Source organism: Arthrobacter sp. IK3, from assembly GCF_051337705.1.
Taxonomy (GTDB): Bacteria; Actinomycetota; Actinomycetes; order Actinomycetales; family Micrococcaceae; genus Arthrobacter_B; species Arthrobacter_B koreensis.
Window position 1 is genome coordinate 55,636 of record NZ_JBPPSW010000014.1, and the last position, 57,671, is coordinate 113,306.

The window sequence follows — 57,671 nt, forward strand, 5'->3', positions numbered from 1 at the left end:
CAGCCATACGTCCAGCGGTTCAATGCCGAAGGCCTCCAAGAAGAAACGCTTGCCAAAGGTGAACTGGCGCACCAGCGACTCTCCGGAGGGCAGGTTGGTGTCCGCCTCGACCCACATGCCTCCCGCCGGGACGAACCGGCCCTCCGCGACCCGGGCGGCAACGCGGGCAAACAGTGCCGGATGGTCCTCCTGCAGCCAGGCGTACTGCTGGGCGGAGGACGCGGTGAAGACGAATTCCGGGTCCTTCTCCATCAGCGCCAGCACGTTGGCGAAGGTGCGGGCCACCTTGCGCCGGGTCTCGCGCACCGGCCACAGCCAGGCGCTGTCGATGTGCGCGTGCCCGACGGCGTGGACCAGGTGGGCGCTGGCCGCTGCGGGAGCGCTGAGCGCCGGTCCCAGCAGCTTCCGGGCCGCACTGGCAGTGCCGGAGACATCCTGCGGATCCACGGCGGCAGCCGCCCGTTCCATGGCGCGCAGCAGTTCATGCCGGCGCGGGGAGTCCATGGGCAGTTCATGCATCAGGCCCCAGAGCACGGCGAAGTCCTGGGCCAATTCCCAGACCTGGACGTCCAGCAGCGCAGCGTCCGCCCTGCGCAGGACGTACAGCGGCTCACTGCCGGCGGTATCCGGGCTCCCGAGCGGCGTGGGCAGGAAGCTGAAGTTGCCAATCACGTTCGGAGTCGCGGCCGCCTCCACCCAGAGCAGGATGGCGCTGCCGGGCTCCTGTTCCAGCGGCACGGCCATGTTGGTCGATTCGAGCGCCTTGAGCACGTTCCCCTCGGCGTCGTAGACCAGTCCCTCGGCCTGGAAACCGGGCATGTCCGTACTGAAGCCAAGGTCGATCAATGCTTCCGGCAGGAAGCCCGGTGCTGCTGCCGGGACCGTGCCGGTGAGACGGAACCAGGTGGTTCCCCAGGGCCTGCCCCAGCGGGTACCCGGGGTAACGGGACGGTAGTCCTGCGCGGTAGCTTCCGCGAAGGACACCGGTTCCGCCGGGGCGTCCCAGGCTGCGGGGTGAAGCGGTTCAGGCGCGGTCCAAAGATGCGGGGGCAGCCGCTGGGCGAGGAAACGGGCAAGACGGCGTTCGGTGAGTTCACGGTCCGGATGCATGCGCCCACTGTGCGCGCCGCACTGCCCGGTTGGGAAGGGGCCTAGGCGGAGCCGGGGCTGACCAGGGTCCAGATGACGACGGCAGAGGCATCGGGGTCCGGGTTGCGCCAGGAATGCGGCTCCTTGCCCGGGAAGGTCACGGTGTCCCCGGCCGTGAGGCTCATGGATTCGGCGGTGAAGATCAGCTCCAGCCGGCCTTCGGCGACGTGCAGCACTTCAACGTCGCAGTCAACGGAGTACAGGTCGGCCTCGCCGGTGCCCCCCGGGACGATCTCCGAGCGGATGACCTGGACGCGGCGTTCAGTGCGCGGGGTGACCAGCCGCTCGTTGATGCCGTTGCCGCCCAGGTTAATGCCGGGCGCCTCGGGCCAGCGGACCAGCGTGGTCTGCGGCGGCAGGAACAGGTCCCCGATGGAGATGGAGAGCACCTGGCAGAGCGTCACCAGCGAAGCCACCGAGGGAGAGGTGAGGTCCCGTTCCACCCGGCTCAGGAACCCCTTGGTGAGCCCGGTGGAGTCGGCTACCTGCTCAATGGTCAGGTGGCGCGCCTGGCGTGCGGCACGGATCCGGGAACCGATGGCAATCGGCGCATTGCTTGGTTCGACAGACAGAGCCTTCATGCGGGCAGCCGTCCTTTCGTTCCCCTAGTTGTTCCTGCGGTCCGGTCCTGCCGGGGAAGTCCGGAAGGCGTCGCCTGCGCCGCGGCCGCTATGGTGGAGGCCGGTGCTGCATGTTTCACACTAATTGACCCGTGCCTTCGGCGCCCATTAGCTTGGGTAAACAATAGTTTCGTGACCTACAACGCCGGCAGCGCCGGCTCCCAGTACCGCACCGGGTCCGGACGGTTAATCCCCTGCCCGTCCGGCCCCGGTGCTTCCAAGTTCCGCCGGGTGGTCTGCTGAATCCGCGTCCTGATCGGGGGACGCAACCTCCGCCACTTCCTGGGGGTCGCCCGTATCTTCGCCGATCCAGACCTTGATGACGGCCCAGCCGACGGCGGCTAGCGGCACCGAGAGGATCGCGCCGATGATGCCGGCGAGGATGGTGCCGGCAGTCAGCGCCAGCAGGATGACGAGGGCATGGATGCTCAGGGTCCGGCCCATGACCACCGGCTGCAGGAAGTTCCCCTCGAGCTGGTTCACGGCAATGATCACGATGACCACGATCAGGGCCACGAGCGGCCCGTTTGCCACGAGGGCAATCAGCGCGGCGAGGGTGCCGGCAGCGGTGGCGCCGACCAGCGGGATGAAGGATCCAACGAACACGATCACGGACAGCGGCAGCGCCAGCGGCACCCCGAGGATGAACAGTGCCGCACCGATGCAGATAGCGTCCACGGCGGCAACGATCGCCGTGCCGCGGACATAGCCGCCCAGCACCTCCATGCTGCGGGCGCCGGCAAGCGCGGCTTTCTCCCGGCGCTCCCCGCGGAACCAGCGCAGGATGAAGGCCCAGATCTTGTCCCCGTCCTTCAGGAAGAAGAACAGGACAACAGCCATGAGGACAAACCCGGTGGCGAAGGATCCGGCGGCAGAAAGTCCGGCGATCGCGCCGCTGCCCGCGGTTGAGGATGTCGCGAAGTCCAGGACAGCGTCCCGGGCATCGGAAATGGCCGAGTCGTCCAGGGCCAGGGGGCTGTCCTGGACCATCGAGTACAGCTCGTCAAAGCCCGCTGCGGCCTGGTCCACCAGCTTGGACCACTCGCTGCGCACCGCGAACACGATTCCGGTGACGAGCCCGCCGAAGACGGCCAGGAGCAGCAGGAAGGATGTGCCGGTGGCCAGTGCTCCCGGCCAGCCCTTACGGCGCAGCCAGTTCACGAACGGTGCAATGGCGGCGGCGAGAATCAGGGCGAGCAGCAGCGGAATGACCACCAGGGTCACCCGGGTCAGGCCGTAGACCGCCACGCCCACCAGCAGCAGGACCAGCAGCAGCTGGGCCGAGCGCAGCGCGGCATGGCCCAGGCCGTCGTTCCAGTAGCCTGCCAGCTGCTTCGGCTCGCTTTGTACCTCGGACTTGTTCGGAGTGGAGCCGGGCTGGCTGTCCATGGTTTTCCCCCGTCTAGGTTGTGGGTCCGGCCTCGTGGCCGGTTCCCTTTGGCTGCAGCGACTCTTTGACGTGGCGCCGGAGCACCTTGCCGATCAGGGACCTGGGCAGGTCCGGGATCTGCACAATGCGGCGGGGCACCTTGTAGGCTGCCAGTTCCGCCCGCACAAAGGAACGCAGTTCATCGGCGTCGAATTCCGCGTTGGGCCGGGCGACGACGGCGGCTACCACGTCTTCTCCGCCGCCGGTGCGGGTCAGGCCCACAACGGCAGCCTCGGCAACGGCCGGGTGGCGCTTCAGGGCTTCCTCGACCTCGGAGGGTGAGACGTTGAAGCCTCCGGTGATGATCAGTTCCTTGATCCGGTCCCGGATGGTGACAAAGTCGTCGTCGTCCACTGAGACGATGTCCCCGGTACGGAACCAGCCGCCGTCGAGCAGCGCTGCCCGGGTCTCGGCCGGTTTGTTCCAGTAACCCTGGAAAACCTGCGGTCCGCGGATCAGCAGTTCTCCGGCTTCACCGCGGTGGCGTTCCTTCGTGGGATCTTCCGGGTCCACCACCTTGATGTCCGTCAGCGGGAAGGGAACGCCCACGGTGCCGGCCTTGCGCGTTGGTCCCATGGGATTGCCGAGGGCCACCGGCGAGGTTTCCGTCAGGCCGTACCCCTCGATCAGGTAGCCTCCGGTTGCCTTCTCCCAGGCGTCCACCGTGGCAGCGGGGAGGTTCATGGCTCCGGAGATGGCGAAGCGGACGCCTTTGAGGGAAATGCCCTGCTCCTGCGCACCGGCCACAATGCGGTCGTAGATCGGCGGCACCGCGGGGAGGAAGGTTGGCGGGGTCTTCTTCGCCGCTTTGAGGACCATGTCCACGTCGAACTTGGGGAACAGGACCAGCTTGGCGCCGATGCTCATGGCGAAAGTGAGGCTCAGGGTCAGACCGTAGGCATGGAACATGGGCAGGACGCCGTAGACGGTCTCCTTGCCCATCCGGATCCCGGGAATCCAGGCCCGGCCCTGCGCGGCGTTCGCCATGAGGTTGGCGTGGGTGAGCATAGCGCCCTTGGGAGCCGCCGTGGTTCCGGAGGTGTACTGGATGGCAGCGAGGTCCTCCGCCCGGGGGTGCGGAGAGCGGCGCGGCAGCGGCCGGTTATCCAGCAGTTCCTTCCACTCGAGGACCCGCCTGCCGGCGCTGCGGGGCTTCTTGTCCGGAGCCAGGGCGCTGTGGCTGCGGCGGGCAGCGGGAAGCGGGAGCTTCAGGAGCAGCCGGGTAGTGCGCGGCATGGCGCTGATCAGGTCCACGGACACGATAGTCCGGACCGGAATATCTGCGGGCAGGGACTGGATCCGGTCCGCCACCTTGTCCCAGACGATGGCCACGGTTGCTCCATGGTCCTCGAACTGGTGGCGCAGTTCGCGGTCGGTGTAGAGCGGATTGTGCTCCACTACCACCGCGCCCAGGCGCAGGACGGCGTAGAAGGCAACCACGTGCTGCGGCGCGTTGGGCAGGACCAGCGCAACGCGGTCTCCGGGGCCGACGCCGAGGCGCTTCAGCCCCGCTGCGGCACGCCGGATCTGCTCCCCCATGTCGCGGTAGCTGGTGGTGGCGCCGAAGAACTGCAGGGCCGGCTTGGAGCCGTACCTGCTGACGGATTCCTCCACCATGTCCACCAGCGAGCCCTTGGGCAGCTTGAGGTCCTGCGGCACGCCGTCGGCGTAGTGGCGGGTCCACGGCCGGTGAAAGTCAGGGAATCCCTTGGAAGCTCTACTCACGGTTTGAACTCTATCCCTTGCTGGACGGGAGCAATGCACCCGGACGGAACGGGGACCAGCTGCAGTTAGGGCGCCCTTCCGGGCGGAATCGCTGGCCTGAGCTACACTTGAAAGCTGAAGGGGAGTAGCTCCGGTACACCTCCAATTCTAGGTTCGGCTCAGGCCGCACTAAAAATTGGAATTCGGACCGAGGCCTGTCGACATACTGGCTGTACATGCAGCCCGGCAGTCCACCCGCGGTGCATGGCACCGGGGCGAGCGAGACCTTCGGCCAGACGTAGAAGCTGGCCGGAGCCCTCCCTGTTTGCTCCGGCCATGACCAGGAGCGTGTGTGAAAAACCCACCAACTCAAGGGCAGCCGCACCCTGAGCACCCCACCCCCAGCCCGGCAGAGCGCCGTCGTTGGAGGCAGTACCTAGCCGACGAGCAGGCCGAAGCAGCCACCTATCGTTACCTGGCCGAGCGCCGTGAGGGAGAAGAGCGGGACATCCTGCTCGCCCTGGCCGAAGCAGAAGGCCGGCATGAGGAGCACTGGCGCCAGTTGCTCGGCCCGGACGCAGACAAACCCATGCGCCCGTCACTGCGGAACCGCATGCTCGGGCTGCTGGCCCGCCGGTTCGGGTCAGTGTTCGTGCTGGCCCTCGCGCAGCGCGCCGAAGGCCGTTCCCCCTACAGCGATGACCCCAGCGCCACCAGCGCCATGGCTGCCGACGAGCAGATCCATGAAGAGGTGGTGCGCGGACTGGCAACCCGCGGCCGCACCCGGCTCTCCGGAAACTTCCGCGCCGCGGTGTTCGGGGCCAATGACGGGCTGGTCTCCAACCTGGCCCTGGTCATGGGCATCGGCGCTACCGGCGTCTCGAGCACCTTCGTGCTCTTCAGCGGCATCGCCGGCCTGCTTTCCGGTGCCTTGTCCATGGGCGCCGGCGAGTATGTTTCAGTCCGGTCCCAGCGGGAGCTGCTGGAAGCTTCCAAGCCCACCCAGGTGACGCTTTCTGCCGCCAAGTCCCTGGACATCGACGCCAATGAGCTGGTCCTGGTGTACCGGGCCCGCGGCATGTCCCGGGAGGCAGCCGAGCACCGGGCAGCAGAGCGAATGGGGCTGTACACCTGCGACTGCGACCCGTCCCTGTCCCTGCAGCCGGAAAAGATGGAAGAGGCCGGCACGGACGAGCATGAGACGGTCGGCACCGGCCTCGGAGCTGCGATTTCCAGCTTCTGCTTCTTCGCCTCCGGCGCCATCATCCCCGTTCTTCCGTACCTGTTCGGCATGGAGGGGCTCGCCGCCGTCGTGCTCTCGTGCACCCTGGTGGGAATCGCGCTGGTCCTGACCGGCAGCGTCGTGGGGCTGCTCTCCGGAGCCTCCCCGCTCAAGCGCGGCCTGCGCCAGCTGGCCATCGGCCTCGGGGCCGCCGCCGTCACCTATGTACTGGGGATGATCTTCGGAACCTCCGTGGCCTAGCCCGCAGCGCACCCCACCCCATCGCACCCGCACCCCATCGAGATGACAGAAACTGCCCGTATGAGCGTTCATACGGGCAGTTTCTGTCATCTGGATGTTTGGGGGCGGGTCAGCGGGACGTGGGCGCGCCGACCTGACGCAGTTCGGTGGTGCTGGGGCCGTTGCCCTCGTCTTCCGTGCTGATCAGGACGTTGCCTTCACCCAGGGCCTCCGGCAGGACTTCCGGCTCCAGCCGGGTTGCCAGCGGCTTCTCCTTGATGAACAGGCACAGGATCGTTGCCACCACGGCCATGGGAACCATGAACAGGAACAGCGGGATCAGGGCCTCGTTGTAGGACCGGATGATGATGTCCTGGATTGCCTCCGGCAGCTCGTGCACAAGCTTGGGAGTCAGCGAATTGCCTCCCCCGGTGGCGGAGGCGGCGCTGGCCGGGAGCCGCTCGGCCAGCAGGTCCGAAAGCCGGTGCGCGAAGAGGCTGCCGACGACGGCGGAGCCCAGGGTGGCGCCGATCTGGCGGAAGTAGTTGTTCGCGGCGGTGGCGGTTCCAACCTGGCTCATCGGGAAGGAGTTCTGCACTACCAGGACCAGGATCTGCATGTTCAGGCCCAGGCCAAGGCCGAGGACGGCGATGTAGACGCACAGCTGCCAGACCGGGGATTCGGCCGCGATTGAACCCATCAGTACCAGCGCCAGGATCATGATCGCGGAGCCCGCGATGGGCATCCACTTGTAGCGCCCGGTCTTGGAGACCAGGGATCCGGACAGCACGGAGCTGAACAGCAGGGCACCCATCATGGGAATCATCAGCAGGCCGGCCTCGGTGGCACTGGCGCCGGTGGCCATCTGCAGGTACGTAGGGAGGTATCCAATCGCGCCGAACATGGCCACGGACGTGAGCAGGCCGGAGGCGGTGGCGAGGTTGAAGTTGCGGTCGCGGAAGAGTTCCATCGGGATGATCGGCTCAGCCGTGCGGCGTTCGACCATCACGAAGACGACGCCGGCGAGGATGGTGCCGCCGGCCAGGCCCAGGATCACCGGGTCACTCCACGCGTAGGTGCTGCCGCCCCAGCTGCTCACCAGGACCAGGCCAGTGGTGGCCAGGGCGATGAAGACCATGCCCCATAGGTCGATCTTGGGCCGCGAGGTGACCGCACGGGGCTTCAGGAAGAACAGTGCGCCGAGCAGTGCCAGCACGCCCACGGGAATGTTGAACCAGAACGCCCAGCGCCAGCCGGGCCCCTCGGTGAGCCAGCCGCCGATCAGCGGTCCTACCACCGAGGAGAAGGCGAACACGCCGCCCATCCAGCCCATGTACTTGCCGCGCTCACGTGCCGGGACAACGTCGGCAATGATTGCCTGGGAGAGGATCATCAGGCCGCCGGCGCCAAGGCCCTGGATAACGCGGGCGATAATCAGCCAGGTCATGTCCGGAGCCAGGGCGCCGACCACGGAACCGGCCAGGAAGATGACGATCGCGGCGAGCAGCAGGTACTTGCGCCCAATCAGGTCGCCCAGTTTGCCGTAGATGGGCATCATCACCGTGGAGGCCAGGATGAAGGCCGTGATCACCCAGAGCATCAGGTTGGCGCCGTTAAGCTCGCCCACGATCGTGGGCAGGGCGGTGCCGAGAATGGTCTGGTTCAGCGCCGACAGAAGCATGGCCAGGACCAGGGCGGTGAAGACAAGCACGAGGCTGGGTTTTTTCCCGTGGCTTGCGGGCGCTGCAGCGGCAGCTGAATTCGTCATAGAAGTTCCTTGAAGACGTCTCGGAGAAGTTCAAGGCCCTGATCGAGGGCCGTGAACTGGGCGGTGGCGGTCGGGTTTGACCAGGTTTTCTGCATCACGTGGCGCATGCGGGTGCTGGCAGTGAGGACAATCGTGAAGGCGACGTCGTCGACGTCGTGCCCCAGCCAGGCCGAACCGGGCGGCCGTTCGCGCCAGCGCCGGGACTCGGCGAGCTGGCTGGTCACCGTCTCAAGGACAAGCTGCTCGACCTTGAGGATGTACTGGTAGCGCCGGTGGCGCAGCTGGGGGTAGGCCTCGTAGATGCGCCCGCGGAGTTCGGCTGAGTCGTCGCCGCCCTGGATGGAGCGCACGACGGCGAGCATCAGGCGGCTGACCTCCGCCAGGAGGTCCCCCTCAATGTCGAACGCCGCCAGCATTTCGGGCTCGACGGACGGTTCCTTCAGCCCCAGGACCGCGTCTTCCTTGCAGGGGAAGTAATTGAAGAAGGTCCGTGCGGAGACTCCGGCTTCCTCGGCGACCACTTCGACGGTGACGCCCTCGATGCCCTCGCTGAGGGCACGGTTGGCGGCAGCCGCGTGCAGCGCCGCCCAGGTTTCGGCGCGCTTCCGATCGCGGAGGGAAAGTAGTTGACTCACCGAACTACTTTGTCATCCGTAACATTTTTTCACAACTGCAAAATTGCAGATGTGCAAGGAATCACAGCATGCTGACGACCGCTAGGGCTTGAGCATCACCTTCACCGACTTCCGCTGGTCCATGGCAGCGTAAGCCTTGGCAGCATCCTCCAGCGGAAGCACCGAATCGAAGACCTTTCCGGGGTGGATCCTGCCGGCCAGGACATCTTCCAGCAGTTCGGGCATGTAGGTCCGTACCGGGGCCATGCCGCCGCCCACGGTGATGTTCTTGGCAAACAGCACGCCGATGGGCAGTTCCGCGCCGCCTGCGGGGACACCGACAAACCCAACCCGTCCGCCCGGACGCGTACACCGCAGTGCCTGGTCCATGGATTCCGCCGTGCCGACGCACTCCAGCACCGCATCGGCCGGAACTCCTCCGAGCAGCTCGCGCACCCGGGCCGCACCTTCCTTACCCCGTTCGGCCACCACGTCGGTGGCTCCGAATTCACGGGCAAGTGCCGCCCTGTCCTCGTGGCGGGACATGGCGATGATCCGGCCGGCACCGAGGCGCGAGGCAGCCAGCACGGCACACAGCCCGACGGCGCCGTCGCCTACCACCACGACGGTCGATCCGGCGGTGACGCCGGCGCTGACCGCGGCGTGGTGCCCGGTGCCCATGACGTCGGAAAGGGTCAGCAGGTCAGCGAGCAGGGAGTCCTCGGGATCGGATACCCCGGGAACCTTGACCAGTGTGGCTTCGGCATTGGGAACCCGGACAGCCTCACCCTGGGCGCCCTGGACAAAATCGCCGTGGACGTCCTTGCTGCCCCAGCCCACCAGCTCCTCACAGGCAACCGTCACGCCAGAGCGGCAGGGCGCACACTTGCCGCAGTTGCCGGTAAAAGGAGCGATCACGAAGTCGCCGGGTGCCAGCGAGGCGACGTCGCTGCCTACGCTTTCAACCACGCCTACGAACTCGTGGCCGATGGCACGGGGTTCGGGCGTTTCCCGGATGCCGCGGTACGGCCAGAGATCCGATCCGCAGACACACGCGGCGCTCACCCGCACCACCGCGTCGGAGCCGCGGAGGACCGAGGGGTACTCCCTGTCCTCAACTCGGATGTCGCCGGGGCCGTGAATGATGGTCGCGCGCATGGCTGCCTTCCTGTTTGCGGGCATAGGTTCCATACCAGCCTAGCCGCGGAAGGGAAAGCCGGGTGCATGGGTAGTTCTCCCCATGTCCACTTTCCGGGATCCGGTCTAGCGTGTTGACGGGGGCATAAACGGAAGTTGGCGGACACCATCACGGACGCCGTCACGGGAGCACAAGGACAGGTGGAACATGCTGAGGCACTGCAAGGGACTGCCGGTCCGGCTGGCTCCGCGAGAACGGATTCCGCGTACGCTGTGCCGGCGTAACTGGAACCGCATTCCCCGCTGCGTTCGCGCAGCGTAGTACGCCCCTAACCCCAACAGATTTCTTCCCGCCGGCCCACCGCCGAAGCTGGGAAGGCCAGATCCACGCTCCTCGTGCGTCGTAGCCGCCGGGATCGTGCTGGCAGCAGGACCGGCTTCCCCCAGCCGCCCCGCTGCCCCCGCCGCCGGTCCCCCCAGGCCGGCGGCGACGAACGTAGACCGCCGCTGAGTCCGGCGACGCGTTGCAGGCAGTGGCTGGAGCGGGAGGACGGACCCGCTCCAGCCACCGCCGGATTCCCCTCCCACACCCCGCCCCGGCACCGAAACGCTGTAGTCACCGAAACGCAGTGGGCAGCAAAAAAGATTGCCGCTGAAGCGGCCCGTACGGACTCATTGCCTTGTCTGGACATTCTTAGGGCACCTAGTCTCTGGCTAACCTACTGGCCGGTAGAACCTGGATCGGCCTGACAAAGATGTCACAGAAAAGGTCCCACATGCGAAAAACCCCAGCCCTGCTCGCCGCAGGAGCCCTCCTGGCAGCGTCCGTCCTGGCAGCACCCCCGGCCTCGGCATTCACAGGGCCCGGCGGGGCGGCGCCGCCGCCGGTGCGTACCGACGTCGTTGTTCCCTCCTTCGACGGAACCCCGATCCATACCAATTTCTTTCCCGCCCTGGGGCTGCAGGCGGGCGAGAAGGCACCCACCGTCATGGTGGGCCCGGGCTTCGGACTTCCCGGGGGACGCATCCCGTCCACCACCACGAGCACGCTCATCGGGTCCATTGGCATCGCGCCCCTGCGGGAAGCCGGCTACAACGTCCTCACCTGGGATCCGCGGGGCTTTGGTTTCAGCGGCGGCGAGGCCTATGTGAACAACCCGGCATACGAGGGCCGTGACGGCCAGGTGCTGATCGACTTCATTGCGCAGCAGCCGGAGGCGGAACTCGATGCTCCCGGTGATCCGGTGCTGGGCATGGCGGGGGCCTCCTACGGCGGCGGGATCCAGTTTGTGCTCGCCTCGCTGGATCAGCGCGTGGATGCCATAGCCCCCACCATCGCGTGGAACAACCTGACCACCAGCCTCTACAAGGCTGGTTCCTTCAAATCCGGCTGGGGCACCCTGCTCTGCCTGGAGGGTTCGGTCACCGGAAAGCTGGGCGAACTGGTTGGCAACAGCGGCGCACTCGCCGCTCCGGTGCGGAAGGCCTGCCGGGAAGGCATGACGTATCCGAACACCCTCAGCCCGGAATCGGTTGCGTACTTCGATTCCCTGACACCGCAGAGTATGTTCACCTCCATCACGGCACCCACGCTGATCATCCAGGGCACGGCGGACACCCTGTTCACCCTCGATGAAGCCACCCGGAACTACAACCTCATCAAATCCACGGGCACAGAGGTCAAGATGCTGCAGTTCTGCGGCGGCCACGGACTGTGCTCCTCCGGGGTTGCCGGATCGGACCGCATTACGGACGCCGTGCTGGACTGGTTCGGCAAGCATCTGGACGGCCGGGACGTTTCCACCGGTCCCGGCTTCGAATTCATTGACCAGCTGGGAACCACCCGTGCCGCAGAGGGATACCCTGCACCGGTGGGGGCACTGACCGGTACCGGCAAGGGAACCCTGCTGCTCTCCCCCGCCGCAATCAGCGGGGGCGTCATTGCCGCTGCCTGGGCCCCGGTTGCCGTCAACGCCCCCGTCGCCGCCCCGTCCGCAGCAGCCCAGGTCTTTGGCGCACCGCAGCTGACTCTCACCTACCGCGGAACGTCCAGGACCCCGAATACCCACGTCTACGCCCAGATCATCGACAAATCGCGCAGTTCCCTGGTGGCCGGCAACCAGGTAACGCCGGTCCCGCTGGTCCTGGACGGCACTGAACGGACCATTACGGTTCCGCTGGAGGAAATCTCCTACCTGGTCACTCCGCAGAGCAGGTTGGTGCTGCAGGTGACCCCCAGCTCCTCGGTCTACACCTACCCGAAGGTGACGGCACTGACGTCGTTCACCGCCTCGGTGTCGCTGCCGGTGATCGGCGACTACCCGGTGGTGCAGTAGTTACCGCCCGCGGTGCCCTTCGGCAGATGCTGCCGGAGGGCACCGGGCTCACCCCGCGCGCAGCTTCAGCTCGAGTTCTTCCAAGGACAGGCCCCGGGTCTCCGGCATGAACCGCCGGACAAACAGCACGGCGCAGATGCCCAGGCCAACGAAGATAAAGAACGTGTTGGAGATACCCAGGGCGGCCATCAGCATGGGGAAGGAGAACCCGACCGCGAAGTTAGCCATCCACTGCACGAACACTGACAGTCCGATGCCCAGGCCGCGGACCCGCAGCGGGAAGATTTCGGCCAGCATCAGCCACGTCACCGGTGACACAGCGCCCTGCTGGAAGGCCAGGAAGAGGACGGTCAGGGACAGGACGGTGAAGCCGCGGGCGGTGCCCTCAGGCATCAGGATGGAAGCGGCCCCGATGAGCGCCAGCGTGGTGGTGGTGCCGAGCAGCCCGGTGATGAGCATGGGCCGGCGGGCCACTTTGCCCAACAGCCAGATGCCAATCAGTGCCGCCGCGACGGAGACGACGCCGTTGGCAATGTTGGCTGTCAGCGCAGCCTCGGTCCCGAACCCGGCGTCGGCCAGGATCTGGGTCCCGTAGTAAATGATTGCGTTGACACCGGTGATCTGCTGGACGATGGACAGGCCCATGCCAATCAGCAGCACGCGCAGCAGCCACGGCTCGGCGAAGTCCTTCAGCCGCCCGGTCCGTGTAGTCCCGGCGAGTCCCTTGATCTCGTTGTACTCCGCCTGTGCCTCCTCAGCGCTGCGGATCTTCTGCAGGGCTGCGAGCATCTGCGCGTACCGGCCCTTGGAGCCCAGCCAGCGCGGGCTCTCCGGCACGAAATGCATTCCGATCCACAGCGCGATTGCCGGAAGGGTGGCGACCAGGAGCATCCAGCGCCAGACGTTGCCTTCCTCGCCCCAGACGTTGCCAATGACGGCGTTGCAGACGAAGGCCGCCAGCTGGCCGCTGACAATCATCAGCTGGTCACGCGTCACCAGCTGCCCGCGGCGGGCCGCCGGGGCGAGCTCAGCCAGGAACATGGGTACGACGGCGGAGGCGCCGCCAACGGCGAGGCCCAGGACCACGCGGGCGAGGACCATGATGCCAACCCCGGGTGCTGCGGCGGTGCCGGCTGCACCGAGCATGAACACGACGGCGAGGATCAGCAGCAGCCTTCGCCGGCCCAGCCGGTCGGCGAGCTGTCCGGCGCCAACGGCGCCGAAGGCTGCACCAAAGAGCAGGCTGGAGGTGATCAGGCCTTCGGTGAACGGGGTCAGGCCCAGGTCATCCTGCATGTAGGGCAGCGCCCCGTTGATTACGCCGGTGTCGTACCCGAAGAGGAAGCCGCCCAGGGTGGCGATCCACGTGGCGCGGCGCAGTGCCCGCCGGTGGGCGCTAGGAACGGCCGGGGAAGCTGGCTTGGAACTCATGTAGTTGTCTTCCTGGAGGTGGACGCACAAAACCCCCGTGCACCGGAAAACCGGGAACGGGGGTCTGTGCTGGTGGAGCTAGAGCGAAGCGTAGACTTCGCGCAGCAGCTCAGCGGTCTCAGACGGCGTCTTGCCGACCTTCACGCCTGCTGCTTCGAGTGCTTCCTTCTTGGCCTGTGCGGTTCCTGCGGAACCGGAGACGATGGCGCCGGCGTGGCCCATGGTCTTGCCTTCGGGAGCGGTGAAGCCTGCCACGTAGCCGACAACCGGCTTGGTGACGTTGGCCTTGATGAAGTCTGCAGCGCGCTCTTCCGCGTCGCCGCCGATTTCACCGATCATGACGATCGCCTTGGTCTCGGGGTCAGCTTCGAAAGCTGCGAGGGCGTCGATGTGGGTGGTGCCGATGATCGGGTCGCCGCCGATGCCGATGGCAGTGGAGAAGCCAAGATCGCGCAGTTCGTACATCATCTGGTAGGTCAGGGTGCCGGACTTTGAAACGAGGCCGATCGGGCCCTTGCCCGTGATGTTGTTCGGGGTGATGCCAACCAGGGCTTCGCCCGGGGTGATGATGCCGGGGCAGTTCGGGCCGATAATGCGGGTGACCTGGTTACCGTCTGCGTCCACCTTGGACTGGGCGTGGGCCCAGAACTCGGCGGAATCCTGCACGGGAACACCTTCGGTGATGACCACAACGAGGCCGATGCCGGCGTCGATTGCTTCCATCACGGCGTCCTTGGTGAAGGCCGGCGGAACGAAGACGATCGACACGTCAGCCTCGGTCTTTTCCATGGCCTCGGACACGGTGCCGAAGACGGGGAGCTCAACATCGCCGTGGGTCACGGTGGTGCCGGCCTTGCGGGCGTTGACGCCGCCAACAACCTGGGTCCCGGCCTTGAGCATCAGGGCGGTGTGCTTGGTGCCTTCGCCGCCGGTGATGCCCTGAACGATGACCTTGGAGTCCTTGTTCAAGAAGATAGACATGTGTGAATTCTCTTTCTGGGGATCGGCTCGGTCAGCGAGCTGCGTTGGCGAGCTCGGCAGCCTTGTCGGCGCCGTTGTCCATGGTGGTTGCGAGGGTAACCAGCGGGTGGTTGGCCTCGGCCAGGATGCGGCGGCCTTCCTCCACGTTGTTGCCGTCCAGGCGGACGACCAGCGGCTTGTTGGCCTCGTCGCCCAGGATCTCCAGGGCCTTGACGATGCCGTTGGCAACGGCGTCGCAGGCGGTGATTCCGCCGAAGACGTTCACGAAGACGGACTTGACCTGCTCATCGTTGAGGATGACGTCCAGGCCTGCGGCCATGACGGATGCCGAGGCTCCGCCGCCGATGTCCAGGAAGTTGGCGGGCTTCACGTTGCCGTGCTTTTCGCCTGCGTAGGCAACGACGTCGAGGGTGGACATCACCAGGCCGGCACCGTTACCGATGATGCCAACTTCGCCGTCGAGCTTGACGTAGTTGAGGTCGTTCGCCTTGGCCTTGGCTTCCAGCGGGTCCGCAGCGTCCTTGTCTTCCAGCTCGGCGTGGCCGGCCTGGCGGAAGTCGGCGTTCTCATCCAGGGAGACCTTGCCGTCCAGGGCAACGATGTCCCCGGCGCCGGTCTTGACCAGCGGGTTGACCTCCACGAGGGTGGCGTCTTCCTTGGTGAAAACGTCCCAGAGCTTCAGGATGGCGTTCACGACGCCTTCGCGCAGTTCCGGCGCGAAGCCGGCTGCGTCGACGATTTCTTCGGCCTTGGCCTGGTCGATGCCGACTGCCGGATCCACGGCGACGCGGGCAAGGGCGTCGGGGCGCTCAACGGCGAGCTGCTCGATTTCCATGCCGCCTTCAACCGAGCACATGGCCAGGTAGTTGCGGTTGGCGCGGTCCAGCAGGACCGAGAAGTAGAACTCCTCGGCGATGTCCGCACCCTGGGCGATCATGACCTTCTTGACCGTGTGGCCCTTGATGTCCATCCCGAGGATGTTGCTGGCGTGCTCGAAAGCCTCGTCAGCGGTCTTAGCCACCTTGACGCCGCCGGCCTTGCCGCGGCCGCCAACCTTTACCTGGGCCTTGACGACGACGACGCCGCCAATCTTTTCGGCTGCGGCTTTGGCTTCTTCAGGAGTGTGCGCCACGATTCCGGCGAGCACGGGTACTCCGTGCGCCTCAAACAGATCGCGCGCCTGATATTCAAACAGGTCCACGGGCTAGTGTCCTTCTACGTCGAAGTAGGTTTACATATTGATCAGCTGATCAAGAAGCAGATGCATCGAGCCGGGCTGCCCCAATGGCACTTTAGTCCCTTGGCGCCGGGGGCCCACCACAGACTACCGCTTTAGTGACGAAGGGCACAGTTCGACGGTTTGTAGAAGAACCGGCCTTTCCGCTATGGGGCTGAGGCTGCGTTATGACTCCTTGGTCAGCGGCGCGTAACGCAGCAGCAGCCGCTTCTCGCCGACGTCGAACTTCACCTTCGCCACCGTCTTGTCCCCGGAGCCTTCCACGGCCAGGACCTGGCCGTGGCCGAAGGACGTGTGGTTGACCTTGTCCCCCACCGCGACCGAAATGACTTCCTTCTGCGGCTGGACGCGGCCCATGGCCTTGGAGACGGGCGCGGCGGCGATGCTCCCGCCGGTGGAGGAGGCCGATCCTGCGCCCCAGTGCGATCCGCTGTACCGGCTGGAGGTGATGCTTCCTCCCCCGCCCCACGTGGGCCGGTCCATGCCCTCGCGCTTCCATTCGATGAGTTCCGAGGGCACTTCCCCCACGAACTGGCTGGCCGGGTTGTACTGGCTCTGGCCCCACATGCTGCGCACCTCGGAGCGGGTGAGGTAGAGCCGCTGGCGGGCGCGGGTCAGGCCCACGTAGGCCAGGCGGCGTTCCTCTGCCAGCTCGGCCGGGTCCGTGGCCGAGCGCTGGTGCGGGAAAATGCCCTGTTCCATGCCGGTCAGGAACACGACCGGAAATTCGAGGCCCTTGGCGGTGTGCAGGGTCATGAGGGTCACCACGCCCTGGCGGCGGGATTCCTCGACGGCGGCAGCCACTTCCTCCGCGGAGCCCTCCGGCGCGTCCGGAATCTGGTCCGCGTCCGCCACTAGCGAGACCTGCTCCAGGAACTGTTCCAGGGTTCCTTCCGGATTGTCGCGCTCGAACTCACGGACCACGGCGACCAGTTCGGCCAGGTTCTCCACACGGGACTCGTCCTGCGGGTCCGCGCTCTGCCGCAGCTGCGCCAGGTAGCCGGTCTGTTCCAGCACCGCTTCCAGGGCCGCTGAGGCACCGGACCCGGATGCCACTTCGGCCAGGTCGTCGATGAGTTTCACGAAGCCGTTGACCGCGTTCAGTGAGCGGGTGGCCAGCCCGGGGGCGTCTTCGGCCCGGCGCAGCGCAGCCATGAAGCTGATCCGCTCCCGTTCGGCGAGTGCCGCCACGGAGTATTCGGCGCGGTCGCCGATGCCCCGCTTGGGTTCATTCAGGATCCGCCGCAGGTTCACGACGTCGTCCTGGTTCACCAGCACGCGCAGGTACGCCAGGGCATCCTTGATTTCTTTGCGCTCGTAGAACCGGGTGCCGCCAACCACCTTGTACGGCAGGCCCACTCGCACCAGGACGTCCTCCAGAGAGCGGGACTGGGCGTTGGTGCGGTAGAAGATGGCGACGTCGCCGGGCCGCAGGTCCTCTTCGTCCTGCAGCCGGTCGATTTCCTCGGCAATGAAGCGTGCTTCCTCGTGTTCGTTCTCCCCCACGTAGCCGACGATCTTCGCGCCGTCGCCCTCCGCCGTCCAGAGTTTTTTCTCCGGACGGTTGGGGTTGCGTGAAATCACCGCGTTGGCTGCGGAGAGGATGGTCTGCGTGGAGCGGTAGTTCTGTTCCAGCAGGATGGTGCGCGCTGAGGGGTAGTCCTTCTCGAAGTCCACGATGTTGCGGACGTCCGCGCCGCGGAAGGCGTAGATGGACTGGTCTGAGTCGCCAACCACGGTCAGCTCGGCCGGCGGGATGTCCAGGTGGCCTTCACCTTCGACGCCCACGAGCTCGCGGACCAGGGCGTACTGGGCGTGGTTGGTGTCCTGGTACTCGTCCACGAGGATGTGCCGGAACCGGCGCCGGTAGTATTCGGCAACACCCGGGAAGGCACGGAACATGAAGACCGTCTGGGCAATCAGGTCATCGAAGTCCAGGGCGTTGGCCTGGCGCATCCGCTGGGTGTAACCGGTGTAGACCTGGGCCACGGCCTGCTCGAACGGATCCGAATAGTTGGCACTGGAGGCGTAGGACTCATCGTCGATGAGTTCGTTCTTCAGGCCGGAAATCTTGTTGGCAATGGCCTTGGGCGCGAACCGCTTGGGATCAAGGTCCAGACCCTTGGCCACCAGCGTGATCAGGCGCAGGGTGTCCGCTGAGTCGTAGATGGAGAAGTTCGAGTTCATCCCCACTGCCTTGGCTTCCCGGCGCAGGATCCGCACGCAGGAGGAGTGGAAGGTGGAGATCCACATGGTCTTGGCTACCCCGCCCACGAGGGACTCGATGCGCTCCCGCATCTCCGCAGCTGCCTTGTTGGTAAAGGTGATGGCCAGGATCTGGCCGGGGTTGGAGCGGCCCGTGGCCAGCAGGTAGGCAATCCGGTGGCTGAGCACCCGGGTCTTGCCCGAGCCGGCACCGGCAACGATCAGCAGCGGGGATCCGGCGTGCTTGACTGCCTCTTCCTGCTGCGGGTTCAGCCCGCGCAGCAGGTCTGCGGCGCGGGCTTCATCCACGCGCCCGGAACCGCTGCGGTGCTGACCGGCAGCAACTGGGGTGTCCGCGCCCGGCTTCCGTGCGGCGTCTTCCGCGGCCGTGGCAGCATCCGGGTCAGCGGAGGCCTTGGTCTTGGCGGGCGTGGAAAAGTACGGATCAAAGAGATAGTCCATGGTGGTTTTAAGTCTAGGCGCTGGCCCCGACATTTGCCCGGACGCCGTTTCCGCCCCGGCCGCACGGACCCGCTAGCTCGTGGAGAGCCGGTGCTGGATCTCCTGCACCGCCGCTGCCGGACCGGCAATGTGCCAGCGGAACCCGTTGACTTCCAGGACCGCCGTCGTTCCTCCGGCTGCTTCCACGATCGCCTTGCCCGGCAGCCAATCCCACTCCGGGCAGCTGTGCTGGAACCAGGCACCCAGCCGGCCGGAGGCAACGGAGCCAAGGTCACAGGAGCCGCTCCCCAGCATCCGCAGGGTTGCCGCGCCGGCTGCGGCCCTGGTCCAGGGCCCGGCTACCTCTTCCCGCTGCAGCCAGGTGGGGTGCAGATACGTACCGGCGCTGAGCCGGTCCAGCGCAGTGTCCTCCAGTGGGGCCAGTTCCTTGCCGTTCAGCGTGGCCGGGTACCCGGGGCCGCCGAGCCACAGCTGGTCCTCCTGAGGCTGGAAAACGGCACCGAGCAGCACCTCGGGGTCCTGGTCGACAGTTTCCGGGAACGGGTCGGTGCGCAGCGCCAGGGCGGAACACCAGTAGGTGGAGCCGGAGAGGAAGTTGTACGTGCCGTCCACCGGATCGATCACCCAGGTGCGGCCGGAGGTTCCCTCGTGGCTGGCGCCTTCTTCGCCCAGGATCCCGTCCTCGGGGCGCAGCCTTCGCAGGGTCTCAAGGACCAGCTTTTCGGCTGCGTGGTCAGCTGCGGTCACGACGTCGGAGACCGAGGTCTTTTGTTTGCCCGTGAGCCCCTCGCTGCGCATGGCCAGGGCCAGGGCGCCGGCTTCCCGGACCAGGGACCCGGCCAGGGCGAAATCTTCTGCAGTGGCATTCGCGCTCATGCGCCTTAGCCTAAACCGTTCCTTCCCCGCCGTCCTCCGCGGATGCCGGCGGCGCCCTCCGCCATACTGGAGGCATGGGTAAAACTCCGGCACAGCGCGCCGCCAAGCACGGCGACAAGGCACAGCTTCCGGCGGGGACGCAGGTCCCCGCCAATCCAACAACGCAGCGGACGCCGCAGCAGGCCAAGGCCAACGCCAATTTGGTCGTGATTGCCGCGGCGGCCACCGCGCTGTTCATGTTCTGGTACTACCACTTGCTGGTCCTGAACCAGATGACCCAGCTTTCGGGCGGACTGGCCATGCCGGACTCGCTGATCGGCGGGTACAGCATGGAGTACCTGGCTGCCCTGCGCTCGGCACTGGATGCCGATGCGCTGGGCCAGCTCAGCTACGTCCACAAGACGGCAGGTACCCTTTTCCCACTGATTTTCGGATTCGCCTGGCTGCTGATCATTGGGCTCAACACCCGGCGCCGTTCGCTGCGCTGGGTATTGTGGGCCGCGCCGATCCTCTTTGTCATCGCGGATCTCTGGGAAAACGTCGTCATTGACGGCGTTTTGGGCTCTGCCGAGCTAGCGTCCGGAGACGCTGCCCTGGCCAGCTTCCTGACGGTCGCGCGCTGGGTCCTCCTCGGTCTCAGCCTCGTGGCGTCCGTGGTTGCCGTTTTTAGCTCCCGGACGGCTCGGCCACCAGAACTTGTCGCCGAGGACAAAGACTAGGGCCGGAACGATCACGGTCCGGACGATCAGGGTGTCGAAGAGGACACCGATCGCCACGGTGATGCCAACCTGGGTCAGGGTGACCAGGGGCAGCACGCCAAGGACCACGAACACTGCCGCCAGCAGGATGCCTGCGCTGGTGATGACGCCGCCAGTGGAGCGGAGCGCGGCCAGCATGCCCTTTTTGGTTCCCATGGTGGCCGCATTCTCGCGGGCCCGAGTGACCAGGAAGATGTTGTAGTCCACGCCGAGCGCCACCAGGAAGAGGAAGCTGTACAGCAGCGTCAGGGTGTCCAGGGCCGGGAAGCCCAGGAAGTTGACGAACAGCAGCCAGCTCAGGCCGCTGGCGGCAAAGAACGTGAGCAGTACCGAACCGACCAGCAGGAACGGTGCTACGAGGGACCGCAGCAGGACCAGCAGCACCAGGAACACGAGGATGATCACCAGGCTGACAACCAGGGTCACGTCATGTGTGTTGGCGTCCAGCTGGTCAACCCGTTCGGCCGCTTCGCCGCCCACCAGCGCTTCGTACTCGGGGGAAGCCGCGAGTTCCGAGCGCAGGTCACGGATGAAGTCGTTGGATTCTTCGGTTCCGGCCTCGTAGGAGTTGATCAGGTCGATCCGGGTCAGGCCGTCATGTTCGCTGCTGATGGTGGCGCTGTCCACGCCGTCCAGGGAGCTGAGCTCGTCCGCTGCGGCTTCTGCCTCGTCCGAGTTCACCAGCACGATCACCGGTGAAGTGCTGCCGGCGGCGAATCCTTCGGAGAGCTTCTCCGCGGCCGTCACGGCTTCGGGCTTGTCCGTGAACTGCTCGTTCTCGCTCAGGCCAATCTTGGCGCTGAAGAGCCCGCTGGCCATGACCAGGAGAACCACGACGGCGATGCCCGCGATAGTCTTCGGCCGGCGGGCCGTTGCGTCACCCAGCTTGCCCCAGAACTTTCCTTCCCGTGCCGGGTCTCCGACCTTGGGCACGAACGGCCAGAACAGCTTCCGGCCCAGGAGCACCAGTGCTACGGGAAGCATGAAGAGGGCGCTGAGAATAGCGAAGACGATTCCCAGTGCGGCAGAGAACCCGAGTCCGCGGTAGCTCATGGTGTCGGTAAAGAGCAGGGTCAGCAGTGCCAGGATGACGGTGCCGCCGGAGGCGATGATCGCTTCACGGGTGCGGCTCAGCGCCTTCCCCATCGCCGCGTAAACACTGTCATGGATGCGCAGCTCTTCGCGGTAGCGGGCGATGAGCAGCAGGGCGTAGTTGGTTGCCGCACCGAAGACGAGGACGCTGGTGATGCCCACTGCAGAAGGATCAACTTCAATTCCGGCGAGCGGGGCCAGGACGTCCACCATGCGCAGCGAGAGCTGTTCGGTGGCAGCAACGATCGCCAGCGGGACAATCCACAGCCACGGGGAGCGGTAGGTGACGATCAGCAGCAGTGCCACCACGGAAGCGGTCACTGCAAGGAGCGTGAAGTTGGCTCCGGCGAAGACGCCGGCCAGGTCCGCAGTAAATGCCGCACCTCCGGTCAGCTCGGCCTTGATCCCCTCGGGAGCTGCCTCGCTGACCGCCTCACGCAGGTTGGCAACCTCTTCCCCCACGGCGTCGCCGTCGTCGCTGGCGGACTGCAGGGTGACCGGAATAATGGCGACTATGCCGTTTTCCGAAACCAGCGGGGGCACCTGGGCGGGCGGAGCTTCCACGCCTGCATCAGTTGCTGCGGCGCTGATGTCAGCGATTCCCGCAATGTCAGACTCGCTCATTTCACCGCCGTCTTCGCGAGAAACGACAATAAGGGCGGTGGACTTCTGTGCGTCGGGGAATTCCTTGAGGAGCTCCTGAACCTGGGTGACCTGGTACTTATCACTGAGCTGCCCCACGGTCGAGGATTCGTTCTCCGGCACGGGAATGGCGAACAGCCCCACGATCACTGCCAGGCCAAGGAACAGCGTGACCAACGCCGCCCTGGCGGATTTCACTATCTTCGCGCTCATGGGGATACTCCAAGGGTGTAGGTGTTTTGAGCAAGTAACTAGAGAACAAAGTATCTCTTCTTTAGAGATACTTCAACGTGAAGCTACAATTTGGGAGTGGAGATGAACGCGCTGCGGCGCCAGATCGTGGAAGCTGTCCGGGGAATGGGCCTGGACGGACAGCAGGTAGCGGACGCCTTCGCCCACAAGCACGGACTGAACTCCACTGACATGCGCGCCCTCACCCAGATCATGGAGGCGGAGATGCGCGGGGTGCCGCTGACCGCCGGGCGGCTCAGCGCCCTCCTGGGCACGTCAACCGGCGCCACTACCGCAGTGATTGACCGGCTGGAGCAGATCGGGCACATCCACCGTGCACGCTCCGAGGCGGACCGGAGGAAAGTCACCCTGCACTTTGAGCCCCTCGCCCGCGAACTGGCAGGCGCCTACTTCGGGCCGCTCGGCGCGCTGACCACGGAGGTCATGGACCGCTATACGGAAGCCGAGCTTGAAACCGTCCACGGCTTCCTGACCGGAATGCGCCAGGCCTACAACACCTACCTGCAGCGCCTGGAAGAACCCGCCGGGGAACAGCAAGCTGCGGCTCCCGCAGGAAAACCGCAGCAGCGTGTCCCCGCAGCCCGCACGTCACCCGCCACCGAAAACAGGTAAGCTGTTTATCGCTGCCGGACGCCGGCGGCTCCGCCTCCGTAGCTCAGTAGGATAGAGCGGCCCTCTCCTAAAGGGCAGGTCGTCGGTTCGATTCCGGCCGGGGGCACTTTTTTGTATCCGGCAGCCGGTGCCAACACCGTTACTGCGCGGGCGTCTGCCCGCTGAGCGCCTCGGGCTCCGCTTCCGCGAACTGGGTGTTGTAGAGCTCGGCGTAGCGGCCGCCCTTGGCCAGCAGCTCCGTGTGGGTGCCTTGTTCGGCAATTCGCCCGTCCTCAACCACCAGGATCCGGTCTGCGTTGCGGATCGTGGAGAGGCGGTGGGCAATCACGACGGCGGTGCGGCCTTCCAGCGCTTCCGTCAGGGCCGCCTGCACAGCGGCTTCCGACGTCGAGTCGAGCGCCGCCGTTGCCTCGTCCAGGACCACGATGCGCGGCTGGGCCAGCAGCAGCCGGGCAATGGTCATGCGCTGGCGTTCGCCGCCGGAGAGACGGTAACCACGCTCCCCCACCATTGTTTCCAGGCCGTCCGGCAGGGAACTGATCAGGTCCTGCAGCCGGGCCCGGCGCAGCGCATCCCAGATTTCCTCATCCGTGGCTTCCGGATTGGCCAGCAGCAGGTTGGACCGGATGGTCTCGTGGAACAGGTGCCCGTCCTGCGTGACCATCCCCAGGGCCCCGCGCATGCCCTCGAAGCTGACGTCCCGCACATCCGTGCCGGAGAAGCGCACCGCGCCCGCATCGACGTCGTACAGGCGTGAGAGCAGCTGCGCGATCGTCGACTTTCCGGCGCCGGAACTGCCCACCAGCGCCACAGTTTGGCCGGGCTCCACCCGGAAGGACACACCATGCAGCACGTCCTCGCCGCCGCGGCTGTCCAGCACCGCAACGTCTTCAAGGGATGCCAGGGAGACCTTGTCCGCCGTCGGGTAGGCGAAAGTGACGTCGTCAAATTCGACTCCCAGGGGGCCGTCCGGCACCGGAGCCGGATCTTCCTTCTCCTGGATCAGCGGCTTGAGGTCGAGGATCTCGAAGACCCGCTCAAAGCTGACGACTGCGCTCATGATCTCCACGCGGGCGTTGGCGAGGGAGGTGAGCGGGGCATAGAGGCGGGTCAGCAGCAGCGCCAGGGTGACGACGTCGCCGGCGTTGAGGGTTCCGGTCATGGCGAACCAGCCGCCCAGCCCGTATACCAGCGCCAGGGCGAGGGCGGAGACGAGGGTCAGGGCCGTCACGAAGACGGACTGCATCATGGCGGTTTTGACTCCGATGTCCCGAACCCTGGCGGCCCGCACGGCGAACTCCGTGGATTCCTGCTCCGGACGGCCGAACAGCTTTACCAGGGTGGCTCCCGGGGCCGAGAACCGCTCGGTCATCTGGGTGCCCATCGACGCGTTGTGGTTCGCGGCCTCGCGCCGCAGGGCAGCGAGGCGGCTTCCCATCCGGCGGGCGGGCAGGAGGAAGACCGGCAGGAGCAGCATGGCGAGGATGGTGACCTGCCAGGAGGTTGTCAGCATGACGATCAGGGTCAGGATCAGGGCTACGAGGTTGCTCACCACTCCGGAGAGGGTTCCGCTGAAGGCCTGCTGCGCGCCAATGACGTCATTGTTCAGCCGGCTGACGAGGGCGCCCGTGCGGGTGCGGGTGAAGAATGCGATGGGCATGCGCTGGACATGGTCGAACACCTTGGTGCGGAGGTCCAGGATCACCTGCTCACCGATGCGTGAGGAGAACCAGCGGGTTGCCAGGGACACCCCTGCATCCGCAATGGCGACCACCGCGATCAGGACGGCCAGCCACACCACCGTTTCGACGGACGTTCCGGCCACGATCGCGTTGACCACCTCACCGGCCAGCACCGGCGTAGCGACCGCGAGGAAGGCCCCCGCGGTGGACAGGGCGAGGAACCCGAACAGCTGCCGACGGTACGGGGACGCGAATGACAGGATCCGCCGAAGGGTTTCCCGGGAGATCTTGTTGTCTGTGCCCTTGGCCGTGGAGATCTTATAGAGCGAGCTCCACGCCGCACTTTCCATGCTCATACTGTTTTCTTCTTTCACGTAGCCCGGTATCCAGCTTAGGCGCGGGGCAGGCACTTCCCGAGTTCCATAACTGCCGCACGGGACGCTGAATTCCCGCAGGCGCCGCCCCCGCCGGGACACGGATTCGCCTGGCCCTTCACCACGGGTAACAGCAGCCGCACTGGGGTACACTGCAAATCGGTCCGACCTGCCCGGACCCCAAAACGAAAGGCCGCTATGCCGACGGCGCCGACTCACGAGGACTTGTCCACGGACGCCCTCAGCGAGGACCTTCCGGCCGTTGTTGCCATCAGCGACCCGCAGCTGCGACGCGAGGTGGAAGAGGCACTGGGCCTGGCCGGACTGCGTCCCGTCCCGCACGGCATGCCTCTGGATCCCGAGCTGCCCGTGCTGGCCGTAGTGGACACTGCGGCCCTCCAGCAGGCAGGCACTGACCTGCGGCACTGGCTCCTTCCCGCCGCAGATGGTTCCGGACCTCCCGTCATCCTCGTTACTCCCGGTGAACTGCTCGACGTCGAAGACATGGTCCGGCGGGGCATCACCGACTTTGTGCTCAGCCCGGTCTCCGGCAGCGAACTCTCCTACCGGGCAGCCCTGATCCGGGCGGAGACCCTGGCGGTCCGCCGCCGCCGCGAAGTGAATGCCGTCCTCCGCGGGAAAGCCCGGGTCATCTCCGCAGCGGTCCGGGCCACCAATGACCCCCATGTCATGTCTGAGGCAGTGGTATCCGGGCTGGGAGACGTCTTCAAGGCAGACCACGTAGCCCTCACTACGTTCCCGGACGAGAGGGTTCCGGAGCTGCTGACTTCCTGGAGCCGGGCGGGCTCCTCGCATGCCATCCCCGCTCCGGACCCGGCACTTGCCGCGGAAGTCGCGGAAATGCTGTGGGAATCAGGGAAGATCCTCGCAGCCAGGGACCATCAGGCCCCGGATCCTGACGTCCATCCCATCCTCCATCCGGCGCCCCGGGAGGCCGGGCTGCGGACCTCGGTCATCCTTCCCCTGGGCCACGGGGACCGTCCGTTCGGGCTGATCTGGCTCGCAGGCGAGAATACCGCGCGCACCTGGTCTCCCACCGAGCTCTCCCTGATCCAGCACGTCAGCGGCAACCTTGCCCACGGCCTGGTGCAGGGCCACCTCATCACCGCCCAGCGGACGGTCCTGGCCCGCCAGCGGGAACTGGACCGGGAAAAAACCGACTTCGTCGCCACGATCAATCACGAGCTGCGCACTCCGCTCACGTCAATCACCGGTTACCTGGACCTGATCCTGGACGGCTCGGGCGGCGGAATCTCGCCCGAAATCGCCCAGATGCTCGAAATCGTGGGCCGCAACGCCACCCGGCTGAACCACCTGATCGGAGACCTGCTCACCATTTCCCGGGCAGACGCGGACGAAACCCGCATGGACGTTGAAGAACTCGTGCTCCAGGACCTGCTGGAGCAGGTCATCGCCTCCCTGACACCCGCGGCCACCAGCCGGAACGTCGAGCTTACGCTCGACGAGCTGGACCCGGAGCTACGCCTGGACCTGCGCCTCGACGGAGACCGGGAGCAGCTTGAACGGGTGTTCATGAACCTTATTTCGAACGCCGTGAAGTTCACGCCGCCGAACGGCTCGGTGCGCCTCACGGCGGAGCTGTGCGACCCCGGGGACGGTACCGCGCCCATGATCCGCGTCTGTGTGCAGGACACCGGAATTGGCATCCCGGAGGAAGACCTACCCAAGCTCTTCAGCCGCTTCTTCCGTGCCTCCAACGCCACGGCCGCCGCGATCCCCGGCACCGGCCTGGGCCTGGCAATCGTGCAGGACATTGTTAATCAGCACGGCGGGCGGCTCACCATCTCCTCCACCATGGGAGAAGGAACCTGCGCCGAAGTGTTGCTGCCCGCAAGCTAGCTGCCCGCTGCGGCCGGCACCTGTGCCTGGATCCGCTCCGGGAAGCAGTAGCAGTTCAGTGAGTTGCCGCGGCTGAACCCCACCAGGGTCATGCCGGCGTCGCGCGCCAGGTCCACGGAAAGGGCCGACGGCGCCGAGACCGCGGCCAGGACCGGGATCCCCGCCAGCTGGGCTTTTTGAACAAGTTCAAAAGAGGCCCGGCCGGACACCTGCATCACGGTGCCGCGCAGCGGCAGCATGCCCGCCCGCAGCGCCCAGCCCACCACTTTGTCCACGGCATTGTGCCGTCCCACGTCTTCGCGCAGGCACAGCAGTTCACCCTCTGCGGTGAACAGACCGGCCGCGTGGACGCCGCCGGTCTTCTCGAACAGTGCCTGGCTTTCGCGCAGGCGGTCCGGCAGGGCGGCCAGGACCTCAAGCGGCACCCGCACGCCGTCCTCCGCCACGTCGAAGTGGGACGACTTCCGCACCGCTTCGATGGACGCGGTGCCGCAGATACCGCAGGAGGAGGACGTATAGACATGCCGTTCCATGCCGGTGTCCGGCAGCGCGGTGCCCGGGCGCAGCTGCACATCAACCACATTGAAGGTCTGCTGCCCCTCCTCATCGACGCCGGCGCAGTAGCGCATGGAGATGAGCTGGCCTGCCTCCCAGATGACGCCCTCGGAGACCAGGAAACCGGCCACCAGGTCAAAATCGTCACCGGGGGTACGCATGGTCACGGTGAAGGATTTGCCCTGGAAACGGATCTCCAGCGGCTCCTCTCCGGCCAGCACGTCATCGCGCCGGCTCACCGTTCCGTCAGTGCGGAACCTCGTTATGCGGGCACGCCGTGAAACCCGTCCCATCCCATCGCTCCTCAATAAGTCTTAGACTGGCTTCACTTCAGACTAGGGGATTTCCTACACAAGGACGTGGTGGCTGTGCCAAGCAAGGCTCCGAAAGATGGAATCAACGAATCAGAGCTGCGGGTCGGTGATCCGAAAACCCATGCCGTGGGGCTGCCGGCAGTGATCAACTCGCTGCGCATCTCCTTCGACCAGATGGGTGCGCTGCGCAGCGCCAAGACGCTGATGAACGTCAACCAGAAGAAGGGCTTCGACTGCCCCGGCTGCGCCTGGCCGGAAGGGGATAAACGCCACGCCGCAGAGTTCTGCGAGAACGGCGCCAAGGCCGTGGCGGAGGAGGCGACCAAGCGGAAGGTGCCGCCGGAGTTCTTCGCGGAGCACTCAATAGCCGAGATGCTGGAGAAGGACGACTACTGGCTGGGCCAGCAGGGGCGCCTGACCCACCCGATGGTCCTTGAAGCCGGTGACACCCACTACCGCCCGATCAGCTGGGACGGCGCCTACAACATCATCGTCGAAGAGCTGGCCGCCATGGACAGCCCGGACCAGGCGGTCTTCTACACCTCCGGCCGCACCTCGAACGAGGCCGCCTTCCTGTACCAGCTGATGGTCCGCGGCCTGGGCACCAACAACCTGCCCGACTGTTCCAACATGTGCCATGAATCCTCCGGTTCCGCCCTGACGGAAACCCTGGGCATCGGCAAGGGCACCGTGAGCCTGGATGACGTCCAGGGATCGGACCTGATCATCGTGGCCGGGCAGAATCCCGGTACCAACCATCCCCGCATGCTGACCGCCCTCGAGCGGGCGAAGAAGAACGGCGCCACGATCGTGGCCGTGAATCCCCTGCCGGAGGCCGGGCTGCTGCGCTTCGACAACCCCCAGACCGCATCCGGCCTGCTGGGCACCAAGTTCGGCGGCGGCACCCAGCTGGCCGATGATTTCCTGCAGATCCGCCTGGGCGGGGACCAGGCGCTGTTCCAGGGGCTGGGCAAATACCTGCTGGAACAGGAAGAGGAACACGGGAACGTCTTCGACCACGCCTTCATTCGGGACTACACCGACGGACTCGATTCCTATCTGGCGGAGATCCGGAACACGTCCTGGGACGAAATCTGCTTCGCCAGCGGGCTGACCCGCGCGCAGATCGAAACCACCGGAGCCCGGCTGATCGCCGCCAAGTCCACGGTGGTGTGCTGGGCCATGGGCCTCACGCAGCACAAGCACTCCGTGGCCATGCTGCGCGACGTCGTCAACGTGCTCCTGCTGCAGGGCAATGTGGGCCGCCCCGGCGCCGGTGTCTGCCCGGTCCGCGGGCACTCCAACGTCCAGGGCGACCGCACCATGGGCATCTTCGAGCGCATGCCGGAGGCATTCCATGACAAGCTCGACGCCGAATTCGGCTTCGCTTCGCCGCGGCGCCACGGATTCGACACGGTCAACGCTATCCGGGCCATGCGGGATTCGAAGGTGCGGGTCTTCATGGCGATGGGCGGCAACTTCATCCGCGCCACCCCGGACTCCGCTGTCACCGAGGACGCGCTGCGCAATACCGAGCTCACGGTCCAGGTATCCACGAAGCTGAACAAGTCCCATCTGGTCCACGGCCGCCGGGCACTAATCCTGCCCGCACTGGGACGGACGGATCGGGACACCCAGGCCACCGGTGACCAGCGGGTCACGGTCGAAGACTCAATGAGCGCAGTCCACGCCTCCCAGGGCCGGCTGGAGCCGCCGGGACCGGAAGTCCGCTCGGAGGTGGCCATCGTGTGCGAGTTGGCTGAGCGCCTTTTCACCGGGGAGTCTGCACCGTACCGTGCGAATGCCCCGCAGCTGGACTGGATAGCCTGCCGTGCCGACTACTCCCTGATCCGCCGCCACATCGAAAACGTCATTCCAGGGTTTGAAGGCTTCGAATCCAAGATCAAGTACGGCGGCGGCGGATTCGTCCTGCCCAACGGACCTCGCGACGGCCGCCGGTTCGCCACGGCAACCGGCAAGGCGCGCTTCACGGCCAATGAACTGGACTATCCGAAGGTGCCGGAGGGCCGGCTGATCCTGCAGACCCTGCGCGCCCATGACCAGTACAACACCACTGTCTACGCCAAGGACGACCGGTACCGCGGCATCTACGGCGGACGCCGGGTGGTGTTCGTGAATGAGGTGGACCTTGCGGCAGCAGGCTTCAGGGACGGAGACATGGTGGACATGGTCTCCGAATACGAGGACGGCGTTGAACGCCGTGCCGAGTCCTTCCGGGCGGTCGCCTACAACACTCCCGTGGGATGCGCCGCCGCGTATTACCCGGAGGCGAACGTGCTGGTGCCGCTGGACTCCGTTGCCAAAGTCAGCGGCACCCCAACGTCCAAGTCGGTGATTATCCGGCTGGAGGCTGCTGCACCGGCCACGGCAGCGGCAGCGCACTAACGGCCTGGTCAGCGGTGCAGCCCTCTTCGGGCAGCACCATGACCGCGTCCGCTTCGGCCAGCCCGCGAAGCATGCCGGACCGGAAGTACTGCGAAGGAAACGCGCGCCCGTCCTGGATCCTGCAGGGAACCAGACGGGTGCGCCCGGGCAGCGGAGCCACATCGACGCCCGCCAGGACGTGGTAGTCCTTGCCTGCAGGGGCGCCGCGGAGTCCCTGCAGCAACGGCTCGAGCACCGTGAAGACAGCCATCATGGCCGCCAGCGGGTTACCGGGCAGCGCCACGACGAACCGGCCGTCCTGCAGCCGTGCCAACAGCGTCGGATGGCCGGGGCGCATCGCGATGCCGTCAATCAGGAGTTCGGCGTCCACCGCTTCCAGCGCCCTGCGCAGGTGGTCAGCGTCGGAAATCCCGGTTCCGCCGGTGGTCAGAAGCACATCGCCTGAGGACATGGCCAGTGAGTGCTCGTCCACGGCGTCGGTGCTCAGGGCGGCAATCACATCATCCAGGCGGTCCGGCAGCCGCTGCACCACATCCACGCGCCCGCCCAGCATCTCCACCAGCCGCGGCAGCTGGGGGCCGAACGTGTCACGGACCTGTCCGGAGTCCGGCAGTCCCGATTCGATGACTTCGTCCCCGGTGAAGAGCATGGAGACCCGCGGTGCCCGCAGCACCGGCAGCGTGTCGTGGCCGCATACTGCGGCCAGGGCGATGTGTGCCGGGTTAAGGACCGTGCCGGCCGGGATAGTCGTCTCTCCGGCTGCGGCTTCTTCGCCGGCGGGCCGGATGTGCTCCCCGAGGCGTGGTTCGTCTTCCCGTGCGGTGGCTGCACGGCGCAGCACCGCAGGATCTCCCGGAGTCAGGTCCCCGTTCTCTGTCCGCAGGACTGCCTCGGCACCCGCGGGCACCAGCCCGCCGGTCAGGATGGACACGGCTTCGCCCGCCTGCAGCGGCCGCCGGCCGGATTCCTTGTGGATCTGCCAGGGTTCGGGTTCGGGCTCAGGCACCACAATCGTCCACGGTTCCGGGCCGGCCACCGCCCATCCGTCCATGGCCGAGGAGGCATAGTGCGGCACCTGCTGGAGTGCGACGGCGTCGGACGCGAGCGTCTGCCCCAGCGCCTCGGCGAGGGGCACGGTTTCAAACGGAAGCGGACGCGCGGCTGCGTGCGCGGCCGTCCTCGCTTCCTTCCAGGAAGTATTGGGCTGCAGCGGCAGGATCACGGGCGCGGAACCGTTCACTTGGCCTCCCTCCGGCCGGCTTCGGCATCGCATTCCCGCTGGGCCGCCCGGATAGCTGCCCGCATGGCGACAGGCTCATCCGCCTGTCCGCTTCCGGCGGCGAGCCCTGCGGCGAGTCCGGCCACGAACGTCGTGAGGGGCGCGGCGGGACGGACCACGTTGTGGGCGGCTGCGGCCGCGAGGTCGAGTACGGCGTCGATGTCCACCTCTGTACCGTCAAGCTCGAAGGCCTGCAGCAAACGCTGCGTCCATTCCTCGAGTTCCTGTTGCTGGGTTCCCATGCTGGCTCCTTACTCCTTGGCTGCAGCTGCGGATCCGGATGATGGGGCGGCGGCGCGTGACCCGGACCGGATGCCCCATTTCACGGCATCGTCCCAAGTGTCCACGTCCGCGGTGCTTCCCTCCGGAACGGCAACCTCTCTCCACTGCACCCTAGCAAGCATGCTGAACATTGAGAGATTTGCCAGCGGTGCCGGCCCTCCGGCCACGGCCTCGAGAAGCGCATCGGTGCGGTAGAGGCCCGCAAGTGGCTGCGTTTTGCCGGCACCGTCCACGGCGAGCACGGAACAGCTGGGGTCCTCGTCCGCTGCACCGAGCAGCACGGGAACTGCGCGCGCCGCGTCCGGCATGTCGCAGGCAAGTACGAAGGTCCAGGGGCGGCGCGGTGCGCCGCTGCCGGCGGAGAAGCCGCCGAGGGCAGCAATTCCTGCCCCCACCGCGGCGGCAGGGCCGGAGAAGGGAGGATCCTCCCTGACCAGGACCGGGGTATACGAAGAAGGTGCGAGTATTCCCTCCAGCGACGGCGGCCCCGCAACGGCCACGCAAACCGCCTCCTGGACGGCCCGCAGGGTGCGTTCCAGCAGGGTCTCGCCTCCAACCCTGAGTTCTGCCTTCGGCACACCGCCCAGGCGTGAGGAGCGGCCGCCGGCCAGGATGACGGCGTCGTATCCTCTCAGTTTCGGGCCGCTCATGCAGCCGTATCCCCGAGGAACGGGCTCCACTGGGCGGCCGGCTGTTCCAGCTCACGGATCTGCCAGCGGGTCCCGTGCGGCGCCCGAGGAGTAAAGCGCAGCTTCCAGCCAAGCTGGTTCAGGGTCCTGTCTCCCTTTTTGTTATTGCAGCGCAGGCAGCATGCCACCATGTTTTCCCAGCTGTCCTCTCCCCCGCGGGATTTGGGGACCACATGGTCCACGGTTGCTGCGGCCTTTCCGCAGTACGCGCAGGAGTGGCTGTCCCGGCGGAGCACTCCCCTGCGGGTTGCCACACTCGAATCCCGGTAGGGAATGTTGACGTACCGGTTCAGCAGGATGACGGACGGGCGCCCGAACACATCGCCGGGACCTACCACCGGGTCACCGCTCTCGGCCAGGACACTCGCCTTTCCGGCAAGAACGAGCACCAGCGCGCGCCGGAAAGTGACCACAGCCAGCGGTTCATAGCCCGCGTTCAGAACCAGGGTTCGCATGCACGTTCCTCTTCGCCTGCCCGCCGCCGGCAAAACAACGTCCACCGGCCCAGCGGTACTTCGAATGTTCACTGCAAGGGTAAGCCGCCGGGGCCGTTCCCGCCATTAAAGGGGTCCGAGTTGGCCTGATCGCGCCGGGCCGCCGTCCTGCAGGCGCCGGATAGGACCTTGCCGGAACGGCAGAAGGGCCCTGCCGTTCCCGGCAAGGCCCTTCTCTGTGTCATTCGTGCGTCTTAGCCGCCGACGCGGATGTAAACTCCGCCGGAACCGAGCTCAGCAGGTGCAACCACGGTCTGGTTTCCGAAGAAACCGCCATGGACGGCCTGGCCGTTGCCCACGTAGACAGCGATGTGGGCCATGCCCATGCCGCCGTCAGCGTAGTAGATCAGGTCACCGGGAATTGCTTCCGCGGCGCTGACCGTCCGGCCCAGGGAAAGGTAACCGGCAGGCCAGCCGTGGTAGTTGATGCCCGCTGCGGCCAGCGCGTTGGTGGCAAGCATGGTGCAGTCCTGCATGACGCCCAACTGGGCATACGCAGCTGCGGCGATGGTTGCCGCGACGCCTGAGGAAGACGCGGCGGGTGCAGCAGCCGGTGCAGCCTGGGCTGCGGCCGGTGCTGCGGCAGTGTTGGCTGCAGCAGTGTCGCCAGCAGCGGTGCTGTTGTCCGCAACTGTTTCCTGTACGGCCGGAGTGTTCACTTCCTGGGACTGGACGGTGACCTCGGGAGCCACCGTTACGCCCGGAACGGGAGTGAGCGTCAGGTTGGGTCCGATTGCATCGGCCGGAACCTGGAGCGGGATGGAGGACAGATCCAGCTTGCTGGTCTGCACATCGCGTGAGATTTCCGGTCCGGCCGCGTTTGCGGCAACGCCGGTGCTCAGGACGAGGCCGGAAGCAGCTGCGATCACTGCTGCCTGACGGCCAACGGTACCTGCGTTGCTGACGGCATCGGCAAGAGCGGTCAGGGACGCGTTTCGCTGCACGGGCGCGCGGTGGCGCGCACGCTCAGTTGACGTGGTCATTTTTCTCCGTTGTTTCTGGAAACTGAGCGATTAGCTGACGCGGACGAAGCTTGCGCCCGGCAGGTCAGACAGGGAGTGCAGGCCGGTGTTCATGCCGTTCAGGCCACCGCTGATGACCTGGCCGTTACCGACGTAGATAGCAACGTGGCCGCCGGTGATAACGAGGTCGCCGGCCTGGGGGCTGCCGACAACGGTGCCGTAAGCGAAGAACTGGCCGGGAGCCAGGTCGCCAACAGACTTGCCAACCGAGCGCAGTGCCTTCTCGACCATGGCGGTGCAGTCCTGTGCCACGCCAATCTGGGAGTAAGCGGATGCGACCAGGCCGGCGGCAACGCCGCTGGCGGCTACGGGAGCGGAGGAGGCGGTGGTGACCTCGCCGGCAGCCGGAGCGGCCGGGGCAGCGGCCGGAGCGGCCTGGGCGGGAGCTGCGGCCTGCTGTGCGGCGGCGGCCTGCTCCTGTGCTGCTGCGGCAACAGCTGCGGCTTCTTCAGCGGCAGCCTGCTCGGCAGCGGCGATCTGTGCGCGGGTCTCGGCTCCGGAAACGGAACCGGCCAGCGGCTGGACCGGAAGTTCGAACGGTGCCTGCTCGGAAACCGTCACGGTTCCGTTCGAGGTCACAACGTTAAGGGGGGTGGATTCAAGGGCCTGGCGGTCGGTCGAGACCGGGGCTGCCTGGGCCGGCATACCTGCGGCCAGGACGAGGCCGGAAGCAGCGACGACGACGGCGGCCTGGCGACCTACGGAGCCTGCGTTGGCGGTAACAGCTTTGGACAGCGCGGTAAACGGAGTTACCGGCGCAGTGGCGGCACGACGGCGGCCGGAATTGACTGATGACACAGTTTTGCCTCTCCCAATGCCTACGAGGTGAGCTGTCGGATTCGGATGGGAGTCACCCGGTTGCTGGACTGCTAGGTCCGGCAACTTAACCCCAAGGGCTTCTTACGAAACCCGAAATTGGTTCCCCCGCCTCTGCCATGCGATTTTGCGAACGGATCTCGGACAGTGGCAGAGCTCGGCAATCTGTTCGAGAGTGTCTGATCTTTGGCGAATCAGGCACGGTGACGAGAATATAACAACATCACTGAAATGTCACGCTCAGGTCACGAAAGCGTGTTGGAGCGGTCACAACCAGCCCAGGGGGTCGACGGGAGTGCCGTTTACGAGTACTTCGAAGTGCAGATGGCAGCCGGTTGAAGCGCCCGTGGTGCCGCTGGCACCCACCAGATGGCCGCGCTCCAGGGTGTCCCCAACGGAGACACTGATGGCGGAGAGATGGTTGTAGGTGGTTTCAACGCCGTTACCGTGATCCACCACAACGCGGTTGCCGCCGCCCAGTGCATGCCAGCCGGCTGACTTCACCGTGCCGGCCGCAGCCGCGGTCACTTCGGTGCCGCATGCTGCGGCGAAGTCCTGGCCCGTGTGCAGTTCCCCGGCGGTGCCGGTAATGGGACTGACCCGGTAGCCGAAGGAGGACGTCTGGACCAGGTCCGAACTCAGCGGGGTGGCCAGCGTTCCCTTGGCCGCGGCCGGGATCACGTCCGTACCGGCCACGGTCAGGCTGCGGAGCTTGGCATCCGGATCAAACTTGGAGCTCAGTGCGGTCCGCTCGAAGTCCAGGACAGCGTTGGCGTCCGCGGAGACCGGGTCTGCGGCAACCGGCTGCGGCTCGACAGCCGGATCGGTGGCTGCCGCCGTCGTCGGTACCGCTACCGTCAGCACCAGCCCGGAGGCGGCAGCGGCAATGGCGAACTTCTGGGCAGCTCCGCCGATGGGGCGGTGTACGGGTTCGGCGCGGCGCCTTCCGGTGGTCCGGACGGCGGTGCGTGGGCGCAGTTCAGCAGCTGGCGATTCAGCCCTGCGCCTGCCCGAAGCAGCATGCTTCGACAAGTGTTTCCCTCTCTAACAAGCCTGCGAAGTTAGCTGTCGGATTCGAGTAGAGAAACTCGGCCCACGACGCACGTACAGTCCGGTGAGGATTGTGCCGTGCTGCTCGAAGGGCTTCACCCCAAGACAGTAATACTGCCGGTTGGTGGGTCCTCCGCCCCTGCCCGCGAACGGTTGCACCTGCGGTCCAGTGGCAGGGTTAGGCTGTTGGACCGGTGAACGGTGTTGTTGCTGTAGTCAGATGCCACTATAGGGGAAAAAGCCCAAAAGATACCATTCCGTTATCTGGAGCGGCGGCAGGTCACGAAGCGGGCGCGGAGACAAACACGTGCGAAGCCACTTCCGCGGGCAGTTCCAGGGCACCCTCGATGCCCGGCACGCGGACGGAGATGTAGCCTCCCACCACCTCGGCGGTGATGGTGGCACCCGGACGCAGGCCGGCTTCGTCGAGCTGGGTCAAGAGCTCCGGATCCACCTGGATCGGTTCGGCCAGGCGTTCAAGGAGCATTGGCTGACCGGCGCTGACCTCCGATACAGCGGAGAGCAGGTCCCGGTACGGAGTAAGCGGCTGGAGTGCTGCCTCCCCGCCAAGGGCTTCCAGGCCCGGAATCGGATTGCCGTACGGGGACTCCGTGGGCTTACCCAGCAGGTCATACAGCCGGCGCTCCACCCGCTCGCTCATGACATGTTCCCAGCGGCAGGCCTCGTCGTGGACATAGGCCCAGTCCAGGCCGATCACGTCTGCCAGCAGGCGCTCAGCGAGGCGGTGCTTGCGCATGACTTCGGTGGCGCGCCGCCGTCCAAGGTCCGTCAGTTCAAGCTGACGGGTACCGGAGACCACCACCAGCCCGTCCCGTTCCATCCGGCCAATGGTCTGGGAAACGGTGGGACCGGAGTGGCGCAGGCGCTCGGCGATCCGGGCCCGCAAAGCCACGATGTTCTCTTCTTCCAGCTCAAGGATCGTCCGAAGATACATCTCAGTTGTGTCGATGAGGTCCGTCATGACCAGCCACTCCTAGCAATCGTGCAAAAGAGAATCACCACAGCGGCGCAGAACGCGCCGGCAGTTTTGTTTCCACGTTAGCCCATGGCCGCAAACCCGGCTGAATTACCGCATCTGCTGATCCCGTGCCCGAGGGCCGGTCATAAATAGGACCGGGACGGGCACGGGGTGTTGAATGGAAGGGTACGTGAAGCACCCTGCCAACCCGCTTGGAGCATACAGAAATGGGCGATACCGCCGTTACGATTCCCGCTGAACTTCTCCCCAGGGACGGGCGCTTCGGAGCCGGTCCTTCCAAGGTCCGTCCGGAGCAAATCCAGGCGCTGTCCGACGCCGGAACCAAGCTGCTCGGAACATCCCACCGCCAGGCCCCGGTCCGGAACCTTGTGGGAAGCGTCCGCGAAGGCCTCTCCCACCTCTTCTCCGCGCCTGAGGGCTACGAAGTTGTCCTCGGCGTCGGCGGTTCCACTGCCTTCTGGGACATTGCGTCCTTCGGCCTGGTGGAGAATAAGGCCCAGCACCTGTCATTCGGCGAATTCGGCTCCAAGTTCGCCGCGGCCACCAACAAGGCACCGTTCCTTGCCGCATCCAGCATCATCAAGGCCGAGCCGGGCACGCGTCCCGAGGCGGTTGCCGAAGAGGGCGTGGATGTCTACGCCTGGCCCCAGAACGAAACATCCACCGGTGTGGCCGCTCCGGTCCGCCGCGTTGCAGGCGCCGACGAAGGTTCGCTGGTCCTGATTGACGCCACTTCCGCTGCCGGCGGCCTGGACGTGGACCTCGCGGAGTCTGACGTGTACTACTTTGCTCCGCAGAAGAACTTCGCTTCCGACGGCGGACTGTGGCTGGGCATGTTCTCCCCCGCAGCGCTTGAGCGCGCCGCGCGGATCAATGCCTCCGACCGCTGGATCCCGGATTTCCTGAACCTGCAGACCGCTGTGGACAACTCCCGGCTGAACCAGACGTACAACACGCCCTCGCTCTCCACCCTGGTAACCCTGGATGCGCAGATTCAGTGGCTGAACTCCAACGGCGGGCTCGGTTTCGCTGCGGCCCGCACTGCGGACTCCGCAGGCCGAATCTACTCGTGGGCGGAAAAGTCCAGTGTGGCTTCGCCGTTTGTCAGCCGCCCGGAGGACCGCTCCAACGTCATCGCCACCATCGACTTTGACGAGTCCATTGACGCGGCGGCCATCGCCAAGACGCTGCGTGCCAACGGCATCGTGGATGTGGAGCCCTACCGGAAGCTGGGACGCAACCAGCTGCGGATCGCTACGTTCGTTGCCATTGAGCCGGACGACGTCAGTGCCCTGCTGCAGTGCATCGACTACGTGATCGAGCACTCCTAGCCGATCCGCCCGGGCCTGCGTAAGGCCGCAGAGAGGACCCTGGCCCCGCTAGCGCGGGCCGGGGTCCTCTTGTGTCAGGTCCGCGGTGTCCTCGCTGGCGCTGCTCGTCAGGTAAAGGCGCCGGCGCATGGAGCGGTCGTAATGCAGCCGCAGGTGGTGTGAACGCCAGGCCCAGACAAGGCCAATCACGGCGGTGACCAGGCCGGAGGCCGCAGCGACGCCCAGGCTCCAGCGGGGGCCGAACGCGTTGGAGACCCATCCCACAATTGGGGCGCCCAGCGGAGTGCCGCCCAGGAAAATCGCGAAGTAGAGCGCCATGACCCGGCCCCGCATCACCGGCGTGGTGGTGGTCTGGACGTAGGCGTTGGCGCTGGTCATCAGGGTCAGTGCGAACAGTCCCACCGGGATGAGGGACAGCGCGAAGATCCACAGGTTCGGTGACAGTGCGGCGATCAGGCAGGCAACGCCGAAGGCGCCGGCCGCACCGAAGATGAACCGCAGCCGCGGTTTGTCCCGGCGGGCTGAAAGCAGCGCACCGGCAACCGAGCCGATGGCCATGATGGAGTTCAACAGGCCGAAGATTCCGGCGTCCTGGCCGAATTCGGTGCGGGCCATCGCCGCGATGTACACCGCGAAGTTCAGCCCAAAGGTACCCACTATGAAGATGGCCAGCAGGACCATGATGAGGTCCGGCCGGTACCTCACGTACTTCAGGCCGGCCCGGATCCTGCCCTTGCCCGGCGGTGCCTTGGGCAGCACGCGCAGCTCTGCGGACCGCATCTTCAGCAGCGCCAGCACCATGGCGGCGAAGGTCACGGTGTTAATGAGGAAGACCCATCCCGGGCCTACGGCCACGGTCAGCAGGCCCGCTGCCGCCGGACCCACCATGCGGGCGCCGTTAAAGGAGGCGCTGTTGAGCGCGACGGCGTTGGGCAGGTTCTCTTCGCTGACCACCTCGGAGACAAAGCTCTGGCGGGCCGGCGCATCGATGGCCGAGACCACGCCCAGGGCCAGCGCGAAGGCATAGACATGCCACAGTTCGGCGTGGCCGGAGAGCACCAGCAAACCCAATCCAGCGCCCAGGGCGGCCATGGCCACCTGCGTAGTGAGCAGGACCTTCCGCCGGTCATAGGTATCTGCGACCAGTCCTGCCCAGGGTGCAAGCAGCAGTTGGGGGCCCAGCTGGAGCGCCATGACGACACCCATCGCAGCGGCATCCTGGTTGGTCAGGATGTCATAGACCAGCCAGTCCTGCGCGGTGCGCTGCATCCAGGTTCCGATGTTGGAAACCAGTGCTCCGAGGAACCAGATGCGGTAGTTGAAGATGCGGAGGGAACGGAACATGAGGGTTCACTTCTCCCTTCCGGGATCGTGAACCGCGTTCCGTGCACTCACTGCTTAGTCGTCCTCCGTTGCCGCAGGCGTGGCTGCGGATTCTTCCTCCGGCGCAGCCGCCGCCGCTTCCCGTTCCTTCTCTGCTTCCTGCGCTGCCACGTCTTCCGGACGGACACGCATGGACCACGGCACCCATTCCGGAGCCAGGACGGCCTCCGCCGAGGGCAGCAGTCCCACTTCACAAACCGTCGCGGCCTTGCCGCGGGGAACCCGGGCCACGGTGGCGAACCATTCCCACCCGCGGTAGCCGGGCCGATTGGCCCGGAACCGGTGGGTTACCAGCCGGTCCGCGTCGGGAACGGCACTGACCCACTCCCCTATCTGTTCTTCCGGCACTACTTCCAGCAGGCCGGCGCGGGCCGTCGCCACGGCAGCGGCAAGTACCGCGTCCGGCTTGGACGGCTTGCGCGGAGGCTTCCGCGCGGCAGCAGGCTTCGGCGTCTCTTGGGTATCGCTCGCTTCGGTGGTTTTCACTCGGTGGTTCTGTCCCTATGCATCAAGGTCGTCTGCAACAGCCCGCAGCACCGCAGCCACCTTGGTTGCATGCTTCTTCTCCGGGTACCGGCCCCGGCGCAGTCCATTGGAGATGCCATCCAGCAGTTTAATGAGGTCTTCGGTGATGACGGCCATGTCATCCGCGGGCTTGCGGGTGGCCTTCGCCACCGACGGCGGGGCCTCCAGGATGCGGGCAGAGAGCGCCTGCGGGCCGCGGCGTCCGTCTGCGACGCCGAATTCCATCCGGGTCCCGGGCTTCACCTCGCTGACACCAGCGGGAAGCGCAGAAGCATGCAGGAAGACTTCCTGGCCGTCGTCAGTGGCCAGGAATCCGAATCCCTTGCCAGTGTCGAACCACTTGACCTTGCCGATGGGCACTTCGCTTACCTCGTTCTTAGGTGTCGGGTGCGGGCTTTCGACCGCATCTGGTGATGAAAGGGGTGTTACGTCCGCGCGTATCCGTCTTCCGGAGTCCAGTCGGACCGGCGGCGGACGCCTGTTGAGATACTACGGGGAAGAGTCTTCCCTTTAGAATATCCCGAGCCCCCTAATGCTGGGCCCGCCCCACTTTGGGCTGGCCGGTTTTTAGCTGTTAGCGTTAAAGACCATGGAGCACCTGGGCCCTCACCACGCAGATTCAGCAGACGGCACCGCCGCGCAGGGCACAGCACGTAAGAAGCGCTCACCCCTCCGCCTGCCGGCAGGCATACTGGCCGCAGCTCTTGCCGTGGCCGGCGTCGGAAGCCTTGCCGCCCTGTTGCTGGAGGCACTTCGCGGAGAGGCAGTCTGGCCCGGATTCGCTGCGGGCGCGTTCTACTGCCTGCCCCTGGCCTTCCTCATGATGGCGGGGCTGGTAATTGACTCAATCGTGCGGCGGCGCCGGGGTTAACCCGTTTGTTTTCGGTGCCACTCGGGTAACGTATTGGACGATGTCCGCGATCCGAGCCTTGGCCGAAGACCTTGAAGCGCGCAGTGACGAACAACTGCGTGAACTCCTCCTCGCCCGGCCGGACCTGGCGCTTCCTCCGGTGCCGGATTTCCAGGCGCTGGCAGCCCGGGCCTCAACGCGCATCAGCGTACAGCGTGCGCTCGAAAAACTCACGGCACCCCAGCTCCAGGTACTCGAGGCACTGGATCTGACCACCAACGAAGACTCGCACCTGAGCACCACCGCGTCCTGGCTCAAGGCATCCATTTCCGGATCTACCATCAAGGCGCTGGACGCGATCCTCGGCTACCTCCACAGCCTTGCCCTGCTGCGCCGGGCTACGCCGCATCCCGGAGCTCCAAAAGCCGACGCCGGACGCCGGTTCTACCTCCCGGTTTCGGTTATGGGCGAAGCGCTGGGTGCCTACCCGGCCGGCCTTGGCCGGCCCTATTCCACCTTGGCCGCGCAGCAGCCGGACTTCGGACAGCGCCTTGTGGGAATAGTCGAAGGGCTGCGCCAGCGTGGCCTTCCCATCGAAAAGGCAGACACGCCCTCCACGGCGGCGCACTCGCTGCATCATCTGGTCTCGGATCCTGCCGGGTGGGAGGCCCTGCTGGCCGATGCCCCTCCGCAGACCAATGAACTCCTCCGCCGCTTCAAGTACTCGCCGGTGGGAACCATTCCGCGCAGGGCTGCCATTAGCCGTGCCGTCCTGGAGAATCCCGCCCCCACACCCGTGGAGTGGCTGGTGGCGCACGGTCTCCTGGTGCCGCTGGATGCCCTGCACGTTGAACTTCCCCGGCCGGTGGGACAGGCGTCCCGCGGCCATGTGATCGTTTCCGATTTCCAGTTGGATCCCGTTCCCCCAACGCCGCGCCCGGTGCCGCAAGCCCTGCGGGACAACGCGGCCTTCGGTGCCGTGGCGGAAACCCTGCGGCTCGTTACCGAACTGCTGGCCCTCGCTGCCGAAGCACCGATCGGCACGCTGCGGTCCGGCGGGGTCGGGGTGCGTGAGGTCCGCCGCGTCTCTGAGGCCCTGCGGCTGGATGGAACCGCTACCGCCTGGCTGCTTGAGCTGGCCGCGTTGTCCGGGCTCCTGGTCCTGGACGCGGCAACGTCCCGCTGGGGCACCGCGGAAAGCGAATGGCACACTCTGGACCGGGAGCTGCAGTGGCAGCACCTGGTGCGTGCCTGGCTCGAGGCAGAGCGGGCGCCTTCACTTGTTGGCGGACCACTGCCAGGGGGAGGATCCGTCAACGCACTGGCTGCCGAACTGTCCCGCCCTGATGCGCCGCTGGTCCGCCGTCGAATGCTGGAAATGCTCTCGTCCCTCGCCGCCGAGGAAACCGTGGAGGAAGGCCAATCCGGCGCCTATGACGCTGAGGACCTGATCAGCGCGCTGACCTGGTACCAGCCGCGGTTGCAGCGCCGCTTCGCCCGGCTTGTGCCCGGCATCCTGAAGGAAGCCGCGCAGCTGGGACTGCTGGGGTCCGGGGCCATGACCGAGCTTGGCCACGCCGTCGCCGCAGGAGATATGGACCGCGCCGTGGACCGGCTTCGGGCGGCGCTGCCCGAGCCGCTGAGTTCCTTCCTGCTGCAGGCCGACCTCACGGCCGTCGCTCCGGGCTACCTCGATCCCAAGGTTGCCCGGCAGCTGGCCCTGCTGGCAGACGCCGAGGGACAGGGGCCGGCAACGATCTACCGTTTCTCCGCGAACTCGGTGCGCCGCGCGCTGGACGCGGACATGGACGCGGCGTCGATCCTTGAGTTCCTGGCACATTACTCCGCCACCGAAGTGCCGCAGCCCCTGCGCTACCTCGTGGAGGACACCGCAGCCCGGCACGGACGCATGCGCATCGGCGCAGCGTGGTCCTACCTGCGCAGCGACGATGAACCCGGGCTGAACGCCCTGATGGCCGATCCCCGGGCCGCCGTGTTGGGCCTGACCCGCCTTGCGCCCACCGTGATCGCCTCCGCGGCGACGCCGCAGGAACTCGCGCTGGCTATCCGCAACCTGGGCTACGCGCCGGTCATGGAGGGGCGCGCCCGTGAAGCGTCCGGTTCCCATGCCCGGCCGCCTGTCCCTGCGCCGTCGTCATCCGCCACGCGCGTCAACCAGTGGGAACTCACCGAGGAAGACCTCGAGGCGCAGCTCGCTGCGCTGCGCGGGCGCGGCCCCGCCGTGGCCGCCAAGCCGGACGAATCGGTTCCCCTCGTGGGGCTGGAGACCCTCCGCAAGGCCATCCGCACCAAGAGCTCCGTCCGGATGGGTGTGGTGGACAGCCAGGGGAATGAACGCCAGGAGATCTTCGTTCCCCTATCTGTCAGCGACGGGCGGGTGCGGGTCTTCGACCCCCGCCGGGACGTTGAACGCGTAGTGTCGATACATCGGATAATGGATGTGGAAATAGTGGAGGGCAGCCCAGCACATGGTTGACGGACCGTTGATCGTCCAAAGCGACAAGACCATCCTGCTGGAAGTGGACCACCCCTCGGCCGTTGAGGCCAGGCACGCGATCGCAGCGTTCGCTGAACTCGAGCGGGCCCCCGAGCACATCCACAGCTACCGGCTGACGCCCCTGGGGCTCTGGAACGCGCGGGCCGCCGGGCTGGACGCCGAACAGGTGCTCAATACCCTGCTCACGTACTCCCGTTTTCCGGTGCCGCACACGCTCCTGGTGGACATTGAAGAAACCATGTCCCGCTACGGGCGGCTGCGGCTGGAAAAGGACCCCCAGCACGGGCTGGTTCTGCGCACCAATGACTACCCCGTCCTCGAGGAAGTCCTGCACGCCAAGAAGATCCAGCCGCTGCTCGGTCCGAGGATCGACGGCGAGACCGTGGTAGTGCAGTCCGCGATGCGCGGCCAGCTAAAACAGCTTCTGCTGAAGCTGGGCTGGCCGGCGGAAGACCTGGCCGGGTACGTGGACGGAACACCACATCCGATCCTGCTGGATGAAGACGGCTGGGCGCTGCGCCCCTACCAGAAGCTGGCCACGGAGAACTTCTGGGCCGGCGGGTCCGGAGTCGTGGTCCTGCCCTGCGGTGCCGGCAAGACACTCGTCGGCGCTGCCGCCATGGCCACCAGCTCCACCACCACCCTGATCCTGGTTACCAACACCGTTTCGGCGCGGCAGTGGAAGGACGAGCTCCTCAAGCGCACGTCGCTCACCGAAGACGAGATCGGCGAGTACTCCGGCGCCGTCAAGGAAGTCCGTCCGGTCACCATCGCCACGTACCAGGTACTCACGCTCAAGCGCGGAGGTCTGTATCCGCACCTCGAACTGCTGGACGCCAATGACTGGGGCCTGATTATTTACGATGAGGTGCACCTGCTCCCGGCACCGATCTTCCGTATGACGGCAGACCTGCAGGCCCGCCGCCGCCTGGGCCTGACTGCAACACTGGTGCGCGAAGACGGCCGCGAGGGCGAAGTGTTCTCGCTGATTGGCCCCAAGCGCTACGACGCCCCCTGGAAGGACATCGAAGCGCAGGGCTACATTGCACCGGCGGAGTGCATTGAGGTCCGGGTTGACCTGCCGCGGGATGAGCGCGTTGCCTATGCCATGGCCGAGGACGGGGACAAGTACCGTCTGTGTTCCACGTCGGAGACGAAGTCCAAGGTGGTTCAGGACCTGGTGCGGCGGCATGAAGGGGACCAGGTCCTGGTGATCGGGCAGTACATCGATCAGCTGGATGAGCTGGCGGAGCGGCTGGAGGCACCGGTGATCAAAGGTGGAACGCCTGTCAAGGAACGCCAGCGCCTCTTCAGCGACTTCCGCGAAGGGAAGCTGAAGACCCTGGTTGTGTCCAAGGTGGCCAACTTCTCCATCGACCTGCCGGAAGCCTCGGTAGCCATCCAGGTCTCGGGGTCCTTCGGTTCCCGCCAGGAGGAAGCCCAGCGGCTGGGCCGCCTGCTGCGTCCGAAGGCCGACGGCCGGGCCGCACACTTTTACACCGTCGTCGCGCGGGACACCCTGGACCAGGACTTCGCTGCGAAGCGCCAGCGCTTCCTGGCGGAGCAGGGCTACGCCTATTCCATCCAGGACGCCGCGGATATCGAAAAGCCCGCCTAACCGAGGCACCGGATTTCCCGTCCCGCCTCATGCGTCCCGGCAGCGTCACATAATGGCGCCCGCGGATTGGCAGCGGATATCTTGAAAATGCTTCCGGGCGCGCTTCCGCGCGGCTTCGGGCATCCACGTCCCGCCGAGCCGGATCCTGCCACATGCCGCACTTCGCCGTAGTCCCGGGCCCCCCGCGCCCGAATCCGCTCGTTCTCTCCCGCGCCAGGCTGCTCCGCGCGCTCGACGACGCCGCTGCTGCGCCGCTGACGATCCTGCGCGCTCCGGAGGGCGCTGGTAAAACCACTCTTCTCCAGGACTGGACCGCTGCACGGGAGCGGACTGCAGCCTGGGTTTCGGCCCGAAGGAGCCCGCTGGCTCCCGCGGAACAGTCCGCCGGCCCGTCCGCCGCCTTCCTCGCCGCGCTGCTTGCCGGGGCGTTCGATGTACAGGACCCGGAAGAGGCGGTCCTGGTTGAGGAGGTGGCACGGGAGGCGGCCGACGGCGCTGGGCTCGGTTCCGTGCTTCCCCGGCTGGCACATCTGGCTGCCAGGAACCTGCTGATCCTGGAGGACCTCCATCTCGCCACCGGCTTCCCGGCTGAGGACCTGCTGCTGGACCTCCTGCGAGCGATGCCCGGCCTGCGGATCATAGCCAGCACGGCGTCCCTGGGGAGTATCGAAGTGCGCAGGCCGCTTCTCGAACTGGACATCGCGGTGATCGGTCCGGCGCAGCTGGCGTTCACCACGGAGGAATGCGAACACGCCCTGGCCGGTACCACGCTGCAGGACCAGGCGGAGGAGGTCCAAAGACTGACCGGCGGACTGCCGCGCTGGGTTCGATTTTTGGTCCTCTCCTCCTCCGCCGCTGCGCGCAGCCGTCCGGGACGGCAGCTTTCCGCCGTGCTGGACGCCGGGGCTGCGGACCTCGCTGCTCTGTTGTCCCCGCCCGCTGTCTCCGCCGGATTCGCCGAGTTCCTGCTGGGTGCCTGCGTGCCGGAGGAGCTGCCTGCCGCCCTGGCAGCCCGTATAGGCGGCGTGCAGGACGTGGAGGAGATGCTCAGCGACGCTGAACAAAGAGGCTTCCTCACCCGCACAGCCGACGGCGGCGCCGCGGTAATCCCGCTCCTGCGCCGCGCCGTCCTGGCCAGTGCGGGTAAGACGTCCCCGGCACCTCTGCACGCCCTGCAAGAACTCTGCGGACGGTATTTCCTGGCGCAGGGACAGCCCCTTGTAGCGCTTCGCCACGCTATGGCGGTGGATAGCCTGGACCTGGCCACGGACGTCATCCGTCACCATGCCCTGGAGCTGTTCACGTTTCACGGTCCCGAGACGAGGAAGCTCCTGGAAGGCGTTTCCCTGCGCCGGCTGGCCCGGCATCCGGCTCCCGCCCTTGCCCTCGCTGTCCTCTACAACTCCTCAGCTTTTCGCCGCATTCGCGGTGCGGAACTGGCAACCCTGGCGATGTCCGGCGCACGGGCCATCTTCCGGTCCATGCCCGCAGCCGAGCGGTTGCTGCTCATCCTGGTTGAGGCAGTCACCCTTCGCGGGAGCGGCCAGATAGATAAGTCAGCGGCCCGCGCAAGGACCGGGCTGCAGACCTACCTGGAAATGCCGCTGGCCGAACGCGAGAGGATCGGCCCGCTCGAATCCGTCGCCATCGCGCACCTGGGAATCTCACTGTGGCGGGACGGGGCCACGGAGGAAGCCGAAAACGCGTTCACACGGGCGGCTTCACTGGCAGCGGCGCAGCACCAGCCGGACTATGAAGGCTACTACCACTCCCTCAGCGCCTGCATCCTGGCCGGCCGCGGTGACCTGACCGGCGCTGCCCAGTTCCTGCAGCGCTGCAGCAACCTGGGCTGGGGCAGCGGCGAACTGCATCATTATTCGGTAACGCCCCTTCGGCTGGCCCAGGCGATGACCGCGCTGGAGGTTGGGGAACCCGCTGCCGCCAAAGCAGCCCTGTCCGGCGTCCTGGACCAGGCAGACACCATGGAACTGTGGCCGCGGGTCAGATACCTGGACGCCCTCGCTGACCTGGCTGCAGGCAACCCGGCACCGGCCGCTGCACGGCTTGAAGAAGTCCTCGCCAACAAGTCCGGGCTTCCGCCCATCAGCGGGCCCGAACACGCGCTGCTGGTCCGGGCGCAATCACTCCTGTTGCTGGCGGGCGGGCTGCCGGGCCGAGCCCTGGCTGCAGCCCAAAGCCTGCCCACCCCCGAACGGGACATGGTGACGGCACGTATCCATCTCGCAACCGGACAGGCCGGCAAGACCCTCAGCACCGTTATCCGGTCTGGCGCCGGTGGTTCGCTCCGTGAGCAGGCAGAGGTGGCAGGACTGTCGGTTGCTGCCCGTCTGCAGCTGGAATCCGGGTTGGCACCGGGGGTGAAACTGGAGCTTGCCCGTTTGTCGGTGCTGTACCGGGAGCACGGCCTCAGGCTGTCCACGGCACTCCTGCCCGCAGCGGATCTTGAACGCGTTCGGAACGCCGCCGCGGCAACCGGGCACGACGTCGGGCTGGACCCCTTTCCGAAGAACGTCATTAACAGCACGGCGGGCATGCCTGACCTGACACCCCGTGAGCTGGCGATCCTGAACTCGCTGGTCCGGTCGGGTTCCCTCGCTGAGATAGCAGGCATGCACTTCGTTTCAGTAAACACGGTCAAATCGCAGCTCCGCGGGCTCTACCGCAAGATCGGTGTCGCCGGCCGGGACGAGGCTGTGAATGAGGCGCTGCGCAGGGGCCTGCTCTAGCCGGGAATCCAGGCTCCGCCAAACGAAGCCTGGATTCCCGCAGGCGGCCTCCGGGCGTTGGGGTACCGGGTTGCCGCTGTGTGCCGGGGGGCGCCGGGTTGGGGTCCGGCCGCGCTCCGGCGGTTCTGGGGTCAGGCGCTGGTTGCAGCCTGGGGTGGCGGAGTCTCCTGCGGCCGGTAAAAGCTCACGGGCCAGTGTCCGGCGATCACGGCACGTACCGGGGCAGTCCCCAGCGGTCCAGCCTCGGCGGCCCCACCGTCGCGAACCGCCGGTCTGGCCGCGGAGAGCCCGTCCAGGGGCAGCACCGCCCCGGCGTCGTCTTCGGCCCGAGGGACCAGGCGGTGCCTGTACCCAGGCGAAGTTCCCAGCATCTGTTTTCCGCTTTCTCCGGTACGTCCGCGCTTGCGCTTTCACCCAATACTCTCGTTCGGCGGGTATCGAGTGTCCGGATCAGGCAGGGTTTCATCCTGCACTTCACCCCACCCGGCTGGCTCAAAGCTCCCGCTATCCATCCAGCAGACGCTGAGTTAGCATTCAGGGAACCATCAGCCAAATGCTAGAAACTAGGACACGTGACTAAATCTGCTCCTGAGGCCAGGCTCCTTGTTGTCGATGATGAACCCAACATCCGTGAGCTGCTCTCGACGTCGCTGCGCTTTGCCGGCTTCGACGTCGTAGCTGCGGGTAACGGCCGGGAAGCCCTGGCCGCAGTTGATGAGCACAGTCCGGATCTGGCTGTGCTGGACGTGATGCTGCCGGATATGGACGGCTTCACGCTGACCCGCCGGCTGCGCGCGGCGGGACGCCACTTCCCGGTGGTGTTCCTGACGGCCCGGGACGATACCGAAGACAAGGTCACCGGCCTCACCGTGGGCGGGGATGACTACGTCACCAAGCCATTCAGCCTCGACGAGGTTGTGGCCCGGATCCGAGCCGTCCTGCGACGCACCCAGCCCCTCGATGACGACGACGCCGTGATCCGGGTAGAAGACCTGGAGCTCGACGACGATGCGCACGAGGTGCGGCGCGGCGGCGTCACGATCGAACTGTCCCCCACCGAGTTCAAGCTGCTCCGCTACCTGATGCTGAACCCCAACCGGGTCCTTTCCAAGGCGCAGATCCTCGACCACGTGTGGGAGTACGACTTCAACGGCGATGCGTCGATTGTCGAGTCCTACATCTCCTACCTTCGCCGTAAGATCGACAGCAGCCCGGATGCCCCCGCCCTGATCCAGACCAAGCGCGGCGTGGGTTACCTGCTGCGCACGACGGAGAAGCGCTAAGCCTTGCTCCGCCGCTGGAAGTCCGCCTCGCTGCGTTCGCAGCTGGTGGTCATCATGGCCGTACTGATGGTGGTGACCGTCACCATCACGGGCCTCGCCACCATCTATGTCCTGCGCCAGATCCTCATCAGCCGCCTGGATACCGATATCCAGGACAACGCGGGTGCGATTTCCCGGTACCTGGTCTCCGGCAGCCCCACCACTGACGCCTCCCTTTTCCGTTTCTACGGTCTTTACCTGAATGAAGATGGAAGTCACGGACCGGAGACCCACTCCGAGCCGACCTTTGATATCCCGGTTATTGACAACCTGACCGCAGCGGACGTTGATGCCATGGGAGGACGGGGATTCGACGTCCCCGGTACGGCACCCGGCAGCAAGGGCTGGCGGGTGATGGTCTTCCACATTGCCAATTTTCCCGGCTCGATAGCCGTCGCCGTGCCGCTGGATTCGGTAGCCGAAACCGTGGATGAAGCGGCGTCGCTGGTCTTTTCGGTGGGATTGCTGGGAACGCTGGGAGCTACCGGAATTGCCTACTGGGCCGTGACCCGCCAGTTCAGGCCCCTGAGCCAGGTGGAGAAGACGGCGGCGGCCATTGCCGCCGGGGATCTTTCCCGCCGTGTCGAAGTGGGCAATCCTGCCACCGAAATCGGCCGGCTTTCCCGGTCCCTTAACGCCATGCTGGCGCACATCGAAACGGCCTTCGCCGCCCGGACTGCCTCTGAGCAGAAAATGCGCCGGTTCGTCCAGGACGCGTCCCACGAACTGCGCACTCCGCTGGTGACAATCCGCGGCTTCTCCGAGCTTTACCGGCAAGGCGCGCTGCAGAAACCCGAGGACGTCAGCGCCGCGATGGGACGTATCGAGAGCGAGGCCAAGCGCATGGGCCAGCTCGTGGAAGACCTGCTGACACTGGCACGCGTGGATGAGCAGCGTCCGCTGGAATACGGTCCGGTGGATCTGATGATCCTGGGCAACGACGCCGCCCTGGACGCCCGTGCCAGCGCACCGGACCGGGACATCCGCGTGATTGGCCTGGACGGCAGTGCACCGCGCAGTGCACCCACCATGGGTGACGAGGCAAGGCTGCGGCAGGTGGTTGCCAACCTGATGACCAATGCCCTCCGGTACACCCCGGCCGGCAGCCCCATCGAGGTGGCCGTCGGTGTGGCACCGGTGATCCATGACCGCATGGACGCCGTGCTGGAAGTCAGGGACCACGGTCCCGGAATCTCCGAAGAGGATGCCGCCCGGGTCTTCGAGCGCTTCTACCGGGCGGATTCCTCCCGATACCGCGAAACCGGCGGCACCGGCCTGGGGCTGGCAATCGTGGCGGCGCTCGTGGCGCAGCATGACGGCACCGTCCGGCTCACGGAAACCGAGGGGGGCGGTGCCACCATGTCCATTCGCCTTCCCTACAATTCCCCCGACGGTGCGCCGGAGCACGAGCCCGCCGAAGACGAGGACGGGGACCACCCCGAGAACTAGCCCAACGATGGCTTGACCGGCTGTGGGCCCACCTGCCGCGCACCGTTCCTGCACAGCTTGCGCCGCACTGCCCCGCGGGCCCGGGCTGTGTACGGCCGAACGGCGTGCAGGCCGCCTTTTGCGTTCCGCACGTAGCGTTCCCTGCCTAGGACCGCACCGGGCGGTCCCTGGAAGCGGAGGCGATCCATGGCTGGCTTTTTCGTAGACAGCGACATTCTGGCGGCCCGAAGTGCCGAAGTCCGGGGGACCATCGAACGGCTGCAGGCAGACGTCAACGCCATGCAGGCGAGCTTGGTCTCGCTGGGCGAATCCTGGCAGGGCCAGGCTGCGGCAAACTTCCAGCTGCTCATCACGGACTGGAGGGCAACCCAGGCCCGCGTGGAGGAATCCCTGGCCAGCATCAACCAGGGGCTCGCCTACGCCTCGGCACAATACGCCGATACAGAGGCTGCGAATACGGCGCTCTTTATGCGCTAGCCGGGCGCTGGTGCGGCGGGCCTGTTCGGACGCTCGTGCACCGGGTCAACTCAGAGGGCACGCGAGCCCTTGTGCAGGGCCCGCCCCGGGGGGGGAAGGCAGGACCGCTGCAGCACGTTCTGGACACAACGCAGGAGCGCGGCACCCGAAGGTACCGCGCTCCTGTGCAGAGGCATTCAGCCGGGCGAACCGGCCGGGGATGGGGACTAGAAGCCGCCCATGCCGCCCATGCCGCCCATGTCGTCTCCGCCACCCATTGCCGGTGCAGCCTTTTCGGGCTTGTCGGCAACGACTGCTTCGGTGGTGAGGAACAGGCCGGCGATGGAAGCCGCGTTCTGCAGGGCGGAACGGGTTACCTTGACCGGGTCATTGACGCCGGCGGCCAGCAGGTCTTCGTACTCGCCGGTGGCGGCGTTCAGGCCGAAGCCTTCTGCCAGACCGCGGACCTTGTCCGCAACAACACCGGGCTCGAGGCCTGCGTTGAAGGCGATCTGCTTCAGCGGAGCGTCGATGGCAACCTTGACGATGTTCGCGCCGGTTGCTTCGTCGCCTTCCAGAACCAGGTTGGCGAATGCCTTCTGGCCGGCCTGGATCAGGGCGACGCCGCCACCGGCGACGATGCCTTCTTCAACAGCAGCCTTGGCGTTGCGCACGGCATCTTCGATGCGGTGCTTGCGTTCCTTGAGCTCAACCTCGGTTGCGGCACCGGCCTTGATGACTGCAACGCCGCCGGCCAGCTTGGCCAGGCGCTCCTGCAGCTTCTCGCGGTCGTAGTCCGAGTCGGAGTTCTCGATTTCGGCACGGATCTGGTTGACGCGTCCGGCGATCTCTTCGGGGTCACCCGCACCTTCGACGATGGTGGTCTCGTCCTTGGTGACAACAACCTTGCGTGCCTTGCCGAGCAGATCCAGCGTGGCGTTCTCAAGCTTGAGGCCAACTTCCTCGGCGATGACCTGCCCACCGGTGAGGATGGCGATGTCGGCCAGCTGGGCCTTGCGGCGGTCGCCGAAGCCCGGAGCCTTGACGGCAACGGACTTGAAGGTGCCGCGGATCTTGTTGACAACCAGGGTTGCCAGGGCCTCGCCCTCAACGTCTTCGGCAATGATCAGCAGCGGCTTGCCGGACTGCATGACCTTCTCGAGGACGGCCACGAGGTCCTTGACGGAGGAGATCTTGGAATTGACGATCAGGATGTACGGGTCTTCGAGGACCGTTTCCTGGCGCTCTGCGTCGGTGACGAAGTAGCCGGAGATGTAGCCCTTGTCGAAGCGCATGCCCTCGGTGAGCTCGAGCTCCAGGCCGAAGGTGTTGGACTCCTCGACGGTGATGACGCCTTCCTTGCCCACCTTATCCAGCGCTTCGGCGATCAGGTCGCCAATCTGCTGGTCACCGGCGGAGATGGAAGCCGTAGCCGCGATCTGTTCCTTGGTCTCGATTTCCTTGGCGGAGGAGAGCAGTTCGGCCGTGACGGCGTCGACTGCCTTCTCGATGCCGCGCTTCAGGCCGAGCGGATCAGCACCGGCAGCAACGTTGCGCAGGCCTTCCTTGACGAGTGCCTGGGCGAGGACGGTTGCCGTGGTGGTGCCGTCGCCTGCGACGTCATCAGTCTTCTTGGCAACTTCCTTGACCAGCTCAGCGCCGATCTTCTCGTACGGGTCGTCCAGCTCGATCTCCTTGGCGATGGAAACACCATCGTTGGTGATCGTGGGGGCGCCCCACTTCTTCTCGAGTACGACGTTGCGGCCACGCGGGCCGAGGGTGACCTTGACGGCGTCGGCGAGGGTGTTCAGGCCCCGCTCGAGGCCGCGGCGTGCCTCTTCGTCAAATGCAATGATCTTGGCCATAACGGCTATCGTCCTTCCGGAACAGTCATGCTTGGATTCTGCATTCCTGGCTGGAGTGCCCGCGACGGACGGGCCTGGGAGCACGATCTCTTTACGTGCATCCGCAGGGCCCTCACCCCAGTGGCTTGCTGGTTCACTCAACGCCGATGACTTAGCAGTCAGTCCGCAAGAGTGCTAACTCAATAATTAGCACTCCCAACCTTTGAGTGCAAGCAGTCACGGCGGCCTGTGACCGGCACCGCGCCCCCTTCCTCATGGCCGGATTGGAAACCCTGCCCGATTCTGCGGGGCGGCAGCCCGGAAGGGCGCGCGCCAGCGTAGATTAGGATCAGCACGGCCGGTCACGCCTCGGCGGCACCACGGCACCGTGCTCAGCAAGCGACGTGCTCAGCGAACGACGATGCCAAGGAGCAGGCCATGGCGCCCAACCAGCCCCCGAACCATTCTTCTCCCCTCGACGGCGAGGCAGACGGGACCCGCGCGCCCGAAGCCCACGGTGCCAGCGCGGCTCCGCCCCCTTATGGCACGCCGCCGGGCGAGTACGCGTCCGAGGCCGGAACAGGTTCAGTTCCCGGGTCCTCCCAGCATCCCGGTGATCCCGCGGGCGGCTACCAGCAGGCCGGCAGCCAGAGTGGATACCAGCAGTACCAGCAGGGACCTCCGGCAGCGAACTACCAGCCCGGGTATTCCCAGGGCTATCAGCAGGGCTATCAGCCCGGGTACCCGCATGGCTACCCTGCGGGTGCTCCTGCTCCATACGGATGGGTCGAGCCCAAGTCGCGGCTTGCTGCAGGCCTGCTGGGCATTTTCCTCGGCGGGCTCGGCATCCACCGGTTTTACCTCGGCTACACCACGCTGGGAATCGTGCAGCTCCTGGTAACCCTGTTCACGTTCGGCTTCGCCGCTATCTGGGGGTTCGTTGAAGGGATCATGATCCTGGCCGGAGCGCAGTCGTTCCGGACAGATGCCCGCGGAGTTCCGCTTCGGGAGTAAGCGCCGCTCGCGAGCAGGCTCGGCATCCGCCAAGACCAGGCGACTAGACAAAGCAGTGAGCCGGCACCCCGACGGGGTACCGGCTCACTGCTTTGTCTACCCGGCGTGTCCGGGCGTCCGCCTAGACGGTCCGGACATCCTCGGCCTGCGGGCCTTTTTGGCCTTCACCAATTTCAAACTCGACCCGCTGGCCCTCCTCCAGTGTCCGGTAACCAGCGGACTGGATCGCGGACCAGTGGACGAAAACATCAGTTTGGGCTTCGTCAACGGTAATGAAGCCGTAGCCCTTTTCCCCGTTGAACCATTTGACGATCCCCTGCGCCATACTCATTCTCCCCTTTTAGGTTCCGCTGCCGCGATGGTGTTCCACGACAGCAGCCAGACCGGAACTGCAGGTGGTTTGCCTGCCCATCCCGTTCGGCTGGCCCTTACTTTAGCCAGCGCCCGGGTCTTCACCCACGGGGTCCGGGGATAGTTATCGAGTCTTAACTAAACGTCGCTGCCCCGGGGTTACTGGAAGCCGGGACCGGCCACAACGGTGACCAGGCTGAACTCGGGAGACTCGGTAATGGTCGCTATTCCCAGCAACTTTCCAAGCTCCTCGGCGTTTGCGCGCTGTGCTTCACCGTTGAAGAAGATCGCCGAGGTCTGCATCGGCATGCCTGCCCAGTTACCTACCTGCGCCGTCGTCCAGCCGTCCGCCCCGATCCGGGTGGAGATCCGGGCACCCAGCCCGGAGACGCCGCTCGCATTGAGCACGACCACCGGCTGTGTCCGGTCCGCCGCCGGTGCCTCCGGCGTCGGCTCCGGGGTGGGAGTCGGCGTCGGAGTAGCTGACGGAGTGGGTGAGGCGCTTGGGCTCGGGGACTGCGACGGTTCCGCGGCAGGTTCGCTGGATTCCGAAACTGCGGGGCTGGCGCTGCTGCCGGCACCGATACCCAGCCGCGGGAGCACGAAATACGCTGCCAGGCCCACCAGGAGGGCAAGGACACCCACCGTGATGATCAGGCCGATTCCGCTGGAGCGCGCCGGAATAAGCCGTTCACGGTGAACGCCTTGGCGGGTCGAGGTCTCCGGGACCTTGTCGAACTCATCCCTGGGGTATTGGCTCATGGCTGCGGTGTCTGTCCTTGTGTATGGGGAATGCCCTAGGCGTCGGTGCCCATGCGGCGGGCCGTACGCGCGCGCTGGCGTGTAGTACGCAGTCTACGCAGCCGCTTCACCAGCATGGGATCGTGCGCAAGGGCTTCCTCGGTGTCAATCAGGGCGTTGAGGACCTGGTAATAGCTTGTGGCTGACATGCCGAAGAGATCGCGGATGGCTTGTTCCTTGGCCCCGGAGTACTTCCACCAGGAGCGCTCAAGTGCGAGCATCTGCTGGTCCCGCTCACTGAGGGGACTCTGGGGATCGACCACACCGTCGAGTGAAAACGCCTCGGCTCCGGCTGATCCTGCCAATCTGTTGTCCCCGTTTCCCGGTTCGCCCGGACTCGGCCGCTCGAGGGCACGGTCCAGGCAAGAGTCTGCTTCCTCAAGCAATCGTAAACCGGAATAACAGTGTTGTCATTCAGGCGGCACCGCCCGCCGGCTGGGATCCTGTCCGTGCATCGCGGACACTTGAGGGGTGAACAGCAGCCATGAACCGGCCCTATTCGATCTCGCCAGCAATGACACCGCCTCGCCCCAGGACCCTGTGCCCTTCGCCTCAGGCATCCCGCTGTCCAGCAGCATCGCCGGAGACTGGGCGGATCTCCTGGCGTCGGAGGCAGACCGGATCCACCGCATTGGCGACGAGCTCCAGCGCCGGATCAACGCCGGAGAGCACATCCTTCCCCCTCCCGCGCATATTCTCCGCGCGTTTACCCAGCCCGCCGAGCAGGTGAAGGTGCTGGTCATCGGGCAGGACCCCTACCCCACCCCGGGCCACGCCGTCGGCCTGAGTTTCTCGGTGGATCCCGGGGTGCGCCCGCTGCCGCGTTCGCTGGTCAACATCTACAAGGAGCTGAGGGCCGACCTTGGCATTGAGCCCGCGCAGCACGGGGATCTCAGCGCGTGGGCCAACCAGGGCGTGCTGCTCCTGAACCGCGCGCTGAGCGTTACCGCCGGCCAGGCGAACTCCCATCGGAACCTGGGTTGGGAGCCGGTTACCGAACTCGCTGTCCGTTCCCTCGCGGCGCGGCGGCACCCGGACGGCTCCCCGCTTCCGCTGGTGGCCATCCTGTGGGGACGCCAGGCGCAGTCCCTGGCTCCCCTGCTGGGAGGATTGCCGCGGATTGAATCGGCACACCCCAGCCCGCTTTCGGCCTCCCGCGGTTTCTTTGGTTCCCGTCCGTTCAGCCGGGCCAACGAGCTCCTCGTGCAACAGGGAGCAACACCGGTGGACTGGAGATTGCCCGGGGTACGGTAGAACAACCACCGCGTTCTAGGAGAAACACCGCTATGCCTGATGCCCCCGCAACCCGGACGCCGGCACCCGCCCGGCGCGCCCGGCCCACGCACACCATGACCGTGCTGCGCCGCGAGCAGCTCTCGCCGCACATGGTGCGCATCGTGGCAGGCGGCCCAGGCTTTGACACCTTCACTCCGAGCAGCAGCACGGACGCGTACTGCAAGATCTGGTTTGGCCGCGACGGCAGGCCGCTGAACGGCACCGTTCCGCTTGAAGAGCTGCGTGAGCAAACCCCCCGGGAGGACTGGCCCGTTTCCCGGACCTACACCGTCCGGTGGGTCGACGTGGAGCGCCGTGAACTCGCCATGGACTTCGTCGTTCACGGCGACGAGGGGCTTGCCGGCCCATGGGCCGCCTCGGCCCAGCCCGGGGATATCCTCACCTTTGGCGGTCCCGGCGGCGGCTACGCCCCCGATCCCGAGGCTGACTGGTACCTCTTCGCCGCCGACGAGTCCGCGCTTCCAGCCACTGCCGCTGCCCTCGAGGCACTGCCTTACGACGCCGTGGGACACGCTTTCATCGAGGTCCAGGGTCCGCAGGACGAACTTCCGCTGAACTCTCCCAGGGGTGTTGTGGTGACGTGGCTCTACCGCGGTGCGGACCAGCCGGCGGGCCGGCTGCTGGTTGCGGCCCTGGACGCGCTGCCCTTCCATCCCGGAGCGGTCCAGGTCTTTGCCCATGGTGAGCGTGAGGCCATGAAGGGCCTGAGGGAAATATTCTTCACCCGGCATAAACTCGAACGCAGTGCCGTCTCGCTTTCCGGCTACTGGGCCGCGGGACGAACTGAGGACGCTTTCCAGGCCGAGAAACGAACTCCGATCGGCAAGATCCTCTAACCCGGCCGCCGTCGATCAGCGGCGGCGGTTGCGGCGGTCGTTGCCGTTCAGGTTCCGGGTCAGCGGCCGGGCCAGGTTGTCACCGAAGACGACGCCGCCGGCGATCGCGAGGATGACAGTCAGCGCGTTGAACAGGCCAATGACCCCTGCGGAGATGTCATCCAGCCCAATGCTCAGCCCGTACATCGAGCGGAAGATGCTCAGCCCGGGGAAGAGGAACAAAACTGCGGGGACGGCCACCACCAGCTGCGGTGCGCCCATCCGCAGGGCAACTATCCTCGAGGCCATGCCAATGACGATCGCGGCGATGGCCGGCGTCAGCCGCGGGCCGACTCCAGCTGCCTCTGAGGCCACCGAGACCAGGAATCCGCCCACCCCGATGAGCACGGTGGGCAGCACCAGGTTCGCCGGTGACTGCTCGGTAATGCTGATAGTTGCCAGCGCGACGGCCAGCACCAGCAGGACGACGGCAAAGGGATAGGGCGAGGAGCCTCCCGTGGTCACCTCCAGCCGCGGCATTCCCACCAGCGCTCCGGCTACCAGCGCGACGGCGATGCCTGCCACGATCGCGCCGAAGGTCAGGAACGCCGAGAGGAAACGGCCGGCAGCTGTCACCGGGAAGCCGTTGATCGCATCCTGCACCGCAGAGACCAGGCGCCCGGTGGGCAGCAGCAGCAGTATCCCTCCGGCCACGACGATGCCGGGTGCTATGTCCAGGT

At 66.2% G+C, this 57,671-nt stretch carries 47 protein-coding genes, 1 tRNA gene, 1 pseudogene and 2 riboswitches (2 of these 51 only partly in view); of the genes and pseudogenes, 18 read left to right on the forward strand and 31 right to left on the reverse strand.

The genetic code is table 11. The features are described from left to right. The 4 genes from ACSLGO_RS16800 to ACSLGO_RS16815 form a co-directional block, all read right to left on the reverse strand. Window positions 1-1,110: the 5' end (the start) of an alpha-mannosidase gene (locus ACSLGO_RS16800; RefSeq protein WP_436401529.1), read on the reverse strand. 1,890 nt of this gene lie to the left of the window's left edge; only the first 1,110 of its 3,000 coding nucleotides appear in the window; its start codon is at window positions 1,108-1,110; its stop codon lies beyond the left edge, outside the window. A gap of 41 nt (window positions 1,111-1,151) precedes the next feature. Then, on the reverse strand, window positions 1,152-1,730 hold the full coding sequence (locus ACSLGO_RS16805; protein ID WP_436401530.1) for a helix-turn-helix domain-containing protein: 579 nt from the start codon (window positions 1,728-1,730) through the stop codon (window positions 1,152-1,154). Between the two features lie 225 nt (window positions 1,731-1,955). Further along, window positions 1,956-3,158, reverse strand: coding sequence for an AI-2E family transporter (locus tag ACSLGO_RS16810; RefSeq protein ID WP_091607700.1), 1,203 nt, complete (start codon window positions 3,156-3,158; stop codon window positions 1,956-1,958). A 13-nt stretch (window positions 3,159-3,171) separates the two neighbouring features. Next, window positions 3,172-4,923: a long-chain-fatty-acid--CoA ligase gene (locus ACSLGO_RS16815; protein WP_436401531.1), complete on the reverse strand. Its 1,752-nt coding sequence runs from the start codon at window positions 4,921-4,923 to the stop codon at window positions 3,172-3,174. Window positions 4,924-5,254: 331 nt separating this feature from the next. Between ACSLGO_RS16815 and ACSLGO_RS16820 the strand changes: the two genes are divergently transcribed. Then, entirely contained in the window at window positions 5,255-6,385 is a 1,131-nt protein-coding gene (locus ACSLGO_RS16820) for a VIT1/CCC1 transporter family protein (RefSeq protein ID WP_263128302.1), read from the forward strand. 109 nt (window positions 6,386-6,494) lie between these two features. Here ACSLGO_RS16820 and ACSLGO_RS16825 read toward each other — a convergent pair whose 3' ends face one another. From ACSLGO_RS16825 to ACSLGO_RS16835, 3 genes are all read right to left on the reverse strand, one after another. Next, window positions 6,495-8,132 carry an MDR family MFS transporter gene (locus ACSLGO_RS16825; protein ID WP_436401532.1) on the reverse strand — a complete coding sequence of 546 codons (1,638 nt, stop codon included), beginning with the start codon at window positions 8,130-8,132 and terminating at the stop codon, window positions 6,495-6,497. Then, window positions 8,129-8,767, reverse strand: coding sequence for a TetR/AcrR family transcriptional regulator (locus ACSLGO_RS16830; protein ID WP_325787539.1), 639 nt, complete (start codon window positions 8,765-8,767; stop codon window positions 8,129-8,131). Before ACSLGO_RS16830 ends, ACSLGO_RS16825 begins: the two co-directional genes overlap by 4 nt. 81 nt (window positions 8,768-8,848) lie before the next feature. Continuing rightward, the gene (locus ACSLGO_RS16835; RefSeq protein WP_152275348.1) at window positions 8,849-9,904 is read right to left on the reverse strand and encodes a zinc-dependent alcohol dehydrogenase family protein; all 1,056 of its coding nucleotides are present in this window, start codon (window positions 9,902-9,904) and stop codon (window positions 8,849-8,851) included. 755 nt (window positions 9,905-10,659) lie between these two features. On the opposite strand from ACSLGO_RS16835, the gene ACSLGO_RS16840 reads away from it, so the two are divergent. Beyond that, window positions 10,660-12,219, forward strand: coding sequence for an alpha/beta hydrolase (locus ACSLGO_RS16840; RefSeq protein ID WP_436401533.1), 1,560 nt, complete (start codon window positions 10,660-10,662; stop codon window positions 12,217-12,219). A gap of 48 nt (window positions 12,220-12,267) precedes the next feature. Here ACSLGO_RS16840 and ACSLGO_RS16845 read toward each other — a convergent pair whose 3' ends face one another. From ACSLGO_RS16845 to ACSLGO_RS16865, 5 genes are all read right to left on the reverse strand, one after another. After that, entirely contained in the window at window positions 12,268-13,650 is a 1,383-nt protein-coding gene (locus ACSLGO_RS16845; protein ID WP_152275303.1) for a sugar porter family MFS transporter, read from the reverse strand. A 78-nt stretch (window positions 13,651-13,728) separates the two neighbouring features. Then, entirely contained in the window at window positions 13,729-14,631 is a 903-nt protein-coding gene (gene sucD / locus ACSLGO_RS16850; RefSeq protein ID WP_091607723.1) for a succinate--CoA ligase subunit alpha, read from the reverse strand. Window positions 14,632-14,662: 31 nt separating this feature from the next. Further along, the gene (sucC, locus tag ACSLGO_RS16855; RefSeq protein ID WP_277665269.1) at window positions 14,663-15,832 is read right to left on the reverse strand and encodes an ADP-forming succinate--CoA ligase subunit beta; all 1,170 of its coding nucleotides are present in this window, start codon (window positions 15,830-15,832) and stop codon (window positions 14,663-14,665) included. A gap of 201 nt (window positions 15,833-16,033) precedes the next feature. Further along, window positions 16,034-18,535: a DNA helicase PcrA gene (pcrA, locus tag ACSLGO_RS16860; protein ID WP_152275305.1), complete on the reverse strand. Its 2,502-nt coding sequence runs from the start codon at window positions 18,533-18,535 to the stop codon at window positions 16,034-16,036. A 72-nt stretch (window positions 18,536-18,607) separates the two neighbouring features. Beyond that, window positions 18,608-19,411: an inositol monophosphatase family protein gene (locus ACSLGO_RS16865; RefSeq protein WP_263128297.1), complete on the reverse strand. Its 804-nt coding sequence runs from the start codon at window positions 19,409-19,411 to the stop codon at window positions 18,608-18,610. A gap of 74 nt (window positions 19,412-19,485) precedes the next feature. Here ACSLGO_RS16865 and ACSLGO_RS16870 point away from each other — a divergent pair, with 74 nt between their 5' ends. Next, entirely contained in the window at window positions 19,486-20,130 is a 645-nt protein-coding gene (locus ACSLGO_RS16870) for a hypothetical protein (protein ID WP_263128296.1), read from the forward strand. Window positions 20,131-20,148: 18 nt separating this feature from the next. Here ACSLGO_RS16870 and ACSLGO_RS16875 read toward each other — a convergent pair. Then, a pseudogene (locus ACSLGO_RS16875) lies at window positions 20,149-22,116 on the reverse strand (MMPL family transporter); the annotation flags it as partial. Window positions 22,117-22,218: 102 nt separating this feature from the next. Between ACSLGO_RS16875 and ACSLGO_RS16880 the strand changes: the two are divergent. Next, window positions 22,219-22,767, forward strand: a complete 549-nt coding sequence (locus ACSLGO_RS16880; RefSeq protein ID WP_091607736.1) for a MarR family winged helix-turn-helix transcriptional regulator — start codon at window positions 22,219-22,221, stop codon at window positions 22,765-22,767. A gap of 32 nt (window positions 22,768-22,799) precedes the next feature. Continuing rightward, window positions 22,800-22,873, forward strand: a tRNA-Arg gene (locus ACSLGO_RS16885). 33 nt (window positions 22,874-22,906) lie between these two features. Here ACSLGO_RS16885 and ACSLGO_RS16890 read toward each other — a convergent pair. Further along, window positions 22,907-24,805, reverse strand: coding sequence for an ABC transporter ATP-binding protein (locus ACSLGO_RS16890; RefSeq protein WP_386886876.1), 1,899 nt, complete (start codon window positions 24,803-24,805; stop codon window positions 22,907-22,909). A gap of 243 nt (window positions 24,806-25,048) precedes the next feature. Between ACSLGO_RS16890 and ACSLGO_RS16895 the strand changes: the two genes are divergently transcribed. Then, window positions 25,049-26,704 carry a sensor histidine kinase gene (locus ACSLGO_RS16895; RefSeq protein WP_436401535.1) on the forward strand — a complete coding sequence of 552 codons (1,656 nt, stop codon included), beginning with the start codon at window positions 25,049-25,051 and terminating at the stop codon, window positions 26,702-26,704. On the opposite strand, the gene fdhD is transcribed toward ACSLGO_RS16895, so the two are convergent. After that, window positions 26,701-27,552: a formate dehydrogenase accessory sulfurtransferase FdhD gene (fdhD, locus tag ACSLGO_RS16900; protein WP_436401536.1), complete on the reverse strand. Its 852-nt coding sequence runs from the start codon at window positions 27,550-27,552 to the stop codon at window positions 26,701-26,703. The two genes, ACSLGO_RS16895 and fdhD, sit on opposite strands and share 4 nt — an antisense overlap. Before the next feature lie 75 nt (window positions 27,553-27,627). Between fdhD and ACSLGO_RS16905 the strand changes: the two genes are divergently transcribed. Then, complete coding sequence (locus tag ACSLGO_RS16905; RefSeq protein WP_091607748.1) at window positions 27,628-29,979, forward strand: FdhF/YdeP family oxidoreductase; 2,352 nt, start codon at window positions 27,628-27,630, stop codon at window positions 29,977-29,979. Here ACSLGO_RS16905 and ACSLGO_RS16910 read toward each other — a convergent pair. From ACSLGO_RS16910 to ACSLGO_RS16945, 8 genes are all read right to left on the reverse strand, one after another. Then, window positions 29,930-31,219, reverse strand: coding sequence for a molybdopterin molybdotransferase MoeA (locus ACSLGO_RS16910; RefSeq protein ID WP_436401538.1), 1,290 nt, complete (start codon window positions 31,217-31,219; stop codon window positions 29,930-29,932). The two genes, ACSLGO_RS16905 and ACSLGO_RS16910, sit on opposite strands and share 50 nt — an antisense overlap. Beyond that, window positions 31,216-31,500: a DUF6457 domain-containing protein gene (locus ACSLGO_RS16915; protein ID WP_226802592.1), complete on the reverse strand. Its 285-nt coding sequence runs from the start codon at window positions 31,498-31,500 to the stop codon at window positions 31,216-31,218. The genes ACSLGO_RS16910 and ACSLGO_RS16915 overlap by 4 nt, the downstream gene beginning before the upstream one ends. Before the next feature lie 9 nt (window positions 31,501-31,509). Continuing rightward, a complete protein-coding gene (gene mobA, locus ACSLGO_RS16920) occupies window positions 31,510-32,190 on the reverse strand; it encodes a molybdenum cofactor guanylyltransferase (RefSeq protein WP_436401539.1) in 681 nt (226 codons plus the stop codon). Then, complete coding sequence (locus ACSLGO_RS16925; protein WP_091607753.1) at window positions 32,187-32,684, reverse strand: HNH endonuclease; 498 nt, start codon at window positions 32,682-32,684, stop codon at window positions 32,187-32,189. Before ACSLGO_RS16925 ends, mobA begins: the two co-directional genes overlap by 4 nt. A 233-nt stretch (window positions 32,685-32,917) precedes the next feature. Beyond that, a complete protein-coding gene (locus tag ACSLGO_RS16930; protein WP_091607756.1) occupies window positions 32,918-33,706 on the reverse strand; it encodes an NlpC/P60 family protein in 789 nt (262 codons plus the stop codon). 30 nt (window positions 33,707-33,736) lie between these two features. Then, a complete protein-coding gene (locus tag ACSLGO_RS16935) occupies window positions 33,737-34,543 on the reverse strand; it encodes an NlpC/P60 family protein (protein ID WP_091607759.1) in 807 nt (268 codons plus the stop codon). Between the two features lie 3 nt (window positions 34,544-34,546). Continuing rightward, a riboswitch (cyclic di-AMP (ydaO/yuaA leader) is annotated at window positions 34,547-34,703 on the reverse strand. A gap of 125 nt (window positions 34,704-34,828) precedes the next feature. Then, window positions 34,829-35,593, reverse strand: coding sequence for a M23 family metallopeptidase (locus ACSLGO_RS16940; RefSeq protein ID WP_091607762.1), 765 nt, complete (start codon window positions 35,591-35,593; stop codon window positions 34,829-34,831). A gap of 3 nt (window positions 35,594-35,596) precedes the next feature. Continuing rightward, a riboswitch (cyclic di-AMP (ydaO/yuaA leader) is annotated at window positions 35,597-35,806 on the reverse strand. Window positions 35,807-35,891: 85 nt separating this feature from the next. Further along, entirely contained in the window at window positions 35,892-36,593 is a 702-nt protein-coding gene (locus ACSLGO_RS16945) for a metal-dependent transcriptional regulator (protein ID WP_091607764.1), read from the reverse strand. A 224-nt stretch (window positions 36,594-36,817) separates the two neighbouring features. Between ACSLGO_RS16945 and serC the strand changes: the two genes are divergently transcribed. Beyond that, on the forward strand, window positions 36,818-37,942 hold the full coding sequence (gene serC / locus ACSLGO_RS16950) for a phosphoserine transaminase (RefSeq protein ID WP_152275311.1): 1,125 nt from the start codon (window positions 36,818-36,820) through the stop codon (window positions 37,940-37,942). 48 nt (window positions 37,943-37,990) lie between these two features. Here the strand turns inward: serC and ACSLGO_RS16955 are convergent, their stop codons facing one another. The 3 genes from ACSLGO_RS16955 to ACSLGO_RS16965 are packed head-to-tail and all read right to left on the reverse strand — an operon-like array spanning window position 37,991 to window position 40,210. Then, window positions 37,991-39,286 carry an MFS transporter gene (locus tag ACSLGO_RS16955; RefSeq protein WP_436401540.1) on the reverse strand — a complete coding sequence of 432 codons (1,296 nt, stop codon included), beginning with the start codon at window positions 39,284-39,286 and terminating at the stop codon, window positions 37,991-37,993. A gap of 54 nt (window positions 39,287-39,340) precedes the next feature. Next, a complete protein-coding gene (locus tag ACSLGO_RS16960; protein WP_152275313.1) occupies window positions 39,341-39,811 on the reverse strand; it encodes a DUF3027 domain-containing protein in 471 nt (156 codons plus the stop codon). Window positions 39,812-39,826: 15 nt separating this feature from the next. After that, complete coding sequence (locus tag ACSLGO_RS16965; protein WP_091607783.1) at window positions 39,827-40,210, reverse strand: cold-shock protein; 384 nt, start codon at window positions 40,208-40,210, stop codon at window positions 39,827-39,829. Window positions 40,211-40,439: 229 nt separating this feature from the next. Here ACSLGO_RS16965 and ACSLGO_RS16970 point away from each other — a divergent pair, with 229 nt between their 5' ends. From ACSLGO_RS16970 to ACSLGO_RS17000, 7 genes are all read left to right on the forward strand, one after another. After that, complete coding sequence (locus tag ACSLGO_RS16970) at window positions 40,440-40,721, forward strand: hypothetical protein (protein ID WP_091607788.1); 282 nt, start codon at window positions 40,440-40,442, stop codon at window positions 40,719-40,721. A 40-nt stretch (window positions 40,722-40,761) separates the two neighbouring features. After that, a complete protein-coding gene (locus tag ACSLGO_RS16975) occupies window positions 40,762-43,197 on the forward strand; it encodes a helicase-associated domain-containing protein (RefSeq protein WP_263128286.1) in 2,436 nt (811 codons plus the stop codon). Then, the gene (locus ACSLGO_RS16980) at window positions 43,190-44,836 is read left to right on the forward strand and encodes a DNA repair helicase XPB (protein WP_091607799.1); all 1,647 of its coding nucleotides are present in this window, start codon (window positions 43,190-43,192) and stop codon (window positions 44,834-44,836) included. The genes ACSLGO_RS16975 and ACSLGO_RS16980 overlap by 8 nt, the downstream gene beginning before the upstream one ends. Window positions 44,837-44,988: 152 nt before the next feature. Beyond that, on the forward strand, window positions 44,989-47,583 hold the full coding sequence (locus tag ACSLGO_RS16985; protein ID WP_436401542.1) for a LuxR C-terminal-related transcriptional regulator: 2,595 nt from the start codon (window positions 44,989-44,991) through the stop codon (window positions 47,581-47,583). A 572-nt stretch (window positions 47,584-48,155) separates the two neighbouring features. Further along, complete coding sequence (locus ACSLGO_RS16990) at window positions 48,156-48,866, forward strand: response regulator transcription factor (protein WP_091607814.1); 711 nt, start codon at window positions 48,156-48,158, stop codon at window positions 48,864-48,866. A gap of 3 nt (window positions 48,867-48,869) precedes the next feature. Then, entirely contained in the window at window positions 48,870-50,354 is a 1,485-nt protein-coding gene (locus tag ACSLGO_RS16995) for a sensor histidine kinase (protein ID WP_325787701.1), read from the forward strand. Window positions 50,355-50,540: 186 nt separating this feature from the next. Continuing rightward, on the forward strand, window positions 50,541-50,831 hold the full coding sequence (locus ACSLGO_RS17000; protein WP_091607820.1) for a WXG100 family type VII secretion target: 291 nt from the start codon (window positions 50,541-50,543) through the stop codon (window positions 50,829-50,831). Between the two features lie 206 nt (window positions 50,832-51,037). Here the strand turns inward: ACSLGO_RS17000 and groL are convergent, their stop codons facing one another. After that, window positions 51,038-52,675: a chaperonin GroEL gene (gene groL / locus ACSLGO_RS17005; protein WP_091607823.1), complete on the reverse strand. Its 1,638-nt coding sequence runs from the start codon at window positions 52,673-52,675 to the stop codon at window positions 51,038-51,040. Window positions 52,676-53,092: 417 nt separating this feature from the next. On the opposite strand from groL, the gene ACSLGO_RS17010 reads away from it, so the two are divergent. Continuing rightward, entirely contained in the window at window positions 53,093-53,668 is a 576-nt protein-coding gene (locus ACSLGO_RS17010) for an NINE protein (protein ID WP_436401543.1), read from the forward strand. A 121-nt stretch (window positions 53,669-53,789) separates the two neighbouring features. Here ACSLGO_RS17010 and ACSLGO_RS17015 read toward each other — a convergent pair whose 3' ends face one another. From ACSLGO_RS17015 to ACSLGO_RS17025, 3 genes are all read right to left on the reverse strand, one after another. Continuing rightward, window positions 53,790-53,993 (reverse strand): cold-shock protein, encoded by a 204-nt coding sequence (locus ACSLGO_RS17015; RefSeq protein ID WP_066301805.1) that lies wholly within the window; start codon window positions 53,991-53,993, stop codon window positions 53,790-53,792. Window positions 53,994-54,178: 185 nt separating this feature from the next. Next, window positions 54,179-54,781, reverse strand: coding sequence for a LytR C-terminal domain-containing protein (locus tag ACSLGO_RS17020; RefSeq protein WP_436401544.1), 603 nt, complete (start codon window positions 54,779-54,781; stop codon window positions 54,179-54,181). A 35-nt stretch (window positions 54,782-54,816) separates the two neighbouring features. Next, window positions 54,817-55,125 carry a DUF3263 domain-containing protein gene (locus tag ACSLGO_RS17025; protein WP_091607832.1) on the reverse strand — a complete coding sequence of 103 codons (309 nt, stop codon included), beginning with the start codon at window positions 55,123-55,125 and terminating at the stop codon, window positions 54,817-54,819. A gap of 166 nt (window positions 55,126-55,291) precedes the next feature. Between ACSLGO_RS17025 and ACSLGO_RS17030 the strand changes: the two genes are divergently transcribed. Further along, window positions 55,292-56,074: a uracil-DNA glycosylase gene (locus ACSLGO_RS17030; RefSeq protein WP_436401545.1), complete on the forward strand. Its 783-nt coding sequence runs from the start codon at window positions 55,292-55,294 to the stop codon at window positions 56,072-56,074. A gap of 32 nt (window positions 56,075-56,106) precedes the next feature. Then, window positions 56,107-56,952: a siderophore-interacting protein gene (locus ACSLGO_RS17035; protein WP_436401546.1), complete on the forward strand. Its 846-nt coding sequence runs from the start codon at window positions 56,107-56,109 to the stop codon at window positions 56,950-56,952. Window positions 56,953-56,967: 15 nt separating this feature from the next. On the opposite strand, the gene ACSLGO_RS17040 is transcribed toward ACSLGO_RS17035, so the two are convergent. Beyond that, window positions 56,968-57,671 carry the 3' portion of a threonine/serine ThrE exporter family protein gene (locus ACSLGO_RS17040; protein WP_436401552.1) on the reverse strand. 871 nt of this gene lie beyond the right edge of the window, so only the last 704 of its 1,575 coding nucleotides appear in the window; the start codon falls outside the window, past its right edge — the gene reads right to left on this strand; it ends in the stop codon at window positions 56,968-56,970.

Coding starts and splice junctions, on each gene's coding strand:
- ACSLGO_RS16805 (WP_436401530.1), bottom strand. CDS start 1,730: ATGAAGGCTCTGTCTGTCGAACCAAGCAATGCGCCGATTGCCATCGGT.
- ACSLGO_RS16810 (WP_091607700.1), bottom strand. CDS start 3,158: ATGGACAGCCAGCCCGGCTCCACTCCGAACAAGTCCGAGGTACAAAGC.
- ACSLGO_RS16825 (WP_436401532.1), bottom strand. CDS start 8,132: ATGACGAATTCAGCTGCCGCTGCAGCGCCCGCAAGCCACGGGAAAAAA.
- ACSLGO_RS16835 (WP_152275348.1), bottom strand. CDS start 9,904: ATGCGCGCGACCATCATTCACGGCCCCGGCGACATCCGAGTTGAGGAC.
- ACSLGO_RS16840 (WP_436401533.1), top strand. CDS start 10,660: ATGCGAAAAACCCCAGCCCTGCTCGCCGCAGGAGCCCTCCTGGCAGCG.
- ACSLGO_RS16845 (WP_152275303.1), bottom strand. CDS start 13,650: ATGAGTTCCAAGCCAGCTTCCCCGGCCGTTCCTAGCGCCCACCGGCGG.
- sucD (WP_091607723.1), bottom strand. CDS start 14,631: ATGTCTATCTTCTTGAACAAGGACTCCAAGGTCATCGTTCAGGGCATC.
- pcrA (WP_152275305.1), bottom strand. CDS start 18,535: ATGGACTATCTCTTTGATCCGTACTTTTCCACGCCCGCCAAGACCAAG.
- ACSLGO_RS16865 (WP_263128297.1), bottom strand. CDS start 19,411: ATGAGCGCGAATGCCACTGCAGAAGATTTCGCCCTGGCCGGGTCCCTG.
- ACSLGO_RS16870 (WP_263128296.1), top strand. CDS start 19,486: ATGGGTAAAACTCCGGCACAGCGCGCCGCCAAGCACGGCGACAAGGCA.
- ACSLGO_RS16880 (WP_091607736.1), top strand. CDS start 22,219: ATGAACGCGCTGCGGCGCCAGATCGTGGAAGCTGTCCGGGGAATGGGC.
- ACSLGO_RS16890 (WP_386886876.1), bottom strand. CDS start 24,805: ATGAGCATGGAAAGTGCGGCGTGGAGCTCGCTCTATAAGATCTCCACG.
- fdhD (WP_436401536.1), bottom strand. CDS start 27,552: ATGGGACGGGTTTCACGGCGTGCCCGCATAACGAGGTTCCGCACTGAC.
- ACSLGO_RS16915 (WP_226802592.1), bottom strand. CDS start 31,500: ATGGGAACCCAGCAACAGGAACTCGAGGAATGGACGCAGCGTTTGCTG.
- mobA (WP_436401539.1), bottom strand. CDS start 32,190: ATGAGCGGCCCGAAACTGAGAGGATACGACGCCGTCATCCTGGCCGGC.
- ACSLGO_RS16925 (WP_091607753.1), bottom strand. CDS start 32,684: ATGCGAACCCTGGTTCTGAACGCGGGCTATGAACCGCTGGCTGTGGTC.
- ACSLGO_RS16930 (WP_091607756.1), bottom strand. CDS start 33,706: ATGACCACGTCAACTGAGCGTGCGCGCCACCGCGCGCCCGTGCAGCGA.
- ACSLGO_RS16945 (WP_091607764.1), bottom strand. CDS start 36,593: ATGACGGACCTCATCGACACAACTGAGATGTATCTTCGGACGATCCTT.
- serC (WP_152275311.1), top strand. CDS start 36,818: ATGGGCGATACCGCCGTTACGATTCCCGCTGAACTTCTCCCCAGGGAC.
- ACSLGO_RS16955 (WP_436401540.1), bottom strand. CDS start 39,286: ATGTTCCGTTCCCTCCGCATCTTCAACTACCGCATCTGGTTCCTCGGA.
- ACSLGO_RS16970 (WP_091607788.1), top strand. CDS start 40,440: ATGGAGCACCTGGGCCCTCACCACGCAGATTCAGCAGACGGCACCGCC.
- ACSLGO_RS16975 (WP_263128286.1), top strand. CDS start 40,762: ATGTCCGCGATCCGAGCCTTGGCCGAAGACCTTGAAGCGCGCAGTGAC.
- ACSLGO_RS16980 (WP_091607799.1), top strand. CDS start 43,190: ATGGTTGACGGACCGTTGATCGTCCAAAGCGACAAGACCATCCTGCTG.
- ACSLGO_RS16985 (WP_436401542.1), top strand. CDS start 44,989: ATGCCGCACTTCGCCGTAGTCCCGGGCCCCCCGCGCCCGAATCCGCTC.
- ACSLGO_RS17000 (WP_091607820.1), top strand. CDS start 50,541: ATGGCTGGCTTTTTCGTAGACAGCGACATTCTGGCGGCCCGAAGTGCC.
- groL (WP_091607823.1), bottom strand. CDS start 52,675: ATGGCCAAGATCATTGCATTTGACGAAGAGGCACGCCGCGGCCTCGAG.
- ACSLGO_RS17010 (WP_436401543.1), top strand. CDS start 53,093: ATGGCGCCCAACCAGCCCCCGAACCATTCTTCTCCCCTCGACGGCGAG.
- ACSLGO_RS17015 (WP_066301805.1), bottom strand. CDS start 53,993: ATGGCGCAGGGGATCGTCAAATGGTTCAACGGGGAAAAGGGCTACGGC.
- ACSLGO_RS17020 (WP_436401544.1), bottom strand. CDS start 54,781: ATGAGCCAATACCCCAGGGATGAGTTCGACAAGGTCCCGGAGACCTCG.
- ACSLGO_RS17035 (WP_436401546.1), top strand. CDS start 56,107: ATGCCTGATGCCCCCGCAACCCGGACGCCGGCACCCGCCCGGCGCGCC.